The following is a 42,643-nucleotide window of genomic DNA, read 5'->3' on the forward strand; positions in this document are numbered from 1 at the left end:
TCGAACTCGTCACGGCGCACCTCGGCGTGGCACGTCCACGTCTCCGGGTCGTGCTGGTCGAGCCCGTGCCCGCAGCCGCAGATCGCGGTCAACTGCGGTGCGCTCGGCCGGGACCGCTTGGTCAGAAAGCCGATGACGTAGCCTGCCGCGAAGATCACGCCTCCGACGGCCAGGCTGATCGGGTCCATCTCGCGGGCTCCCCTTCCCCTTGTGAGCGCTCAGGCGTGTCCAAGGGCCTGGGCGGCGTCCACGAGGGTAATGGCCCGGACGGGGCAGCCCGCGACGGCCTTGGCGGTCAGAGCGGATGGTGTGTCGGCGCGCAGGACGACGCGGCCGTCGACCTCGTCCTGGTCGAACACGCGGGGCTCGGCGAACACGCAGTTCCCCGAGCCCACGCACGTTTCACGGTCGACGACCACCCTGGTCGCGGTCACCACGTGACGGGCACCTCGTAGGGGCCGTGCACGTGACCGCCCTCGGTGAACGGCAGGTCGTCCACCGGCACGGCGAGCTTGAGCGTCGGGATGCGGGTGAACAGCGTGCTGTAGATGATCTCTAGCTGGACCCGGGCGAGGTTCGCCCCGAGGCACTGGTGCGCGCCGGAGCCGAACGCCAGGTGCTCGCTCGCGTCCCGGTGGATGTCGAACTTCTCCGGCTCGGGGAACACCTCGGGGTCCCAGTTCGCCGCACCGTTCAGCGCGACGACGCCCTGGCCCGCCGGGATCCGCACGCCCGACAGCTCGACGTCCTCGGTGGGCACCCGGACCGAACCGTCCAGCACGCTCAAGTAGCGCAGCAACTCGTCGACGGCCTTGCCGGTCGACGACGGGTCGCGGAGGATCTCGTCGACGGCCTCGGGGTGCTCCAGCAGGGTCAGCGCACCGAGCGAGATCATCTTCGTGGTGGCGTCGAACGCGGCGATGATCAGCGTGCGCGCGATGGCGACCAGGTCGTCGTGGTCCAGCTTCTCCTCGGACTCCTCGTTGCGCGCCACCAGCCTGCTGAGCAGGTCGTCGCCGGGATCGGCCGCCTTCTGCCGGATCAGCCCGCCGAAGAAGGTCTCCATCTCCGCGAAGACCGCGTTGGTCTCCTCGGGTCCCGCGTCGCGGTTCGTGGTGACCTCGGCGAACCGGCGGAAGGTGTCGATATCGGCCGGGTCGGCGCCGAGCAGCTCGCAGAAGAACAGCGACGGCACCGGCGCGGCCAGTTCCCGCACCAGGTCCACCGGCCCGTCCATGGCCAGGATGGCGTCGATCCGCTCGTCCACGATCTCCTGCATGCGCGGTCGCAACGCCTGCACCCGCTTGGCCGTGAACTCCGGGATGACCAGGCGACGCCGCGCGGTGTGCTCCGGCGCGTCCATCGCCACGAACGGGAACTTGATGAACTGGATGATCTCTTCCGGGATGGGGATCTGGTGCAGGTAGCCCGGCCGCTTGGCGTCGGAGCTCATCGCCTTGTCGTTGAGCACCTTCTTCACGTCGGCGTGCCGGGTCAGCAGCAGGGCCCGCGCTCCGGTCATCCGCATCGTCGCCTCGGCCACGGGCTGCTCGTCGCGCAATTCGGCGTACTGCGGCGGCATGTGCATCGGGCAGGTCCGCGTCATCGGGAACTGCACCGCCGCCGTGGGTTCCCGGCTGTCGATGAGGTCGGTCATTGCTGCCCTCCGGAAAATTGGAGTCGGGCACGGGCAGACTGCCCGATGGGCGCAATTCAACCGGCGCACGCATAGCGCGCTCAACGCCCGCAGCCCCTTAGAAGAGGGCCGGAACCCCCTTAACCAGTACCCCTGCCTGCCCCGGAAACCTGTCGACGGGAGAGCTGTGACCTGCGACTTCGACTGGTCCGGGCGGGTCGTGGCCGCATGTCGGGAGGTCGAGCGCGTACGGCGCATACTATAGTGTGTGTACCGTACGTAATCCCGCGGTCCCAGTCGCCCAGGAAAGCCGAGGCAATGGACGAAAGAACCGGTGCCGGTCTGCCCTCGGTCATCGAGGCAGCGTGGGGAGTTCGGGAACGTCCGGGCAAGGGCCGGCAGCGCGGCCTCAGCCTCGACCGAATCGTGGAAGCCGCGGTGAACGTCGCGGAGTCCGAGGGGCTCGCGGCGGTGTCGATGAGCCGCGTCGCGGCGGAGCTGGGCGCCTCGACGATGGCCCTCTACCGCTACGTCGTGGCCAAGGAAGAGTTGCTGGTCCTGATGTCCGACGCGGCCTACCGGACGCCGCCGTCGGCGGTCGTGCCCGGCGAGCCGTGGCGGACGGCGCTGTCGCGCTGGGCGTGGGACCTGCACGCGATACTGCGCCAGCACACGTGGGTGCTGCGCATCCCGGTCACCGGGCCGCCGGTCACGCCCAACCAGGTGATCTGGTTGGAGCACGGGCTGAGGTGCCTGCAGGACACCGGCCTGCCGGAACGCGAGAAGCTGTCGGTGATGATGCTGCTGACCGGTTTCGTGCGCAACGAGGCGTCCGTGATCGCGGACGTGACCGAGGCGTTCGTGGCCGCCGACGCAGACCAGCAGGAGGCGATGTCCTTCTACGGCCAGTTGCTCGGCAAGCTCGCGGACCCGAACCGGTTCCCCGCCGTCACCGCCGCGCTCCAGGCAGGCGCCATCGACCACGAGGACGCCCCGGACGACGAGTTCACCTTCGGCCTGGAACGCATCCTCGACGGCATCGAGGTGCTCGTCCGGCAGCGCGCCGAAGCCAGGCGCGGATAACGCGGCAGCCGGGTCGACAACGCCGCGACGGACACGGGTTCTTGTGGCGTTCATGTGGGTGGCGGCCACCCGCGAATGCCCGTGTCACCGCGTCGGCAGATACCCCTGGTGTTGGGCGGGCGTTCGCGGTCGGGTGTGGCGCGCGTTCACGCCTGGCCTCACCGGTGGTCGGCGGCGCTTCCCAGCGGTGCGGGAGCGGTGGTGCGGCGGGGTACCAGGGTGGGTGAGAGTTTGATCTGGGCCGATGGTTTGTGCCGGTCGGCGATGCGTTCCAGCAGCAGCCGTGCGGCGTTGGCGCCGATCTGGTGGCCGGCCTGGTCGACGCTGGTGAGTGAGATCGGTCCGAGGGCGGCGAAGGTGGTGTTGTCGTAGCCGGCGACGGAGATGTCGTCGGGGACGGACAGGCCGGCTTCGGTGAGGGCTTCGAGCACGCCCATGGCGACGATGTCCGCGTCGGCGAATACGGCCGTCGGGCGGTCGGTGCGGGCGAGGAGTTGTTGTGCGCCGCGGTAGCCGCCTTCCTGGGTGTAGGCGGTGGAGACGATGTCGATTTCGAGGCCCCGGGCGCGCATGGCCAGCCGGTAACCCTGGGCGGCACGAGCCCCTCGGCCTCGGCGAGCCGCGCCCCCGGCTGTCGTGGCGGCTCGAGAGCGACCGGACGGGCGCCGCGCAGAGCGCGTACCGGATCACCGCCGCCGAGCGCCCTGCCGACCTCGACGACCCGGCCCGCCTCGTGTGGGACAGCGGGCGCCGGGAGTCCGGGGACGGCGTGCTGGTGCCGTGGGACGGCCCGGTCCTGCGCTCCGCCACGCGCTACCACTGGCGGGTCGAGGTCTGGGACGAGACGGGCGCGGCGGCCGGCGTGGGGGAGAGCTGGTTCGAGACCGGCCTGCTGCACCGCGAGGACTGGGCCGCCGTGTGGGTCGGCCGCGATCCCCACGCGCAGCCGCCGTTCGACCCGCCAACCGACCACGACCAACCACCCGGCGAGCCGCCGCTGGACCTGCGGCGCGAGTTCGAGCTGGCGCGGGAACCGGTGCGGGCTCGGCTCTACGCCACTGCCCGCGGCGTCTACGAAGCCCGGCTCAACGGCACCCGGGTCGGTGACGTGGAGCTGGCGCCGGGCTGGACGGAGTACCACCGCAGGCTCCAGTACCAGACCTACGACGTCACCTCGTTGTTGCGCACGGGGAGCAACGTGCTCGGCGCGATCGTCTCCGACGGCTGGTGGTGCGGGTTCGTCGGCTTCGACGAGCGCCGGCCCGCGCGGCACTACGGTGACCGCCCGGAGTTCCTGGCCCAACTCGTGGTCGACTTCGCCGACGGCTCGCGGCAGGTGGTGGCCACCGACGCGGCGTGGACCGAACGGCCGGGCGCCACCCGGTTCGCGGACCTGCTGATGGGGGAGCACGTCGACGCCTCCGTCCCGGACCGACCTGGCCGGCCGGTCGTGGTGCTCGACCGCGAGCCCGGACCGCTGGTCGCGGAACCGGACCACCCGATCCGGGTCACCCGTGAGGTGTCGGCGATCTCCGTGACAGCACGGGAGTCCGGCCGGTTCATCGTCGACTTCGGGCAGAACCTGGTCGGCCGGGTGCGGCTGACCATCCGCGGTGCTGAGCCAGGGCAGCGGATCGTCCTGCGGCACGCCGAGATCCTCGACGGCGACGAGCTGTACACGGAGAACCTGCGGCGAGCCAAGGCAACCGACGTCTACACCGCCGCCGGCCGGGAGGCCGAGGTGTTCGAGCCGAGGTTCACCGTGCACGGTTTCCGCTACCTGGAGGTCAGCGGCCATCCCGGCACGTTGTCCGCGGACGACGTCGTCGCCCGCGTCCTGCACAACGACACGCCGTGGACCGGGCACTTCGAGTGCTCGGACCCGATGGTCGACCAGTTGCAGGCCAACATCTCCTGGGGTCAGCGCGGCAACTTCGTGGCGGTGCCGACCGACTGCCCGCAGCGCGACGAGCGCCTCGGTTGGCTGGGCGACGCCCAGATCTTCGCCCCCACCGCGAGCCGCAACGCCGACGTCGCCGCGTTCCTCGCCCGCTGGCTGCGGGACGTGGTCGACGGACAGGACGAAAGCGGCGCGTTCCGCGACGTCGCCCCGCTCGTCTCGACACACCGCGAGGCCGCGCCGGCCTGGGGTGACGCCGGGGTGATCATCCCGTGGCACCTGTGGCGCACCTACGGCGACCGCCGCGTGCTGGAGGAGTGCTTCGACGCGATGGTCGCCTGGGGCGGGCACATCCGCCGGCACAACCCCGACCTGCGGTGGCGGCACCGCACCGGCAGCTCCTACGGCGACTGGCTGCAGATCGACGTCACCACCCCGCGTGACGTGCTGTCGACCGCGTACTTCGCCCGCAGCACGCAGATCGTGGCGCAGGCCGCCGAGGTGCTCGACCGGCACGACGTCGCGGCCGAGCACCGCGCGCTGCACGCCGCGATCCGGACCGCGTTCATCGAATCCTATGTGGACGATGACGGCAAGGTCGAGGGCGGCACCCAGACCGCCTACCTGCTGGCGCTGGCGTTCGGCCTGGTGCCGGACGAACTCGTGCCGGCCGCGGTCGGGTACCTGGCGGCCGACGTCGAGAAGCGGGACAACCGGCTCACGACCGGGTTCGTCGGCTACCTGCGTGACCTGTCCGACCAGCCGTGGGCCGTCAAGTACCCGGAGGTGGTCAGCGACGTCGCCCAGTACGAGGGCAAGACGTACAACGGGATCTTCGGGATCAACGGCATCGGCGCCATCTGCAACCAGGAGGCCATGGCGAACGCCGGCCTCACCCCGCCGGGCACGTGGACCGAACTGCTCGCGTTCTGCCGCGCCGCCAAGGAGAAGGGGACACCCGCGTTCGCGCTGGGCATCCAGGACAACTGGGTCACGCAGATCGCGCTGTTCCCGCTGGTCGCCACGACCGTGTACGGCCAGGACCGGGACTTCGACAAGAAGATGCAGGCCGGTCAGGCCAGTTTCGCGACCTCGCCGTGGACCACCGCCGTCGCCAAGTACGTGGAGATGGTGCGGACCGGCTGCTTCCAGGACGACCCGCTCGGCACCGGCTACGAGGCCAGCCAGAAGCTCGCCGCCACCGGCAAGACGCTCGGCATCATCCAGGGCAACTCGGTGATCGCCCTGCTCAAGAAGCAGAACCCCCAGGGCAAAGCTGTCCTACCCGGCCGACTGCACCATGCCCATGGGCGCCATCCACCGCAACTTCGGCGCCGGACACCTGGCCATCTGGAACTCCCCTGCCGGTGAGGAGCGGAGCCATTCGATCGCCTCCGCGTACTCCGGTGATGTGCTCGTCGCCGAGGCGGACGCGGTGTACCACGGCCATGACGGGGCGGCGAAGGCCGTCGACGCACTGCAGGCCGCCCTGCCGGGGATGCGGCTCGAACTGGGCGGCGCGATCCGGACCGTTCAGGAGTTGACGACCTATTCCTGGACCATGGGGCCGGCCGGAGGGGCCCGTGGTCACCGGCCGGGACGTGATCACCGTCCAGCACGGTGTGATCCAGAGCGTGCACGTCTTCATCGACGCGTAGAGCCGGCCTGTCTGGTCGACGGCGTGGTCCCGTCTCCGTCGCGCAGGTGTGCGAGCGGTGTTTCCGCAGTTCAGGGCTTCGGTCGGGGCGCGTGTCTGCTCCGGCCTCCGGCCCGGGGTGCCGCTGGGCCGCCCGGTGGAGGGTCCGCTCGACCGGGTTCTCTCTCCAGTGCCGCGACGATGCGGTCCGAGATCCGGGCGAGCGTGTCGAGTTCCTCCGGGGTGAGCCGGTCGATGAACAGCCGCCGGACGGCGCTGACGTGCTGGGGAGCGGCGGCCTCGATCGCCTCGCGGCCGGCGGGCGTGATGGCCACGAGGACCCCACGGCCGTCGCCGGCGCACTCCTCCCGGACGACCAGACCCCGCTTGACCATCCGGGCGACGTGGTGGGACATCCGGCTCTGCTCCCGCTCCAGTGCCCCGGCCAGGTCCTGGAGGCGTCGCCGGCCGTCGGGCGCGTCGGTGAGTTCGACGAGCACGCCGTAGTCGGGGGTGGACAACTTGGAGTCCGCCAGCAGCTCGCGGCCCAGTCGGGCGGCCAGTTTCTCCTGCATCCGGAGGAAGCTGCGCCAAGCGTGCTGCTCGGTCGGGGTGAGCCAGCCCGGTGTCTCGTCCATGTGTGACCAGCCTACCGATTGTTGACGTGTCATGTATATCGGTGTAGAACATGATGTGTCATACAAGCTTGATGGTCACGAGAACGGGGAGAGCCGTGGAGAAGAAGATCATCGCCGTGGTCGGTGCGACGGGCGGCCAGGGCGGCGGAGGCCGCCGGGGCCGACCACGTGATCTGGTCGACGCTGGAGGACACCCGCGAGCACATCCCGCTCGACGACGACCGCATGCCGACGTTGCTGGGCACGTACAAGGTGCCGCACTTCGACGCCAAGGCCGAGGCCGACCAGGTCTTCGTCGACGCCGGTGTGCCGACGACGTTCCTGCGGACCACGTTCTTCTGGAAAACCTCCTCAGCGTGCTGACGCCGCAGCGTGGTGAGGACGGCAAGCTGACCCTGGCGATGGCGATGGCCGACAGCAAGCTCGCCGGCGTCGCGTCGGAGGACATCGGCAAGACCGCCTACAGCATCTTCAAGCGCGGTGGCGAACTCATCGGACAGACCGTGAGCCTGGCCGGTGAGCACCTGACCGGCGCGGAGATGGCCGCCGCCATGAGCGACGTGCTGGGCGAAGAGGTGACCTACGTGCCCGTGCCGTTCGACGCCCTGCGCGCCCAGCCGTGGCCCGGTGCGGTGGAGATGGGGAACATGTTCCAGTTCTACGCCGAGGTGCCGGAGTTCAACGCCGCGCGTGACGTCGACCTCGCGCGTGGTCTCAACCCCGGGTTGCAGACGTTCCAGCAGTGGCTGGACGACAACAAGGGCGCGCTCGCCGGCGCCTGACCGCACGGCCGCGACCTCGAACCGCCACCCCGCACCCGCACCCGCACCCCGCGAAGGAACGCCATGCCCGCGATCACCGTCGACGATGTGCTCGTCCTGCCCAGACTGCCCCGGCTCGACCCGGTGGCGACGACCTACCGGCCGGTGCGCCGCATGATCACCGCACCGACCGGCTACGAGGGCGAGGGCTTCCCGGTCCGCCGGGCCTTCGCCGGGGTGCCGCTGTCCGAACTCGACCCGTTCATCCACCTCGACCAACTGGGCGAGATCGACTACGGGCCGGGCGAGCCGATGGGCACGCCGTGGCACCCGCACCGCGGCTTCGAAACCGTCACCTACGTCATCGACGGCACCATCGACCACCAGGACTCGAACGGCGGCGGTGGCCGCATCACCGACGGCGACACCCAGTGGATGACCGCCGGAGCCGGGATCCTGCACATCGAGGCGCCGCCGGAGAGCCTGGTCATGAGCGGTGGCCGGTTCCACGGCACGCAGCTGTGGGTCAACCTGCCGCGGGCGATGAAGATGAGCCCGCCGCGCTACCAGGACATCCGCGGCACGCAGTCGGCGCTGCTGACCACGCCGGACGGCGGCGCGTTGATCCGCGTCATCGCCGGCGAGGTCGCCGGGCACCGGGGGCCGGGGTCGACGCACACGCCGATCGCGCTCGCCCACATCACCGTCGAACCCGGCGCCCGGGTCGACCTGCCCTGGAACCCCGGCTACAACGCGCTGGTCTACGTGCTCGCCGGCAGCGGCACGATCGGCCCCGACGGCCGACCGGTGCGGTTGGGACAACTCGCCGTCCACGGAGAGGGCGACGCGCTGCGCTTCACCGCCGACCGCCGGCAGGACTCGCACACGCCGACGCTGGAGCTGTACGTCATGGGCGGACAGCCGATCCGCGAGCCGGTCGCCCACCACGGCCCGTTCGTGATGAACAGCCGCGAGGAACTGGTCCAGGCGTTCGAGGACTACCAGGCCGGGCGGCTGGGAGTCATCCCCGCCGAACGGCTACCGCACACCGACATCCCCGGGGAGACCACCACATGATCACCGTGACCGACAACCGCGCCAAGAACCGGTTCGAGGCGCACGACGGCGAAACGCTCGCCGGGTTCGCCGCCTACGTCCGCACGGCGGAACTCGTCGCGTTCGTCCACACCGAGGTCGATCGGGCCTACAACGGGCGCGGCGTCGGTTCCCTGCTGGCGCGCGAAGCCGTCGAGTCCACCCGCGCCGACGGGCTGCGGGTGCTCGCGGTCTGCCCGTTCATCGCCGGGTGGCTCGCCCGGCACCCCGAGTACGCGGACCTGGAGTACCGCGCGGCCAGCAAGGTCACGGACTGAACCCCGAGGACCGACACCAGCCTTCGGAGAGGACGACCAATGGACAACCAGGCCGAAGACGCGTTCCCGCCACCGGGAGCGAAGGCCTACCACGGTGCACGCGTGTCCGTCTCGTTCGAGGCGGCACGGTGCCGGCACGCCACCGAGTGCATCCGCGGCCTGCCCGAGGTGTTCGACCCGGCGGCCAGGCCGTGGGTGCGGCCGGACGCCGCCGAGCCTGAAACGGTGGTCGAGGTGGTCGATCGCTGCCCGTCGGGCGCTCTGCGGTACGCCCTGCCGGACTCCGCCAAACCGTCCGGATGAGCCGACGGGCCCGCGCTGGGCGCGGACGACCGATCTTCGTTCTGCCGTAACGTGAACCACGTCGTGTACGAGGGGCGCGCGGCGTGGTTACACTCCCGGCCATGAGGCTGACGGGAGACGATGATCCGGTGTGGCACCGGTTCGGTCCCGATTCGACGGAACGGCGGATGTTGGAGCGCCTCAGCGAGAGGTTCGCCGTCCGGCTTCGCCCGCGGACGCTCCTGTTGCCCGACGGGACCCGGGTGGAGGTCGAGGGAGTCGACGAGGACAACCGCTTCCTCGCGCAGTTGGTGGCCAACCAGGGCGCGTACAAGTCGCACCACCGCAACAAGGTCATGGCGGACATGTTCAAGCTCGTGTGGCTGAGCCGGTCGATCCTGCCCGGTGGGCAAGCGATCCTGTGCGTGAGCGAGACCGTGGCCCAGGCGTTCTCGGGCTGGGTGGCCACGGCCGCGCGGGACCTGGGCGTGGAAGCGCTGCTGTTCCGGGGCGACGGCGAGATCGTGCCGTTGCTCGGTCACGACCGGGGCGGCGTAACAGGGTTGAAACAGAAGCGGTGAAGCTCCGCAACACAGGCTGCTTACGGTAGTCCACACTTGGGATTCCGCGGTGCAGACACGTCCTCGCGCCGCACGCTCTCCAGACTCGGCAACGCTGTCATCGGTTGGGAGAGCTGTCATGGTTCCTGGTAGGCCTGTTCACCGTCGGCGGAGCCGACAATCAGACAGCCGTCCCGAACGCCCGGTCGTCGCATGAGGACGGCCGCGATCGAGGTGCGCGGCGCCCGCCGCGTCTACGGTTTCGGGGCTTCGGCCATGGTGGCGCTCGACGATGTCGACCTGTCCATCCAGCCCGGCCGGTTCGTCAGCGTCATCGGCCCCAGCGGGTGCGGCAAGTCCACGTTGCTCCGCCTGGTCGCCGGGCTGGAACCGGCCGACCGCGGCGAGGTCGGCATTCACGGGGTCAGCCCGGAAGAGGCTTGTGCGGCGAAGATGGTGGGGCTCGTGCCCCAGACGCCCGCGCTCCTGCCGTGGCTGTCGGTGCTGAAGAACGTCACGCTCCCGCAGAAGGTCAACCGGGCCGCGGCCCGTCGGCGCGCCGCCATCGGCGAGGCCGCGGATCGCGTCGCCCCACCAGAACCGCCGGACATGGCGGAACTGCTCCGCAAGGCGGGCCTCGCCGAAGCCGCGCACAAGCTGCCGAGCGAACTCTCCGGCGGCATGCAGCAGCGAACGGCCATCGTCCGCGCTTTCGGCCTGCAGCCCGAAGTCCTCCTGATGGACGAGCCGTTCTCGGCCCTCGACGAGTTCACCCGCGAGAGCTTGCAGGAGCAGTTGCTCGACCTCTGGGACGAGCTGAAGACGACGGTCCTCTTCGTGACCCACTCGGTCAGCGAAGCCGTCCGGCTCTCCGACGCGATCGTCGTCATGGCCGCGAAGCCGGGCCGGATCACCGACGTCGTCAACGTCGACCTGCCCCGGCCACGAGGGCGCGACCTGCTCAAGACACCCGAGTTCCACCAGCTCGAGGACCTGATCCGGGACAAGCTGCGTGGCGCCTGGCACACGCGGGTCGCGTGAGGGGATGAGTACCGACATGACGTCACTCGACGATTACGTCGCGACCTCACCGGAGATCGAACGCCCTGTCGCGGAGGCCGAGCCGTCCCGCTACAGCCTCCGCCACCCGAAGTCGCGGATCGGCTTCCTGCGCCCGAAGGTCTGGCTGCCGCTCGTGGTCATGCTGGTGGTGCTCGGCGCGCTGTGGGAGTGGGGCGCCCGGTCGATGCCGTACCTGCTGCCGAAGCTCTCCTCGATCGGCGAGGCACTCGCCGACGAACCGGACTACTACCTCCGCAACGCCTGGGTCACGCTCTGGGAGGCACTCCTCGGGCTCGGTCTCGGCTTCGCCTCCGCGTTCGTCCTGGCCGTGTTGGTGAGCGAGCACGCGTGGGCACGGCGGGCGATCATGCCGGTCGCGGTGGTGCTCAACGTGACGCCCCTCGTCGCGATCGCACCCGTGCTCGTGGTCGCGTTCGGGTTCGGGCCGGAACCCAAGCTGATCGTCACCGGCCTGATCTGCTTCTTCCCGATCCTGATCAACACCTCGGTCGGCCTGCGAGCCGTGCCGCCAGAGGTCGTGCAGGTCTACCGCACGCTCAAAGCGTCGCGGCTGGAAATGCTGTGGCGCATCCGCGTGCCCAGCTCGCTGCCGTACCTGTTCGCCGCCCTGCGCATCGTGTTCCCACTGTCCATAGTGGGCGCGGTGGTCGCCGAGCTCTCGGCGCCCGGCGCCGCGGCCGGCCTGGGCACCGCGATCAGCCTGGCCTCGACCATGAACCGACTGCCCGTCGTGTTCGCGTCGATCGCGATGCTGGCCGTGATGGGCTCGGTGCTGCTGCTCATCGTCACGATCGCCGAACGCAGGGTCCTGCACTGGCACGAGACCACGCGGGGCGCGGCCGGCTGACGCCGGGGAAGCCCAGCTCCGCACTGCCCCAGGACGGCGCACGAACCGGCCTGGAGCCACCGCGCGCCCACCGCCACTCACCGATACCGGTTTTGCGCTGCCCGCTCGCCGAAATCCAGGAGAGGTCCATGAAGACACCCTTGCTGCGCGCCATCGCACTCGCCGCGACCGCCGTCGCCGCGGCTTCCGGGCTCGCCGGCTGCTCCGGTGACGACAGCGGCGCCCAGGCGGCGGCGGTCGGCACCGCCATCTCCGCCGAGCGCTGCGCCAAGAACAAGGAAGCCGGCAAGATCACCTTCCTCACCGGCTACTACTACCAGGCATCGGCGTCCATCCTGGAATTCCTCGCCGCGAAGCGGCTCGGCTACTTCGACGCCCTCTGCCTCGACGTGGACATCAAGCCCGGCACGGGCGACACCGGCCAGAACACCCAACTCCTCGCCAGCGGCCAGGTGACCATCAGCCCGGTCAGCGAGCAGGACGTCATCCAGGCGAGGGACAACGGCGTCGACGTCCTCGGTATCTCCGCCTATTCGAACGCCGGGCTGGAGGTGCTGCTGACGATGCCCGCGACCACCGATCTCAAGCAGCTCGACGGCACGACCCTGGGACACAAGGGCAGCCTCCCCATCGGGGTCCAGGCCATGCTGACCAACGCGGGCGTGGACGTCGGCTCGCTCAAGCAGGTCGTCGTCGGCTACGACCCGTCGATCCTGCCCCGCGGCCAGGTCCAGTCGCTGACCGGCTTCGTCTCCAACGAACCCAACCTGCTCGCCGCCTCGGGCCGAGAGGTGAAGGTGTGGCGGCCCTACGACTACGACGTTCCCGGCTCGCTGGCCGGCATGGCGGCCAACCCCGCGTTCGCCGCGAAGAACCCCACCGCGGTCCAGGACTTCCTGCGGGCCGGCCTGCACGCCTACGCCCACTGCTCCACCAATGCCGAGGAATGCGTCGGGTACGCCGCCGAGGAGTCCGAAGGCGGCTACGACAAGGCGCACAACGTGAAGATCTGGCAGACCGAGGTCGCGCTCGTCAAGGAGACCGGGTCGGCGGGCAGTCCGCTCGGCGCCGTCGACGCGGACAACGTCACCGCGCTGGCCGGGCTGCTGAGCAAGTACTCGATGGTGAAGCAGGCGACCGCCGCCGATGCGAAGTCCTACTTCGACCCTTCGTTCATCGAAGCCGTCTACGACTCGGGCCGGCTCGTCTGGCCGGCGCCCTGACACCCACCCCGCACACGGAAGGCAGCACAGTGTCACCGAAGGAATACGGGATCTTCCTGCCCATCGGCAGCGGCGGTTGGATGCTCTCCACGACCGCGCCGCACCCCGAAGCGACCTACGCGTACAACAAGCGCGCGGCACTGCACGCCGAAGCCATCGGTCTGGACTTCATCATGTCCATGGCGAAGTGGCGCGGCTTCGGCGGCAGCACCGACCACTGGGGTGAGAGCCTGGAGTCGATGACGATGATGTCGGCGCTGGCGGAGGCGACCGAGCGGGTGAAGATCTGGGCGACCACGCACGCGAACGTCCACCACCCCGCGATCACCGCCAAGATGTACACCACGCTCCAGCAGATCTCCGGCGGCCGTGCCGGGATGAACATCGTCAACGGTTCGTACGCCGCGGAGTTCGCCCAGTTCGGGCTCTGGGACCCGGAACTGAGCCACGCCGAGCGGTACCGGATGACGACCGAGTGGACGCAGGCGGTGACGCGCCTGTGGTCGGAGCACTCGGTGACCATGAACGGGGACTTCTTCACCCTGGACGAGTGCGAGTCGCGGCCCCACCCCGAAACCCGCCCGACCATCATCAGCGCCGGCCGTTCGGCTGACGCGCGGGAGTTCCAGGCCGTGTACGCCGACGGCGCGTTCCTCGGGGCACCCACTCTGGAGGAGATGCGGGCCCACTCGCGGGACGTGCACGAGAGAGCCGCGAAGCTGGGCCGCACGGTGAAGACGTACTCGATGCTCACCGTGGTCCAGGCCGAGACGGACGCCGAGGCCAAGGAGAACGTCCGCCGGTGGGGCGAGGGCGTCGACCGCGAGGCGCTGGCGGCCATGCAGGCGTCGTGGGGAATCCCGGCTACGCAGGCGCGCGCCTGGGCGGAGGGTGCCACCGGGGAGGCGGCGTTCCAGACCCCGTACGTGAGCGGAAGCGCCGAGACCGTCATCGAGCACATCGCGACGATCGTGCGCGAGGCGGAGTTGGACGGGCTGATGCTGATCTTCCCGGAGTACGACCAGGACATGCTGCTCTTCGGTGAGACCGTGCTCCCCGCGCTGCGCGCGATCGACGAGGCGTCGGACTGATGGAAAGCCTCCGTGAGCGACAACTGTCATTCCTGTCCGCACCCGACCGGCGGCCCGCGCTGCTCGTGGTCGACGTGCAGCGTTCGTTCGGCGATCCCGAGTTCCTGACCCCCTACGGCCTCGACGCGCAGGCGTCGGCGCTTGTCGGGGGTGCCATCACGGGCACAGGGATGCTCGTCGACGCCGCGCGCGCCGAGGGGGTGCCCGTGGTGTGGATCGAACTGGCCAGTGACCCGTCAAGGCCGTGGCGGTCCAGCGCGTGGTTCCGCGACGGTGACCTCGACGCGCCGTTCGGTCCTGACGAACCGTGTGTCATCGGAACTCCTGGTGCGCAGTGGTACCGGGTCGCACCCGCGGAAGGAGAGCCGCGCGTGGCCAAGCGGCACTACAGCGGTTTCGTCGGCACGGATCTCGAAGCGCACTTGAGGGCTTCGGGCGTCGACTGCGTCGTGGTGGCCGGCCTGACGACCGAGTGCTGCGTCGCCGCCACCGCGACGGACGCCTTCCAGCTCGGCTGGCCGGTCGTCGTCCCCACCGACGCGGTGGCGGCGTACGACACGCGCGTGCACGAGAACGCCCTCGAACAGCTGGCGCTCAACGTCGCCGTGCTGTGCGCGGTGGAGGAGATCACTCGCATGTGGACGGAGGTGTCGAAGTGAGCGGAATGCACATCGCCTTCGACTTGTCCTTCACCCACACCGAAGGTCGCTGGGCCCGTCAAGGTTCCTGGGTGGGGCGCGACTTCCCGGACGTCCGGATGTTCATGGAGCTCGCGCAGACGGCCGAGCGCGCCGGCGTCGACATGCTCTTCTTCGGCGACGGCAGCGGCATCCCCGACACCTGGCGCGGGTCGATCGCACCGGCCGTGGAGTGGGGCATCCAGTGGCCGAGGCACGACATGGCGCCGGTCATCGCGGCCATGTCCACGGTCACGTCGTCCATCGGTTTCGGGCTGACCTACTCGTCGACGTTCATGCACCCCTTCTACGTGGCGCGGCTGCTGAACTCGCTCGACCACGTGACCTCCGGCCGCATCGCGTTCAACGTGGTGACCTCCACCAGGAGCGCCGACGCCGCGAACTACGGCTACGACGAACTCCTGGAGCACGACCTGCGCTACGAGCGCATGGAGGAGTTCATCGACGTCTGCCAGGCGTTGTGGGGATCGGTGGCGCCGGACGCGATCGTCCGCGACCGGGACTCCGGTCGGTTCGCCGATCCCACGAAGGTGGCGGCGATCGACCACCGCGGCCGGTTCTTCACCGTGAAAGGGCCGCTGCCCGCCGTGCCGAGCCCGCAGATCAGCCCGGTCCTGGTGCAGGCGGGCAACTCACCGCGCGGCATCGCGGCGTCGGCCCGGTTCGCCGACGTGGTCTTCGGCTTCGGCGCGAACCTCGGCGGCCAGCAGCGGCACCGGCGGATGCTCGACGAGGCGCTGGTCGCCGAAGGTCGCGAACCGGCCGACGTCGGCATCCTCTGGGCGACGCAGGTGATCGTCGGCCGCACCGAGGACGAGGCGCGCACCCGACGTGCGGAGGTGCTGGACTTCTGGGACGAGGAGGCGGTCGGCGCTTTCCTCTCCCACAACACGGGGTACGACCTGTCCGGGCTTCCCGCGAGCTTCCTGCTCGGTGACCTCCGCGACCGGATCCACGCCGCGCAGGCCAGCCAGTCCGGGCTCGTCGCCCGGCTCGTCGCCGAGCACGGGGACGGCTACCGCATGGACCGGGCCGAGTTCTTCGAGCACGGGTGGAAGAGCGCCACCGGCATCGACCACACGCTCACCGGCGACCCGGCCGGTATCGCCGACGCGCTGGAGGAGAACTTCGCCGCCACCGGCGCTCGCGGTGGCTACATGCTGTCCAGCCCACTCGGCATGCCTTCCGGCTTCGACGACATCGCCGAACTGCTCCTACCCGAACTCGGTCGCCGTGGCGCGCTCGCTCCCCGTTACGCCGGCCGCACGCTCCGGGAGAACCTCACCCCATGAAGCGCTCCGAGTGGCTCGCGCTGGCCGCACTCTGCCTGGGGTTCTTCCTCCTCCTCGTCGACGGCACGATCATCTCGGTGGCGCTGCCGGCGTTGATGGAGGATCTCGACGCCTCCGAGGGTGCCGCGATCTGGGTCAACAGCGCCTACCTGTTCGCCTACGCCGTCCCCCTGCTCATGGCGGGCCGGCTCGGCGACCGGTTCGGCGCACGAGGCGTCTACCTCCTCGGGCTGGCGCTCTTCACGGCTGCCTCGCTGTTGTGCGCCCTCGCCCCGACCACCGCGATCCTCGTCCTGTGGCGCGTCGTCCAAGGGCTCGGGGCGGCGCTCATGACACCGCAGAGCATGACGATCATCCGGAGGCTCTTCGCCCTGCCGGCACTCGCGACGGCGCTCGGGATCTGGGCGTCGGTGGGCGGGATCGCCGCGGTGAGCGGGCCGCTGCTGGGCGGCGTCCTGGTCGGGAACTGGGGCTGGCAGGCGATCTTCCTGGTCAACGTGCCGATCGGGGTCATCGCCCTGGTGGCGGCGTGGCGCTGGGTGCCGCGCTCGACCCGGCTCGGCGCGCGGATCCCGTTCTTGTCCGTGCTGATCAGCGGCGTCGGGGCGTTCGCGGTCGTCGCCGGGATCCACGAGGGCGCGGCGTCGCCCGGCCGCGTCGTGCTGGGGCTCATGCCGGCGTGGCTGCTCGTGTGCGTCGGCGCGGTGCTCGTGGCGAGCGTGCTGTACGCCCAGCGCCGCAGGCCGGACACCGCGTTGCTGCCGGTCGCCCTGTTCCGCGGTCGCGGTTTCGCGATGGCCGCGCTGGGCAGTGCCGCGGCGTCGTTCACCGCAGGTGCGGCCATGATCCCCGTGATGATCCACCTCCAGGAGGATCGCGGGCTCGGTCCCGGTGAGGCGGCGCTGACGCTCGTCCCGATGGGCATCGCCGCGGCGATCGCGGCGCCGTTCGCCGGTCGTTCGGTGAACTCGCGGGGTAGCCGTTTCACCGCGCTCGTCGGTTCGGTGTCGTTGGCGGCCTCGATGGTGGCCTCCGGCGTGCTCGTGCTGACGAACGTGAACGAATGGGTGCTCGCTTCCGCGTTCGTGCTCTTCGGTTTCGCCAACGCCTTCATCTGGGCGCCGCTCGCCGTCGTCGCGCTGACCGGGGTACCGGACGGGCTCATGGGTGCCGCCGCGGGCGCCTACAACGCGATCAAGCACGTGGGCGGTGTCCTCGGCAGTGCCGCGACCGCCGCGCTGCTCGCCGCCACCTCCGAAGGAACGACGCTCGTGGCGCTCGCCGGATCGGCGGTCGTGTGCGTCGCCGCCGCCGGCGTGTTGGGGTCGGCGGCAGGCACGCCGGAGCGCGGCGGGAACGGCAGTCACCTCGCGGAATCGAACCCTGGAAGCGTCCTCGGGTACGCGACCGGCCCCGTGGTGCGCGGCGCCGGGCGGGGGAGGGGGCTCGGCTTCCCGACGGCGAACATCGACTTCGACCCGACCGCGCCGATCCCGGGTGACGGGGTCTACGCGGGCCGGCTGACGATCGTCGAGAGCGCCGATCCGGACGAGGCCCGGCCGTTCGCGTCGCTGCCGGCGCTGGTCTCGATCGGGTCGAACGTCACCTTCGACGCCACCGCCCGCACGATCGAGGCCTACATCCTCGACTTCGACGAGGACATCTACGGCTGCCGCGCCGAAGTCTCGGTCGAGTGGTTCATCCGCCCCCAGGTCCGGTTCGAGACCGTCGACGACCTCGTAGTCCAGATGAACCAGGACGAGGTGCGCGGGCGGGAGTACTTCCGGTCGAACGAGTCCGGCAAGTCGAACGAGTCCGGCAAGGCGAACGAGTCGAACAAGAGATACGAGGCGATCAATGAGTGAGGCCAGGATCGTGGCCCTCGTCGGCAACCCGAAGCCCGGTTCGCGGACGAGGGACGCGGCGGAGAGGCTGGCGCGCGGGCTGGGGAGCGAGGGCAGCGTCATCGAGCTCTCGGAGTTCGGCGCGGCTCTGCTGGACTGGACCGATGCGCGAGTGCGGGCGGCGATCGACACGGTGGCCGAGGCCGACGTGCTGATCGTGGCCTCGCCCACGTTCAAGGCGACGTACACGGGTCTGCTCAAGCTGTTCCTCGAACGGTTCCCCGGCCAGACCGGGCTCGCCGGCGTCGTCGGGATTCCGCTGATGCTCGGTGCGGCGCCGACCCACGCGATGGCCCCGGAGGTGCACCTCAAGCCCCTCTTGGTCGAGATCGGGACGACCTGCCCGGCCCCGTCGCTCTACCTGATCGACAGCACGTACCGCGACGACGGTGTCCTGGAGGCCTGGCTGGACCGCTGGCGAGCGGTCGTCCTGCGCGGTGTCGGCGGGAGGGAGCGCCCGTGACCACGCCGTACGTGGACGACGTCCAGGCCCTCCGCAGGGTGTTCTCGGGCTTTCCCTCCGGCGTCGCCGCTCTCGCCGCCGTCGTCGACGGCGACCCGACCGTCCTGGTGGTCTCCTCGTTCAGCGTCGGGGTGTCGCAGGACCCGCCGCTGGTGCTCTGCGCGGTCCAGCGGTCGTCCACGACCTGGCCCCTGCTCGCGAAGGCACCGGCGATCGGCGTTTCCGTGCTCGGGGAGGACCACACGGGCAATGCCCGTCGGCTCGCGTCCCGCGACAAGGACACCCGGTTCGAGGGGATCGACACCCTGGTGTCCGACTCGGGGTCGGTGTTCCTGCACGGCGCGCCGATCTGGCTGGACTGCTCGATCGAAGGCGTGCACGACGCGGGGGACCACGAGATCGTCGTCCTGCGCGTGCTCGGTTTCCGCGACTTCCCACACCGACCACTGATCTGGCACCGCTCCGCGTTCACCACCCTGCACAGTGCCGCACAGGAGGAAGTCAACGGCCTCGACCGCGTGAAAGGGGAGCGGTGAGTCGGCCACGCCCCGCGCACGGAACGCGCACTGGGGCGTGATCGTCACCAACGATCGCGGCAACCGGTGGATTCGGCGCGCCGTACCGCCCGACTCCGCCGGGGTTGGACCGGTTCGCCGGGTCGGTCGTCCACGCGGCCGAGTTCCGCGATCCGGCTCCGCACCCCGACCTGCGGGTTGTGGTGGGTGTGGGCAACTCGGCGGCGGCTACGCGGGTGCGTCGAGGAGTTCGGCGAGCAGGGTGCGGACGCGGCGGTCGATGTCGTCGCGGATGGGGCGGACGGCGTCGACGCCCTGGCCGGCCGGGTCTTCGAGTTCCCAGTCGAGGTAGCGCTTGCCGGGGAAGACGGGGCAGGTGTCGCCGCAGCCCATGGTGATGACGACGTCGGAGGCCTCGACGTCCTCGGTGGTCAGCTTGGACGGGACTTCGGCGGTGATGTCCAGGCCCAGTTCGGCCAGGGCCTCGGCGGCGGCCGGGTTGACCTTGTCGGCGGGCGCGGAGCCGGCCGAGCGGACGGTGACGCGGCCCATCGCGTAGTGCTGGAGGAGGGCGGCGGCCATCTGGGAACGGCCGGCGTTGTGCACGCAGACGAACAGGACTTCGGGCTTCTTGCTGTTCAACGCGATCGTCCTTCGGTTACGGGTACCGCGGTCGCCTCGACAACGGTCTGGTTCGGGTAGAGCACGCGCAGTAGCGGGATCGCCACCGCGACGCCGACGAGCTGCGCCAGCACGAAGACCGGCACGGACAAGGGTGCGATGCCGGCGAAGGTGTCGCTGAACACGCGGCCGATGGTGATGGCCGGGTTGGCGAAGCTGGTGGAGCTGGTGAAGAAGTACGCGGCGCCGATGTAGGCGCCGACGGCGGCCGGGGCGAGGGCGGCGCGGCCCGACCGGACCAGCGAGAAGATCACCAGCAGCAGGCCCGCGGTGGCCACGACCTCGGAGACGCCGTGGGCGACGGTGGCGCGTCCGGTGGTGCTGATGCTGATCGGAGCCGCTTCGAACATGGTGTTGGCGAGGACTGCGCCGGTGACGCAGCCGAGCACCTGGACCAGTGCGTACGCGGGCACGTCACGCCACGACAGGCCGCCGAACGCGGCGTCGGTGATCGACACGGCGGGGTTGAAGTGGGCGCCGCTGACGGGGCCGAAGATCAGGATGATGGCGAAGAGGCCGACGGCGGTGGCGGCGGCGTTCTCCAGCAGTTGCAGGCCGACGTCGCCGGGGGAGAGGCGTTGGGCGGCGATGCCGGAGCCGATCACCAGGGCGGCGAGCATCAGGCTGCCGAGGTATTCGGCCAGCAGCCGGTGGGACAGCGGGCGGGTCATTCAGGATCCCTCGGAGGCGGGGCGGACGGCGGGGACGAGACGTTCGACGCGGTCGGCGAGGTCGCGGTAGGCGGCGTCGAAGGCGTCCCGGGTCCCGACGGCGGCGGGGTCGGGCACGGACCAGTGCAGCCGGTCGGTGTGATCGGTGAGCTCTTCGTGGGCGTTGTCGCACACCGCGACGACGAGGTCGTCGGGGCGCAGCACGTCGTCCAGGTGGTGGGTGCGGGCACGGGTCAGCGACAGCCCGTGCGTCCGGGCGGTGGCGACGGCCAGCGGGTGCACGCGCTCGGCGGGCCGGGTGCCGGCGCTCGCCGTCGGCACGTTGCTCCGCTGCTCCCACAGGGCGGCGGCCAACTGCGAGCGGGCCGAGTTGTGGCTGCACACGAACACCACGCGCGGCGCCTCACGCAATCCGCTGGGCACCAGTTCGGTGAGCGCGGCGGTGCGCAACCGCAGGTAGGTGCGCCGGTGGTCGCCCTCGGAGCGGGACCGCTCCACGATGCCCGCCTGTTCGAGCAGCTTCACGTGGTGGGCGAGCAGGTTGCTGGGCAGCCCGAGCGCGCGACCGACCTCGCCGGGTGAGGCGTCGCCGAGCACGAGCAGGTCCACCACGGCGAGCCGGGCGGGCTCGCCGAGGGCCGCGTGCACGCGGGCACGGGCCACCGTGTCGGAAGGCCAGTCAGTAGTCATTGACTCAATCATGCTTGAGCGGGTCGGCTCCGTCAACTTGCCTGCGCGGGTTGACTTCCGCAGTAAAGCTCAACCACTATTGAGTCAATAAACCCTGACTGATCGACTCGGAGGCCGAGTATGGCTGAGACACGCGAGTACCGCCGCCACGACCTGAGCGTGGACCAGCAGTTGGCCCTGCGCACCGCCGCCGTCCGGCTGCGCGAGGCGTTCGACGGGGTGTTCGGCGCGGAGACGATCGAGCGGTTCCTGTACTCCAGCTACGACCAGTTCGCGGCGCACAGCACCATCCCGAACTACCTGCCGCTGCTGGCCGAGCGGTTCGCCCGGCAGCGCCTGAACGCCCTGGCTCGCGTCGAGGGCCACCACCAGGACGGCAAGCCGACCGTGCTGTTCCTGTGCGTGCACAACGCCGGCCGCAGCCAGATGGCCCTCGGTTTCTTCCAGCACCTGGCCGGCGACGCGGCCGTGGCGTGGTCCGGCGGCTCCGAGCCGGGCTACGAGATCAACCCGTCCGCGGTGGAGGCGATGGCCGAGCGTGGCATCGACATCTCCGGCGAGTTCCCCAAGCCGTGGACGGAGGAGATCGTCCGCGCCGCCGACGTCGTGATCACCATGGGCTGCGGCGACGCGTGCCCCGTCTACCCCGGCAAGCGCTACCGGGACTGGACCCTGGACGACCCGGCGGGCAAGAGCGTGGCCGACGTCAGGCCGGTGCGCGACGAGATCGAACGACGCGTCCGCGCCCTGCTCGCCGAGCTGGACGTCCCCGTTGCCTGAAAGCAGAGCTGAGTCATCGCCGACATCCAGTGCCGAGGTCCACTCGATCGGGTGAAGTCGCCGAGAGTGCTGGTCAGCCGGTCGTCTGCCGGGACCTACAACCAGCGGAAGACGGCGTGGCGTGGCTACGGTGCCGTGGTCATGGGTCTTCGGTCCGGGAGGAGTTCCGGGGTGGATGTCGAGCGGACCACGTTGCCGGGCATCGGGTTGCGGCACACGTTCACCAGCGAGCGGGGGCGCCGGATAGCGGTGATCTCGCACCGGTCCGGCCACCGTGACGTGGTGATCTACGACCGGGCCGATCCGGATACCGCCACCGAGACGGTGTCGCTGAGCCGCGACGAGGCCGACGGGATGGCCGAGCTGCTGGCGACCAGCCGGGTGGAGGAGCGGCTGGCCGAGTTGAGCCGCCAGGCGGAGGGGCTGACCTCGGAGCAGATCGCGATCACCACCGGGTCGCCGTACGACGGGCGGACGCTGGGCGACACCGGTGCGCGTAGCCGCACCGGAGCCTCGATCGTCGCGGTGGTCCGCAACGGGGAGGTGATCGCCAGCCCGCGCCCGGACTTCCGGTTCCGCGGCGGTGACGTCGTTGTGGTGGTGGGCACCGCCGACGGCACGGCGGCGGTCGCCGAGATCCTCACCGACGGCTGATCGCCGTGCACAGCAGTGCGTTGCTGCTGTTCGAGCTCGGCGCGATCGTCCTCGGGCTGGGTCTGCTCGGCGCGGTGTCCGTGCGGTTCGGGTTCTCCCCGATCCCGCTGTACCTGCTGGCCGGGTTGGCGTTCGGGCAGGGCGGGCTGGTGCCGCTGGCCACCAGCGACGCCTTCATCTCCGCGGGCGCGGAGATCGGGGTGATCCTGCTGTTGTTCACCCTCGGCCTGGAGTACACCACCACCGAACTGGTCACCACGCTGCGCCGGTCCGCCCCGGTCGGCCTGGTCGACCTCGTGCTCAACGCCGCACCGGGCGTGGCCGCCGGGTTCCTGCTGGGCTGGGGGCCGATCGCCGCCGTCGTGCTCGGCGGCGTCACCTACGTCACCTCGTCGGGCATCACCGCCAAGCTCCTCGGTGATCTGGACTGGATCGGGCACCGCGAAACCCCGGTCGTGCTGTCGCTGCTGGTCCTGGAAGACCTCGCGATGATCGCCTACCTGCCGATTCTCGCGGCACTGCTGGTCGGCACCGGCCCACTCGACGCCGCCGCGACCCTCGGTGTGGCCGCGGTGGCCGTGACCGTGGTGCTGGTCGTCTCGCTGCGGTTCGGGCGGCGGGTGGAGTCGTTCCTGCACAGCCCCAGCGAGGAGGTGTTGTTGCTCAAGGTGTTCGGCACGACCCTGCTCGTCGCCGGCGCCGCCCAGTCCCTCCAGGTCTCGGCGGCCGTCGGCGCGTTCTTGGTGGGGGTCGTCCTGTCCGGACCCGTCGCGCACACCGCCCACACGCTGATCACCCCGCTGCGGGACCTGTTCGCCGCGGTGTTCTTCGTCTTCTTCGGGTTCAGCACCAACCCGGCCGACCTCCCGCCGGTCGCCGCGATCGCCGCTCTGCTCGCTGCCGCCGGCATCCTCACCAAGCTCGCCACCGGGTGGATCGCCGCCTCGCGCGCCGGCATCGGCCCGATCGGCCGTGCCCGCGCCGGCGCCGCGCTGATCCCGCGCGGCGAGTTCAACATCGTCATCGCCGGCTTGGCGGTCGCCGCCAACGTCCACCCCGACCTCGGGGCCCTCGCCGCCGCGTACGTCCTCATCCTCGCGATCACCGGACCGCTGGCGGCCCGCGCCGCCGAACCCCTCGCCCGCCTGGTGCGCCAACGTCACGACGGCGCGTAGGCGACGCCCCCGAGGCGGAGCCGGAGCGCTTGGTCGCGCACATGCACAGACTGCGGATTTGACCCGCCGACGCGAAGCAGGGTCTGTGTCAGCTCCGGGCGGGCAGGGCGGGAGCTGCCATCGCCAGGTGGGGTTGGCGTCGCCTGTTGCCGATCGCGGAGGGCGATTCGGACCAGGACGGTGCCCCGCCTTCGTCGGTTCACCGCCCTGCGTGACGGGTACGCCTCCGGTGGAGCACGACACCGCCGTTGCGAACTCGGAGGTTTGGCGACCATGCCTGGTGACGACGAAGCCCAGACCGAGCACGTACGGATGCCCATGCCGCCCGGTGGCGACGCCGACCGCCACCCCGGCAGCCCCGACATCGGCGAGCCCGACCCCGATCCCGAGACCTCTGAAAAGGACGAGAGCAGCGGACACCCCCACTCCGGTCGCCGGCACGACGCGGCCGGAGACGCCGAACTGCCCGGCGAGTCCGGAGGACGGCACGTGGTCCGCCCACCCGGGGAACGCTGAACCTGGACCGCACGTCCGGACGATCCGCCGGCACCAAAGCGCAGCACCGGTCGGCGAACGCCAACGCGGTAGCCCGCCCGATACCGCTGGACGCCCCGGTGACGACGACTACGAGGTCCTTGGTAGGCATGCTGACGGCGCACTCGGTACCACGGCGGCCAACCGCTCCGGCGGACGTCCCATACCGGAGGGGCACGCGGGCAACCGACACTCGCGCGGCCCGGTCCACCTCAAGCGGAACGGACTCTGCCGACACAGCCGTGATGACCGCCATGCCTCACCAATGTGCGTCGAGCGCCTCGTGGTGGGGGATTCGGTCACTGAACGGCACGTAACGGCGCGTGAACGTCCGTCTCCTCCAGCAGGCTTCACAGGCCGGCCGCGCGACCGCGTGATCCTGCCGGGGAGCGCGCCAGCCGACCGGTGTGCACGAGTTCGTCGGCGAGGTCCCGGAGCTTGATGTTGGCGCGCTGGCTGGCCCGTACGAGCAGGGTGAACGCCTGGTCGCCGGTGAGCTTGTGGCGTTCCATCAGGATGCCTTTGGCCTGTCCGATGAGGTCGCGGGTCCGCATCGCCTCGGTGAGGTGCTCGCGTTGTTGGGCGGCGGCCAGGGCGACGGCGGCGTGGCTGGCGAACAGCAGCCCGACGTGTTCGGACTCCTCGTCGAACGCCTCGGTGTCCGGGGAGTAGAGGTTGAGCGCGCCGAGGTCGTCATCGCGTACGAACAGTTGGAACGACAGCATGCTGGAGACCCCCAGCCGCCGCGCTCGTTCGGTGAACCGCGGCCATCGCGTCTCGTGGTTCACGTCGGGCATGCTGGTGGTCTTGTGCTCGTAGAGCGCGTCCAGGCACGGGCCCTGGCCGGTGTCGTACTGGGCTTGGTCGACCTTGGCGGACAACTCACCGCTCATGGACACCGTCCGCACCTCGCGCTTGGCGAGGACCGTCGTGATCGCCGCGTCGTGGGCGCCGGGAATGGTCTCCACCGCCGACCGCACGATCTCGTCCAGAGTGCCCTGGGTGCTGTGCTGCTGGTGCAGTGTCTGCGCCACCTCACTCAAGTGGACCGCCAATTCGTCCGGGTCGGGGCGATAGCCGGTCGTGTCGTCGGCCACCGGCCGCCTTGCATCAGTCACTTGCTCCACGCACATGTCGGGTTCCGCTACCGGGCGGCGTCAGTTCCGATCGAGCGGGCATGGGAATTCCTCAAGCCTGCGCCGCCACCCCCACTGTCCACCTTCCCGACCTCGACCGCGAGCGCCCGCAGTGAATGACACGGGTAGCGCCGTGCGCGCCCCTGCGGGGACGTGTGACGACGTTTCCCAGTGGGCAAGATAGTGAGGTGACAGACAGCGACACACACGCCCAGGTCCCACGGCGTGCGGGTCGTGATGACGGCGTGCAGGTGCCGCAGGATGAGCTCGGCCCGTGCGGTCGGCGGTGCTTGCCGGTGATCCGGGTTCGGGGGACAGTGACGGGGTGACCTGTTTACTTGTCACTCCCTGGTGGCGTCGACGCATGCCCGGGGAGGACTCTGGGGCGGTGGACGGCGGTGTCGGTCCGACACCGATTCTCGACTGGGACCACCCACTGGTCCGTTCGCTGGCGGAGCGGGTGACACCGTTCCGGGACGGAGATCCCGTCACCACGTTGAGGACGGCCCACGAACTCGTCGCGAGCGCTGTGCGACCGGTGTACGCGGTGGACGACATGCAGCCGATTTCGCGCACCCTCAGCCGGGGACGGGGGTCGTGCAGCCAGCGGATGGCGGTTCTCGAAGGTCTCGCGCGCGCTCATGGGATCGCGACGCGCGTGCGGGGAATCGTTGTCGACGGACGGTTCTGGTATCCGCGGTTCCGCCAGGTGCCGTTCCTCGTGCCGGCGCGGGTTCTCCTGGCGTGGCCGGAGTTCCGGGTGGCACGGGAGTGGGTCCCGGTCGGTGAGATCTTCGGGACGCTGTCGGAGATGGAGGCCTCTGGCGGGTCCGGGTTCAGCAACGCGGGCGGCGAGACGCTGTTCGACGCCGTCGCGCGAACCGCGGTGGACTGGGACGGCCTGACCTGCTCGCCGGGGGTGCCGTCGCCGTGCGACCTGTCCGCGACCGTGCTCACCGACCTCGGGCGGTTCCCCTCGCGTGATGAGCTGTTCGCCCGTCACGGCCAGACACTCTGCGGCCCGCTCACCACCCTGGCGGACCCGTTCCTGAGCCGCTGGGCACCACCGGCCGTCACAAGTCGCTGAGACCCGAACACGCCACCAGTGCTGGTGATGGGCTTCGGACCGGAGTCGCCGGGTGACCGGCAACGATGTGGTCGTGAGGCTTCGGGTCGTCTTTCATCGCTGCTGTTGTGTTGCGTGGCAGCGGTTGCCGATGGTGCGGAGGGCGACGAGCAGTTCGGGTGGGCCGTCGACTTCGAAGTCGGCGTCGATGACGAGGATGTGTGCGGCGAGCATGTGTGGGGTTTCCGCGCCGACGTGGACCAGGCAGGTGTGGTCGTCGACGGGTTCGACGGCTGTGGCCGGGGTCAGCCATTGCACCAGTTCGGTGGCCGGTTTGTGCACGAGCACCTGGGCGCGGTAGCGGGTGAGTGCGGCGTCGACGCCTTTGGCGACGTAGGCGGTGAGGTCCTGCCCAGGGGGCTCGCGGGGTGTGAAGCGCGGCCCGGTGGGGGTCCGCGGCCGCATCCGGTCGACGCGGAAGGTGCGCCAGTCGGCGCGGTCGGGGTCCCAGCCGACGAGGTACCACTTGCGGCCGAGGTGCACCAGCCGGTGCGGCTCGACCTCCCGGTGCCGGTCGGTGCCGTCGTGGGTGCGGTAGTCGAAGCGGAGCCGGTGGTGGTCCCGGCAGGCCGCGGCGATCGCGGTCAGTACCTCCGGGGCGACGGTCGGGCCGCCGTGCCTCGGGGTGACGGTGGAGGTGCGGAGGAGGTCGATCCGGTGGCGCAGCCGGGAGGGCAGGACCTGGTCGAGCTTGGCCAGCGCCCGGGTGGCCGCTTCCTCGATCCCGGCGACCGCGCCACCGGTCGCGGTGTTCAGGCCGATCGCGACCGCGGTGGCCTCGTCGTCGTCGAGCAGTAGCGGGGGCAGCTTCGCTCCGGGTGCGAGCCGGTAGCCCCCGGCCACGCCGGGCAGCGCGTGCACCGGGTAGCCGAGTTCGCGCAGCTTGTCGATGTCGCTGCGCACGGTGCGCGAGCTCACCCCGAGCCGCTCGGCGAGCTCCTGCCCGGTCCACGAGGGGCGGGCCTGGAGCAGGGACAGCACCTGCAGCAGCCGGGCCGAGACGGTCATCACATCGAGGACGTTACCCCTGGATTGCGGAAGGAATCCTTCCGCAATAGGGGATGTCATCGGGGCATGACGAACAACAACCACGGCACCGACACCGGGATCCGTCCGTTCCGGATCGACATCCCACCGGCGCCCCCGGCGAACTGGACGACCTGAGCGACCAGGACAAGGCCCGCCTCGGGCTCTACGAACGGTTCCAGCACGACTTCGGCGGCTGCCTGGCCATCCAGTCCACCCGGCCGCAGACCCTGGCGTTCGGCCTCGCCGACTCGCCGGCCGGTCAGCTCGCCTGGATCACCGAGAAGTTCAAGGAATGGACCGACTCCCGCGAGCGACCCGAAGACGCGGTCGATCGCGACGCCCTGCTGACCAACGTGACCTTGTACTGGCTGACCAACACCGCCGCCTCCTCCGCCCGCTTCTACTACGAATTCGCCCGATCCAGGAGCCTCCCCGCATGGTCGGAGACCCCGCTGGGTGTCGCGGTGTTCCCCCACGACGTGGTGCTGCCCATCCGTCCGCTGGCCGAACGAGCCGCCAACATCACGCGGTGGACCGAGTTCGACCGTGGCGGCCATTTCGCCGCCCTCGAACAACCCGAACTCCTCACCACCGACGTCCGGGCGTTCTTCTCCGGGCTGGCCGGGTAACCCGGATCGTGACCGGCTCCCGCCGCCGCGCCTCAGAGATCTCCGTCGGTGTCGGCCCGACGTCCGGTTTCGCTTTCCTTGACCATTGCCTCTACCAGGACTCGTGCGGCCCAGGTGATGGTCTCCTGCTCGGCCTGCGGGTCGTCGAGGCCGCGGACGTCCCGCAGGGCGATCTGCGCCTCCCAGCCGACCACGATGGTCAGGGCCGAGATTTGGTCCAGCGTCGCGAAGTGCATGTAGATCGTGCGGCGTGACACGTCGGCGGCGGCCGCGATCTCGTCGATGGACGGCGTGGATTCGTTGGCGCTCAGGCGGATCGCCGCGTCGACGATCGCCTTACGGGTGCGGCGGCGCTGTGCTTCGCGGCCGCGGCCTGGCTCAAGACCTGGGCCGACTGGCAGGACCTCTCGGTGGAGTCGCACGGCAAGCTCGATCAAGAGACCCGTGCCCCTCGGCACCGGGTTCTGCGGAGCGCTGACCACCTACAGCACGTTCAGCTACGAAACCCTGCGCCTGGCCGAGCAGAAGGCCTACTCCTACGCCGCGATGAACGCCGTCATCAGCGTCGTCGCCGGGCTCGGCGCCGCCCTGCTCGCCCACACCACCGCGGCGATGATCGGCTGAGACGGGTCAGCTGCCCGTGGGATCGGCGACCAGCAGCACGGGTCGGTGGGCGACCCTCGGCAGGCTGCGGCTGACCGAGCTGCGCATCATCCGACTCAGTGACCGGTGCCGGTGCGTCCCCACCACGATCATCAGGGCGTCCTGCTCGTCGGCAACGGTGACCAGCAACTTCACCGGGTCGCCGTTCCACGCGTGGTAGGTCCACTTTCCGGGGTGCGCGGCCAGGGTTTCCCGAACCCGGGCGTGCAGGTGTTCGAGTGCCTTGCGCGCGTGGCTGTCCCAGAGCTCGACGGCGGCATCGGGGTCGACCGGGTGGTCGCGCTCATCGATGCCGTGCACCACGTGCAGATCCGCGTCGAGACGACGCGCCAGGTCGGCCGCCGTGCGCAACGCGGCCAGGCTCGCCGCCTGGTCGTCGAAGCCGACCACCAAGGCCGAAGCCCCGCGTCGCGCATCGGGCCGACCGGCGGGCAGCGTCAGCCGGCGCTTGTCGGGATCCGCCGCACTCACCGCACCACTGTCGCGCCGTCGGCCGACCGTCGCAGTCCGGAACTCACGGCCGCCCGTGACGTTCGCCCTGACCGCACCGGGCCGCGGCACCTGCCGAAGGGCGCGCAAGACGGTGTGCCGGCGGCGCACACTGGGGGCGTGGACAAGCAGGCGGTTCACGACGACATGGAGCGGGCACGAACCACGTTCCACGCGCTCCTCGACCAGGCGAGCGACGCCGACCTGCGCCGCAAGTCCGACGGCACGCTGTGGAACAACCGGCAGCTGCTGTTCCACATGCTCCTCGGGTTCCTCATCATCCGTGCGCTGCTCACCCTGGTGCGTCTGTTCGACCGACTCCCCGTCGGGATCAGCCGGGGGTTCGCCCGCTTGCTCAACGCGGGGACCAAGCCGTTCGACATCGTGAACTACGCCGGGTCGTGGCTGGGTGGCACGACTCTCGGCCGTCGCCAGATGGCCACTCTGTGCGACCGCGTGATGGCGGCACTGCACCGACGACTCGACCGCGAAACCGACACCGACCTGGCCCGAGGCATGCACTACCCGACCCGCTGGGACCCGTTCTTCCAGGACTACATGACCCTGGCCGACGTCTACCGCTTCCCCGTGCAGCACTTCGACTTCCACCACCGCCAACTCACCCTCGGAGATCGAGGCTGACGCGTGTCGAGGCTGTCCCTTCAGACCGCACCATGGCCGCTGAGTGCTCACCGTAGGGCGGTGCCATGACCGGGCCGGTCGAACAGCACGTGAAGCACGTCATCGTGGAGGCCACAGGGACCGGCAACTTCCTCGACCCCACCGCCTATCTCGACCTGCTGCCGACTTCGGCCGGCGCTCTCCCACCTGGAGCACGGGAATTCGCCACCGATCCCGATCACTATGACTTCTACAGCCAGCGGTGCGTGAAAGACCTGAAGCCCGACGCACTGCTGCGCGGGGAAACCGCCGGCGAACGCTGGCTTCAACTTGGCTTCCGCCACAACTGCTGGAAGCACGAGGAGGATCTGACGATTCGCTACGTCGGCGTCAGCAGCTTCAGCCTCGACACGACCAACCGGTCCGATTGGACCGGTAGGCGCGTTCGATGGACAGCGACCAGGTCGCCGCGACCGTGGCCCGGTGCTCGGGCAGTGCTTTGATCTTCCCCTTCGGCGACGCGACTGGCTTGTGGGCGATGAAGGTATGGACATGCCACTTGTCCGGCGGTTTTCCCGTCGGTACAACCGAATTCTCCGCCGTGTCGATCAACCGGGGCGGTCCGGAAAAACATTCGCATCGACGACCGGGGATGTTCGCTCAATAGTGTGACATTCTGGGTGCTGACCTGCGCATTTGCTGTGGCTGGAGGGAGTTGCGCGGGAGCTGTCGATCAATAGTGCTTGACATTCCGCGTCACGGGCCGTCAATCTCGACCACGGTGACGACCGGGGGAGTCGTGGCCGATCAGTTTCGACGTGATAATGGGGGAATCATGTCGGTGAGCGATCGCACCCTGGGTGAGAAGCAGGGCTGTATCGGTATCGGGAACCTGGTCGAACGGCTGGAGGCGCTCGCGCGCGACAACGGCTGGCTGGATCGGCCCGCCTACCACGTCGGCGCCGAGACCTACCGGTTCGCCGATGTCTACGAGGGCGCGGGCCGAGCCGCCGCCGCGTACACCGCGCGAGGGCTCGGCGCGGGCAGCCGGATCGCGCTGGTCCTGCCGGACGGCATCGACATGGTGTGGGCGTTCCTCGGCGCGATGAGGATCGGCGCGGTCGCGGTGCCGGTGAACTCGACCATGCACCCGGACGAACTGCGCCGCGCGGTCGAGATCGCGGTGCCGGACGCCATCGTGTGCGAGGAGGACCCGGGCGGTCGGCCCGCCGACGTGATCGCGCCGGAGGACCTGCGGGCGGACGGTGTCGCGCCCTACGCCCCGACCACGCCCGACAGCCCGGCGTACGCGGTGTTCACGTCCGGCACCACGGGCGACCCGAAGCTGTGCTTCCACACCCACGGTGACCCCGGCGTGTTCGAGCAGGCCATCGGGTCGGTCGTCGGCATCACGCCGGACGACGTCACGTTCTCGGTGTCGCGGATGTACTTCGCGTACGGGCTGGGCAACTCCGTGTTCCTCCCGCTGCACCGGGGCGGCACGACGGTGCTGTCGCGGGCACGCGCGACCGAGGACGACGCGCTGCGGATCATCAAGGTCCATGGCGTGACGGTCTTCTACGGCCAGCCGAGCTTCTACGCCCGGCTGTTGCGCCACCCCGATCACGCGCTGCTGTCCGGGCTCCGGCTGGCGCTGGTCGCCGGCGAGGTGCTGCCGGACGCGCTGGAGGCACGGCTGAGGCGGGTGCTCGGCGAGCGGCTGCTGAACATCTTCGGCACGACGGAGATCGGACATGCGTTGGTGGCCAACGCGATCGGTCGCAGCCGTGACCACACGATCGGGCGAATCCTGCCGCCGTACCGGATGCGGATCGTGGACGAGGCGGGCGCGGAGGTGCCGCCGGGTGTGCCGGGCGCGCTGGAGGTGGCGGGTCCGTCGATCGCGCTGGGCGTCGGGCGGGGCAGCGATCCGCCGTTGCGGGCCGGGGACTCCTGGTACGCCACCGGTGACGCGGCCACCGCGGACGAGGACGGGTACGTACGGCTGCACGGCCGGTTGGACGACGTGGAGATCGTCGGCGGCCAGAACGTGCACCCGGCGGAGACCGAGGACCTGCTGATGCGGCACCCCGAAGTGCGCGAGGCCGCGGTGTGCTCGGCGCGGCGCGAGACCGGTGTCACGACCCTGCGCGCCTTCGTGGCGTTGGAGGACGACGCGTCACCGGAGAAGGTGCGCGCCGAACTGCTCGCCGGCGCGCGGGCGGCCCTCACCTGGTACAAGGTTCCGGAAGACGTGGTCTTCGTTGCCGAACTGCCCCGCACGCCGACCGGGAAGCTGCGACGACGTGACATCCGCGCGATGGCGGGGGTTGAACCGGTGGAACAGAGCGGTGTCAACGGGAAGGCCGCCGCGGCGGTCGTGGTCACCATGGTGCTGTGGGCGTCGGCGTTCGTCGGTATCCGGTACGCGGGGGAGCACTTCGAGCCGGGGTCGCTGGCGCTGGGCCGGTTGCTGGTCGGCGCGATCGCGCTCGGTGCGATCGCCGCGGTGCGCGGTGTCGGGGTGCCGCCGAAAGCGGCCTGGCCGGGGATCATCGGATCCGGGGTGTTCTGGTTCGCGCTGTACATGGTGGCGCTGAACTGGGGCGAACGGCACGCGGACGCCGGGACGGCTGCGCTGATCGTCGGTGTCGGCCCGATCCTGGTGGCGTTCCTGGCCGGTTGGCTGCTCCGCGAGGGCTTCCCGGGACGGCTGCTGGCCGGGCTCGCGATCGCGTTCGCGGGCGTCGCGGCGGTCGGGCTCTCCGACGGGGGCGGCGGCTCGACGACCCAGGGTGCGCTGCTCTGCCTGGTCGCGGCGGCCGGGTACGCGGTCGGGGTCGTGGCGCAGAAGCCCGCTCTGCGCCACGCGTCCGCTCTGCAGGCCACCACGTTCGGCTGCGTGGTCGGCGCGATCGTGTGCCTGCCGTTCAGCGGACAGCTCGTCGGCGACCTGCGCGACGCACCGGCGAGCGCCACGATCTCGGTGGTGTACCTGGGGTTGCTGCCGACCGCGCTGGCGTTCTACACGTGGGCGTACGCGCTCTCCCACATGACCACCGGGAAGCTCGGCGCCACGACGTACCTGGTGCCGGCGATCGTCGTGCTGTTGTCGTGGGCGCTGCTCGACGAGGTCCCTGGTCTCGTGGCGTTGGCGGGCGGCGTGCTGTGCCTGGTCGGCGTCGCGGTGTCGCGCGGCAAACCCAAACCCGCCGTCACGGCGGCGACGTGACTCCGCGGTCGTGTCACCAGCGCCCGAAGCGCACGACCTCGCGCTGGTCGAAGACCTCGGCGGCGGCCATGACGCACTGCCCCGATGCCACGCATTCGGGTTGGTCCGGTTCCACGCGCTTGCGCTCGATCAACCCGGCGATGTAGGCGGTGTGGGGAGCCGACACCGCGTACCCGCAACCGCCGCCTCGCCAACCCCGATCCCGGACGAGCTCATGCGCCGAGTCGAGGAGGACGGGGGGCGCTGTTCGATCCGGACGAGGTACCCGGAGCTGCCCGACCTGTGGTGCGAGGACGGGTTGGTCGGCCCCGTGGGTTACCGCGCCGCGAGGGCGGGGTCGCTGCCGGTGGTGGTGTGATCAGCCTGGCCGGAACCCAGCCGCCCGTCGTCCTGCCGCACTGCGCAGACCTCGGTTCCCAGGCGCGCCGCCAGCAGGCGGAACTGGACGTGACACGGTGGCTCGCTGACCGGGGAACCCCCGTGATCCCTCCCAGTCCTCTCGTACCACGGGAACCCGTTCAGCGCGACGGGTTCTCGATGACGTTCTGGCAGTTCGTCGAGGAAGACCGGGACAAGGAGCCCGACTACGTGGCGAACTCCGAAATCGTTGCCGACCTGCACGCCGCGATGCGCGCATACCCGGGTCCACTGTCGTTCCTGTCCGCGGCCGAACCGCAGTTCATCACAGAAAGCCTTGCTCTGCTCGAAAAGAGCCCCGACCTCATCGGTCCGACCGATCTGGACCGCGCACGCCGCGAGTGGCAGGTCCTGGAACCTCTCGTGCGCTCGCGCACGGCGTTCGAAAAAGCGTTCCCGGGGATCGACCTCCAGCCCATCCACGGCGACTCCCCGCCCGCGAACGTCTTCTCCGGGGTGGACAGGGACCTCTACTCCGACTTCGAGCTGGTCACGTTGGGCCCCGTCGAGTGGGACCTGGCCGCTCTCGGGCCCGTCCTCGAATCCGCCTACAACCGCGGCGCGCAGCGCAACGGCATGAGGCCGTTGAACGAGGACGTCCTGAGCTTCGTCAACGCCGTGGGGATGCTGCGGGTCGTCGCCTGCCTCACGCTCGTGCCGCAACTGCCCTCGTTGGTGGAGTACCTGAAGCCGGCCATCGACCAATGGCAGACGATGCCGTTCGCCGGTGGCACGGCCGACTGACACCGACAAGTGCACCGCTGGTACGGCGCGTTCTGCACCGAGAGCGGACCTGTGCCGGTCGAGAAGTCATCGTCGCCGGCAGAGCGATGGGCCGCTCGCTTGAGAGCATCTGCGGGTGATCGTATTCGTGCTGTCCTGAGCGAACGGGCAGTGCGGGCCCGTGAGTGCTGACGGCGTGCCGACCGCGCGCAAGCAGCGCGAGCGTTGACGTCTCGGCTACGCGGGGGCCGGGCGGACGGAGGCCAGCGCCTCGGGCAGTGTCGGGAACAGCGTGAGGAACCCGACGGCGCCCGCGACGTGCAACGGCCGCAGGACGGGGCATCGGGCGGCGGCGATGGCGAAGGTGAGTTCTTCCTGCTCGGCCTGGCTGCTCACGGCCACCAGCATGGCGATGCCGATCGAGTCGAAGTGCGTGACCTCGGACAGGTCCGCGATCAGGCCGTCCGGTCTTTCCGTGAGCTGGTTGACCAGTTCCGTGCGGACGAGGTCGCAGGTGCCGATGTCCACGTCACCGGTCACCCGTGTCACGGCGACACCGTCCACCGATCGCGTCTCGACAGCGCACGGCTGCGGCGTGCCCACGGGCTGAACGTTTCCCACTTGACTCCCATGATCGCGAGGGGCACAACACGAAACGATTTCGGGTCCGCCGCTGCACTTCAACACATCCTCCACATGGGACCTCACGTTGCTCCGATAGCACTAGACGCTACGGGTACATGTGGGCGTAAGGCCAGGAAGGTGTCTGCGTACGTGTCGGATTTCATTGGTCGGCAACGTGGTTCACCGGTCGGCAACGCGGGGTGAACGCGACGTGATCCCACCGGCCTCGTCGGCGCCTTCCGCGTCGCCGACGACGCCGTGCACGGTGGGACACCTGGGCTTATGGGCGGTGCGTGGTCGGGGGAGAGTGGACGACCGCCGCGTTCGCCGCGAGGCCGGGAGCGGTCCCAGCCGTCGCTGTCCGCATCATCGGTGCTGTTCCGCGGCGAGGCGGCGAAGGATGCGGGGTTTCTCGTGCTGCGACACGAGAACGCGGTCCTTCGGCGGCAACCGGCAGGCACGGCCCGCTGCGAACCGGCAGACCGGTTGTGGTTCGCCGCCCTGTCCGGACCGGTGGATCGCTCGCGATGGCGGGAGATCTCCCCGGTCACTCCCGGCGCCCGGCTCGGCCGGCACCGCAGGTTCATCGCCGGAAGATGGGACTGCACCGCCCGTCGACGCAGAACACGCCGAGTCCGCCACCGCTACCGCCGTAGCCGGCCCAGCCGGTGTACCCGCCGGCCCCCGCGACACCGGCGTCGCCCCCGCGACCCGCGCGGTTACCGATGATCATGGTTTCGGTGATGACCGGATTCAGCGGTTGACCCAGTCGGGAGAACCTTTACGTGAAAAACATTAGGAGCATTACCATTGCCCTTCAAATAGGCGTGATTCCACATTGCATGCCACTTCTGGGTGTGTGGGGATCGCGCCATTTTCGCTGGTTGCCCGCCTGGGATGTGGGTGAGCACTGGAAAAACGACGATGGTAAGATGGAATGCGCGTCTACGGGTGTCTGCTGGTCGGGGTCGAGCACCCTCAACCGGTCACTCATCTTGTCCGGACTTCGGCGATCGTGTCCGCGAGGAGGTCGACGCCCGCCGTGACGGCCTGCTCGCTCAGTGCGCCGTACCCGAACACGAGACCCCCGGCGCCCGCACCGGCCGTCCAGTACGGCCTGAGCCCGTACACCCCGAGACCCCGCCGCGCGGCGGCTTCGACGACGGCCGCCTCGTCGAGGTCGGCGGGCAGGTCCGTCATCACGTGCAGACCCGCCGACACGCCGGTCGGCCGCAGGTCGGGCAGCCGCTCGCGCAACGCGCCCACGAGGACGTCACGCAGGCGCCGGTAGTGGGGCCGCATCCGGCGCAGGTGCCGGTCGAACTCACCGCGGGACACGAAGTCCGCGAACGCGAGCTGGTCGAGCACCGCGCGTGGGTCCAGGGCGGCGCGCTGCTCGGCGCACTCGACCGGGCCGCGCAGGAGCACGGTCTGGCCACGACGGCGGGCAACGTGTCGCACACCGGGGTGGGTGGCCTGACGCTCGGCGGAGGGATGGGGTGGCTCGCCCGGCAGTTCGGCCTGAGCTGCGACAACGTGTCGGCCTACGAGATGGTCACCGCCGACGGGGAACTGGTGCGGGCCACTGCGACCGAGAACCCGGAGCTGTTCTGGGGCCTGCGCGGCGGTGGCGGGAACTTCGGGATCGTGACCGGGTTCGAGTTCCGGTTGCACCCGGTCGGCAGCCGGGCCCTGATAGCGGACTTCCGCTTCGAGGACGCCGTGACGGCGCTGCGCGGCTGGCGCGATCTCAACGCCGGCGCACCTCGCCAGGCCACCTTCATGGCGTCGGTCACCGACGCGGGAGCGACCGTCGGCTTCGTCTGGGTCGGCGACCCGGACGAGGGCAGGCGGCTGGTCCCCTCCTTGCGCACGCTCGGAAATCCGTCGTGGAGCGCGTCGAGGAGCTGTCGTACCTGGAACTGCAGCGGATGGACGACGCCGTCGCGGCGCACGCACGCCGGCGGTATTGGAAGGGCCACTACCTCGGCGAGCTCACCGACGACGCGATCGATGCCTTCCTGCTGCGCGGCACGCCGGACGGCCGCGGTGCGCATCTCCCCTCGGTCAGCCTCCAGGCCTACGGCGGCGCCATCGCCGACGTGCCCGACAGCGAGGCCGCGTTCAGCCAACGGGGCACGGCGTTCGAGTTCGTCGCCGCCGCCTCGTGGACCGACCCGGCGCAGGACGATCTCCGGATCGGCGCGGCACGCCGGTGCGGCGCCTCGCTCGACCGGTTCGCCTGCGGCGCCTACGTCAACACCCTCACCGACGAGGGCCCGGCGGGTGTCCGACGTGCCTACCCGCCGGACAAGCTCGCCCGACTGACCGCGCTCAAGGACGTCCACGACCCGGACAACGTGTTCCACCTCAACCAGAACATCCGACCCACCGCCCGATGACGCGCAAGGAGAAAGGTCATGGGAGACGTCGTCCTGGACATCTCGGTATCGCTGGACGGCTTCGCCGCGGGGAGGGACGTGTCGCAGGCTCTCCCGCTCGGCGAGGCGGGCCACCGGCTGCACGGCTGGATGTTCGGCGACGGTGCCTCCGCGCCGACCGAACAGGACCGGCAGGCCGCCGCGACGTCCGAGTCGATCGGGTCGTACCTGGTCGGACGGCGGACGTACGACGTGGGAGTGGACCTGTGGGGCGAGGACGGCGCGTTCCGGCGCCCTTGCTTCGTGGTGACCGATCGCGGACGGGACACGGTCGTGAAGGGACCGACGACGTTCACCTTCGTCACCGACGGAATCGAGTCCGCTCTCGACCAGGCCAAGACGGCCGCCGGCGACCGGAAGGTCTGCGTGATCGGCGGCGCGACCCTGGCCCGGCAGTACGTCCGAGCGGGACTGGTCGCGAACGAGGGGTTTCCGGCCGCCGTGTCAATGCCGGCCAAAGCAGATCGGAGGCGGACACCGGCTGCCTGGACGCTCCTTGACACCCTGATCACCCCGCACGACCATCTGGTGTGCTCGGTTCAGGGCGGAACGACGTTGCGTCCTCCCGGGCGTTCACGAGGAGGCCCCACGTGCGGTTGTCGTCGGCGCAGCTTTTCCACGAGATCGCTACGCCCGGACCGCCTTCGGGGACGCGGGTGGTCATGCGGCGGGCGGTGGTGCTCGGCGGGAGCATGGCGGGGCTGTTGGCGGCGCGGGTGCTCAGCGACCACGCCGACGAGGTGCTCGTGATCGAGCGCGACGGGTCCGACGTGGACGACGGGCCGCGGGTCGGTGTGCCGCAAGGCAGTCAGGTGCACGCGCTGCTGCCGGCCGGTGCGGTGCAGTTGGAGCGGTGGTTCCCCGGTTTCGCCGACGAGGCGATCGCGGGCGGCGCCGTGGCGCCCGAGGACGGGTCGCGAGACCGGTTCTTCATGAACGGGAAGGTCCGGCTCGCGCCGCCGCTCGAGCAGGACTGGCCGGTGTTGGTCAGCACCCGGCCGTACCTGGAGGCGAAGGTGCGCCACCGGACCCTCGCGGTGGACAACATCCGGCTCGTCGTCGGCCGGGCCGACGGTCTGGTGTTCGACGGCGAACGGGTGGTGGGGGCGAGGTACGTGCCGGAAGGCGGGACCGAGGCCGTCACCGCGACCGCGGACTTCGTCGTGGACGCGATGGGCCGGTCCAGCAGGCTGGGCGATTGGCTGGAGGGCGCCGGGTGGCCACGCCCGCCGATGCGCCGGATGCCGATCAAGCTCAACTACGCCACCGCGATGTTCGCCTACGACGAGGCGATCAGCGACCTGTGGAGCGTGATCGCGCAGTACAGTCCCGACGACGGGAGGCCCGCGCGGATCGGCGGCGTGCTCCGGGTCGAGGGCGACCGCTGGATCATGCTCATCGCGGGCTACGGCGACGACCGTCCCGGCCGGGACGTGGCCGACTACACCGCCCGGTGCCGCAACCACTTCCCGGCCGTGTTCGGCGACGTCGCCGAACGCGGGCGGATGCTCGGCGACGTCGTCACCTACCACCAGGCCGACAGCAGGCGGCGGGACTTCCACGAGTTGGAGCGGCTGCCGGCCGGGCTGGTCGCGGCGGGTGACGCGATCGCGTCGTTCAACCCGGTGTACGGCCAGGGCATGACCTCCGCGGCGCTGCACGCGTCGTGCCTGTCGACGTACCTGCGCTCGGAGCCCCGTCTGGACGAACCGGCGAAGGCCTACTTCGACCGGGTGGCGGTCGTCGTGGACGCGGCGTGGCAGGTCTCGACGTTCGCGGACCTGGAGCTACCGCACGTGGACGGCCCTTATCCGCGTGGCTACAAGCTGATCAGGTGGTTGAGCGGCCAGGTGTTCAAGGCGTCGATGACCGATGCCGTCACGAACGAACGGCTGGCCCGGATCACCACCATGCTCGCCCACCCGCAGCAATTGGCCAAGCCGGGCACGATCCTGCGCGCACTGCGGGTCAACCTGCTGCCCGCCCCGACCCGGCGCTGATCAAGTCGCGACCGCCGACTGCGCTGTTCGGCCCGGAACAAAGTGGAGGAACTGCTGTGCCAGGGGCCGGCACCGACACGGAGGGGCGAGGCGAACCCGATCCGCACGGCGTCTGGAACCATTGCGGGCACTGGCTGTAGGCGCACGCATCGATCTGCGGTGCTGCGGTGGGCGGGTCGACTCCCGGCCACTTCAGCGGCCGGTGGGCCGGATCGGTGCGACGATCGACCCGTGAGCACGATGCGGGCGTGGCACGTGGATCGGCCCGGCCCGATGGCGGGCGGGCCGTTGGTGATGCGGCGGAGTCCGGTTCCCGAGCCGGGGCCGGGGGAGTTGCTGCTCAGGGTGCTGGTCTGCGGGGTCTGCCGCACCGATCTGCACGTCGCCGAAGGCGATCTGCCCGTGCACCGTCCGGGGGTCGTGCCCGGCCACGAGGTCGTCGGCGAGGTCGTCGGGTCCGATGACGACCGGTTCGCGATCGGCGACCGGGTGGGTGTCGCCTGGCTGCGCGGTACGTGCCGGCAGTGCCGGTACTGCCTGCGTGGCGACGAGAACCTGTGCCCCGACTCGGTCTACACCGGGTGGGACGCCGACGGCGGTTACGCCGACTTCACCGTGGTCCCCGCCGACTACGCCCACCGCCTGCCCGCCGGGTACTCCGACGCCGAGTCGGCCCCGCTGCTGTGCGCCGGGATCATCGGGTACCGGGCGTTGCGGCGGGCGGAACTGCCCGAAGGCGGACGGCTGGGCATCTACGGCTTCGGGGCGAGCGCGCACCTCGCGGCACAGGTCGCGCTGGCCCGCGGGGCCGTCGTGCACGTCATGACCCGCAGTGCGCGGGCCCGTGAGCTCGCGATGGCACTCGGCGCGGCGTCGGCGGGCGACGCCGCGGACCCGCCACCGGAGCCGCTGGACTCGGCGATCCTGTTCGCCCCGGTCGGCGCGCTCGTGCCGCCCGCGCTCGAAGCGCTGGACCGCGGGGGCACCCTGTCGATCGCGGGCATCCACCTCACCGACATCCCGCCGCTGGTCTACCGGACGCACCTGTTCCAGGAGCGGCAGCTGCGCAGCGTCACGGCCAACACCCGGCAGGACGCCGCGGAGTTCCTGCGCTTCGCGGGCGCGCACCGGCTGGAGGTCACCACCACGCCCTACCCGCTCGACGCGGCCGACCGGGCGCTGACCGACCTCGCCGCCGACCGCGTCGACGGCGCCGCCGTGCTCGTGGCGGGTGCGCAGACGTGAGCGCACCCATCGGTTCTTCCGCCGAGCGGCCTCACCAGGTGTTCAGCCGGCAACTGTTCCTCGGCGCCACGTTGGACACCGACGCCGAGACCGGCCCCGCCGTCGATGACCCCCGCACGGGACGTCAGCCGGCCGGCTGGGCGGGGTCACGTTCGAGCCAGGACTCGACGTCCACGGCGAAGGTGCTCGACCGGTCGTAGAGGTCGACCGACGCGTCGCCTCGCCGTCCTTCGCTGGCAGGTTTCATGCGCATGTCCTAATATGTTGCCGACGTTCGGTCGCGCCGTTCGCGGCCGTTCGGGGCAGCCGGGAACGGCTCCCGACCAACATCGGAGAGGTGAAACCTTTATGACGGCAGCGCACGTCGAACACGCCGAACACGACCACGTGCACGGGGAGGGCTGCGGCCACGTCGCCCTGCCTCATGTCGACCACGTGGACTACGCCCACGACGGTCACCTGCACCGCGACCACAACGGCCACTACGACGAATGCGAGCCGACGGGGCACGACGCCCACGCGGAGCACGTGCACGCCCACGGTGAAGGCTGTGGTCACGTGGCGGTTCCGCATGGCGACCACGTCGACTACATCCACGACGGCCACCGGCACGCGGTCCACGCCGAGCACTACGACGAGCACTGAACCGGCGCGGCACCGCCGGGTCCATCGACGGCCGGTGTGGCCGCTGGGCCGTGCTCGACCTCTAACGCCTGCGCCAGGCCAGTACGCCGGCCGGCGCGTCCGTCACCGGTTCGCAGCCCGCTTCGCGCAGCTCGGCGTGCAACACCTCGTCCGAGGCGACGAAGGAGGGGAAGGACACCGACTCCTCGGAGACCAGCCGGTCGCCTTCGTGCACGCGGTAGGTGACCGTCCACACCAGACGGTCACCGTCGACCGCCGCCTCGGCGACGGTGTCGTAGCGACGACGCCCGAGCGCACGCCCCGGCATCACCGTGGCCGGCACCGCGACCGGCTCCTGCGGCGCTTGGACGTCGACGACGACCAGGCCGCCGGTGCGCAGTCGGGGCACCCAGCGCCGCCACACGGCCTGTCGGTCGGCGGCGGAGAAGTGGGTGAGCACGTGCAGCATCACCACGGCGTCCACCGGTCCGTCGACCTCGGCGGTCAGCGCGTCGTCCGGCAGCACCGTGACCGGGGGATCGCCCAGCGCCGCCAGTCGGGTGGTGAGGGCGGCGCGCATGACCGGCGCGGGTTCGACGGCGAACACCTCCCCGCCTGCGGGGAGACCGGCCAGCAGGGTCTCGGTGAACAAACCGGTGCCCGAGCCGATCTCCACCACGCGCGCAGCGTCACCCAGCAACGCGCCGAGTGCCGCGCGCATCGCGTCGCGGTGTGCCGAGGGGAAGATCAGGTCGTAGTACTGGGCGTTGACGGCGTAGCCGCTCGCGCCCGAGGTGTCGGTCATCATCGGTCAGGCTGTCCTCGGGGTAGGTGGTTCCAGGGCGGTCGCCACGTCGTCGTCCGCCGACCACGCGGCGGTCCGGTGCGGATCGGGCACGTCGGCGGCTGCCGGAGCCCGAGCCCGCAGACGCCGCGGCGGCTCGGTCGACGAAGAGCGACTGGGGTCGATCAGGCGGCGCAGCCGGGGCACAAGCCGTTGACGCGGATCCTGATGACGATGTCGGTGAAGCCGAGGTCTTCAATCACCGGTGAAGTCCATTCGACGAGCGGCGACGGCTCGGGGAGTTCGACCGTCGTGTGACAGCGTGAGCAGATGAGGTGTTGGTGCGGCGACGGGGAGCAGTGCCGGTGCAGGTGCCGCCCCTTCCCGTCGATCACCGTGTCGACCAGTTTGTGCTGCTCCAGTACGTGCAGGGCGCGGTAGACGGTGATCAGGCCGATCGCGTGTCCCGTCTGCCGCATCAGCAGGTGCAGGTCGCCTGCGGTGACGAACCTGTCCTGCTGGGCGAGTGCTTGCAGCACGGAACGGGTCTTGCCGCTCAGCCGTCGGCCCGGCTTCACGTCGGCCGCCCGTTGCGGGGCGGACGACTGCGGTGATCGTGGCGTTGTGGCAGCGGGGTGGAGCCGTGGCACCGCGACGGGGGGTGAACGCGGTGCCACGGCTCGGCTGCCC

General features: G+C 70.4%; 50 protein-coding genes and 3 pseudogenes (1 of these 53 running past the window's edge). 36 read left to right on the plus strand and 17 right to left on the minus strand.

Features of this window, described 5'->3' with window-relative positions; genetic code table 11:
* The 3 genes in view from FM051_RS01220 to FM051_RS01230 are tightly spaced (at most 30 nt apart) and all read right to left on the minus strand, a layout consistent with a single transcriptional unit that may run on beyond the window.
* Positions 1 to 188: the 5' portion of a hypothetical protein gene (locus FM051_RS01220; RefSeq protein WP_158839687.1), read on the minus strand. The gene continues 109 nt to the left of window position 1, outside the view; the window shows 188 of its 297 coding nt (coding positions 1-188); it begins with the start codon at positions 186 to 188; its stop codon lies beyond the left edge, outside the window.
* Between the two features lie 30 nt (positions 189 to 218).
* Positions 219 to 434: a ferredoxin gene (locus FM051_RS01225; protein ID WP_338019437.1), complete on the minus strand. Its 216-nt coding sequence runs from the start codon at positions 432 to 434 to the stop codon at positions 219 to 221.
* Positions 431 to 1,657, minus strand: a complete 1,227-nt coding sequence (locus FM051_RS01230) for a cytochrome P450 (RefSeq protein WP_158839690.1) — start codon at positions 1,655 to 1,657, stop codon at positions 431 to 433. Before FM051_RS01230 ends, FM051_RS01225 begins: the two co-directional genes overlap by 4 nt.
* Before the next feature lie 297 nt (positions 1,658 to 1,954).
* On the opposite strand from FM051_RS01230, the gene FM051_RS01235 reads away from it, so the two are divergent.
* Complete coding sequence (locus FM051_RS01235; RefSeq protein WP_158839692.1) at positions 1,955 to 2,719, plus strand: TetR/AcrR family transcriptional regulator; 765 nt, start codon at positions 1,955 to 1,957, stop codon at positions 2,717 to 2,719.
* A gap of 158 nt (positions 2,720 to 2,877) precedes the next feature.
* Here FM051_RS01235 and FM051_RS01240 read toward each other — a convergent pair whose 3' ends face one another.
* Positions 2,878 to 3,291, minus strand: a complete 414-nt coding sequence (locus FM051_RS01240) for a LacI family DNA-binding transcriptional regulator (protein ID WP_202918617.1) — start codon at positions 3,289 to 3,291, stop codon at positions 2,878 to 2,880.
* Here FM051_RS01240 and FM051_RS01245 point away from each other — a divergent pair.
* Complete coding sequence (locus tag FM051_RS01245) at positions 3,219 to 5,990, plus strand: family 78 glycoside hydrolase catalytic domain (RefSeq protein WP_158839694.1); 2,772 nt, start codon at positions 3,219 to 3,221, stop codon at positions 5,988 to 5,990. The genes FM051_RS01240 and FM051_RS01245 overlap by 73 nt on opposite strands.
* 357 nt (positions 5,991 to 6,347) lie before the next feature.
* On the opposite strand, the gene FM051_RS01250 is transcribed toward FM051_RS01245, so the two are convergent.
* Entirely contained in the window at positions 6,348 to 6,893 is a 546-nt protein-coding gene (locus tag FM051_RS01250; protein ID WP_158839696.1) for a MarR family winged helix-turn-helix transcriptional regulator, read from the minus strand.
* Between the two features lie 123 nt (positions 6,894 to 7,016).
* Here FM051_RS01250 and FM051_RS54435 point away from each other — a divergent pair, with 123 nt between their 5' ends.
* The 15 genes from FM051_RS54435 to FM051_RS01320 all read left to right on the plus strand — a co-directional run bounded on the left by FM051_RS54435 (position 7,017) and on the right by FM051_RS01320 (position 19,006).
* Positions 7,017 to 7,256, plus strand: a complete 240-nt coding sequence (locus tag FM051_RS54435; protein WP_202918618.1) for a Rossmann-fold NAD(P)-binding domain-containing protein — start codon at positions 7,017 to 7,019, stop codon at positions 7,254 to 7,256.
* Complete coding sequence (locus FM051_RS50335; RefSeq protein WP_202918619.1) at positions 7,250 to 7,675, plus strand: NmrA family NAD(P)-binding protein; 426 nt, start codon at positions 7,250 to 7,252, stop codon at positions 7,673 to 7,675. The genes FM051_RS54435 and FM051_RS50335 overlap by 7 nt, the downstream gene beginning before the upstream one ends.
* A gap of 63 nt (positions 7,676 to 7,738) precedes the next feature.
* Positions 7,739 to 8,731 carry a pirin family protein gene (locus FM051_RS01260; protein ID WP_158839698.1) on the plus strand — a complete coding sequence of 331 codons (993 nt, stop codon included), beginning with the start codon at positions 7,739 to 7,741 and terminating at the stop codon, positions 8,729 to 8,731.
* Complete coding sequence (locus FM051_RS01265; protein ID WP_158839700.1) at positions 8,728 to 9,027, plus strand: GNAT family N-acetyltransferase; 300 nt, start codon at positions 8,728 to 8,730, stop codon at positions 9,025 to 9,027. The genes FM051_RS01260 and FM051_RS01265 overlap by 4 nt, the downstream gene beginning before the upstream one ends.
* A 39-nt stretch (positions 9,028 to 9,066) precedes the next feature.
* The gene (locus tag FM051_RS01270) at positions 9,067 to 9,330 is read left to right on the plus strand and encodes a (4Fe-4S)-binding protein (protein WP_158839702.1); all 264 of its coding nucleotides are present in this window, start codon (positions 9,067 to 9,069) and stop codon (positions 9,328 to 9,330) included.
* Between the two features lie 101 nt (positions 9,331 to 9,431).
* Positions 9,432 to 9,890, plus strand: coding sequence for a hypothetical protein (locus tag FM051_RS01275; RefSeq protein WP_158839704.1), 459 nt, complete (start codon positions 9,432 to 9,434; stop codon positions 9,888 to 9,890).
* A gap of 192 nt (positions 9,891 to 10,082) precedes the next feature.
* Positions 10,083 to 10,910, plus strand: a complete 828-nt coding sequence (locus FM051_RS01280) for an ABC transporter ATP-binding protein (protein WP_158839706.1) — start codon at positions 10,083 to 10,085, stop codon at positions 10,908 to 10,910.
* A gap of 16 nt (positions 10,911 to 10,926) precedes the next feature.
* Positions 10,927 to 11,799, plus strand: a complete 873-nt coding sequence (locus FM051_RS01285) for an ABC transporter permease (RefSeq protein ID WP_158839708.1) — start codon at positions 10,927 to 10,929, stop codon at positions 11,797 to 11,799.
* 128 nt (positions 11,800 to 11,927) lie between these two features.
* Positions 11,928 to 13,022, plus strand: a complete 1,095-nt coding sequence (locus FM051_RS01290) for an ABC transporter substrate-binding protein (protein ID WP_158839710.1) — start codon at positions 11,928 to 11,930, stop codon at positions 13,020 to 13,022.
* A gap of 29 nt (positions 13,023 to 13,051) precedes the next feature.
* Entirely contained in the window at positions 13,052 to 14,113 is a 1,062-nt protein-coding gene (locus FM051_RS01295) for an LLM class flavin-dependent oxidoreductase (protein ID WP_158839712.1), read from the plus strand.
* Positions 14,113 to 14,772, plus strand: a complete 660-nt coding sequence (locus tag FM051_RS01300) for a cysteine hydrolase family protein (protein ID WP_158839714.1) — start codon at positions 14,113 to 14,115, stop codon at positions 14,770 to 14,772. The genes FM051_RS01295 and FM051_RS01300 overlap by 1 nt, the downstream gene beginning before the upstream one ends.
* Before the next feature lie 5 nt (positions 14,773 to 14,777).
* Complete coding sequence (locus tag FM051_RS01305; protein ID WP_238412071.1) at positions 14,778 to 16,103, plus strand: NtaA/DmoA family FMN-dependent monooxygenase; 1,326 nt, start codon at positions 14,778 to 14,780, stop codon at positions 16,101 to 16,103.
* On the plus strand, positions 16,100 to 17,968 hold the full coding sequence (locus FM051_RS01310; RefSeq protein ID WP_158839718.1) for an MDR family MFS transporter: 1,869 nt from the start codon (positions 16,100 to 16,102) through the stop codon (positions 17,966 to 17,968). The genes FM051_RS01305 and FM051_RS01310 overlap by 4 nt, the downstream gene beginning before the upstream one ends.
* On the plus strand, positions 17,961 to 18,470 hold the full coding sequence (locus FM051_RS01315) for an NADPH-dependent FMN reductase (protein ID WP_158839720.1): 510 nt from the start codon (positions 17,961 to 17,963) through the stop codon (positions 18,468 to 18,470). The genes FM051_RS01310 and FM051_RS01315 overlap by 8 nt, the downstream gene beginning before the upstream one ends.
* Positions 18,467 to 19,006: a flavin reductase family protein gene (locus FM051_RS01320; protein ID WP_158839722.1), complete on the plus strand. Its 540-nt coding sequence runs from the start codon at positions 18,467 to 18,469 to the stop codon at positions 19,004 to 19,006. The genes FM051_RS01315 and FM051_RS01320 overlap by 4 nt, the downstream gene beginning before the upstream one ends.
* A 207-nt stretch (positions 19,007 to 19,213) precedes the next feature.
* Here the strand turns inward: FM051_RS01320 and FM051_RS01325 are convergent, their stop codons facing one another.
* Genes FM051_RS01325 through FM051_RS01335 form a run of 3 tightly spaced genes read right to left on the minus strand, consistent with a single transcriptional unit; the run spans position 19,214 to position 21,027 of the window.
* Positions 19,214 to 19,627 (minus strand): arsenate-mycothiol transferase ArsC, encoded by a 414-nt coding sequence (locus tag FM051_RS01325; RefSeq protein WP_274383422.1) that lies wholly within the window; start codon positions 19,625 to 19,627, stop codon positions 19,214 to 19,216.
* Positions 19,624 to 20,337 carry an aquaporin gene (locus tag FM051_RS01330; RefSeq protein ID WP_158839724.1) on the minus strand — a complete coding sequence of 238 codons (714 nt, stop codon included), beginning with the start codon at positions 20,335 to 20,337 and terminating at the stop codon, positions 19,624 to 19,626. Before FM051_RS01330 ends, FM051_RS01325 begins: the two co-directional genes overlap by 4 nt.
* On the minus strand, positions 20,338 to 21,027 hold the full coding sequence (locus tag FM051_RS01335; protein WP_158839726.1) for an arsenate reductase/protein-tyrosine-phosphatase family protein: 690 nt from the start codon (positions 21,025 to 21,027) through the stop codon (positions 20,338 to 20,340).
* A 120-nt stretch (positions 21,028 to 21,147) separates the two neighbouring features.
* On the opposite strand from FM051_RS01335, the gene FM051_RS01340 reads away from it, so the two are divergent.
* From FM051_RS01340 to FM051_RS01355, 4 genes are all read left to right on the plus strand, one after another.
* Entirely contained in the window at positions 21,148 to 21,807 is a 660-nt protein-coding gene (locus FM051_RS01340) for an arsenate reductase ArsC (protein ID WP_158839728.1), read from the plus strand.
* A 171-nt stretch (positions 21,808 to 21,978) separates the two neighbouring features.
* Positions 21,979 to 22,461: a cation:proton antiporter regulatory subunit gene (locus FM051_RS01345; RefSeq protein WP_158839729.1), complete on the plus strand. Its 483-nt coding sequence runs from the start codon at positions 21,979 to 21,981 to the stop codon at positions 22,459 to 22,461.
* A 20-nt stretch (positions 22,462 to 22,481) separates the two neighbouring features.
* Positions 22,482 to 23,636: a cation:proton antiporter gene (locus FM051_RS01350; protein WP_338019438.1), complete on the plus strand. Its 1,155-nt coding sequence runs from the start codon at positions 22,482 to 22,484 to the stop codon at positions 23,634 to 23,636.
* A 273-nt stretch (positions 23,637 to 23,909) separates the two neighbouring features.
* Entirely contained in the window at positions 23,910 to 24,152 is a 243-nt protein-coding gene (locus FM051_RS01355; RefSeq protein ID WP_158839731.1) for a hypothetical protein, read from the plus strand.
* Positions 24,153 to 24,520: 368 nt separating this feature from the next.
* Here the strand turns inward: FM051_RS01355 and FM051_RS01360 are convergent, their stop codons facing one another.
* A complete protein-coding gene (locus FM051_RS01360) occupies positions 24,521 to 25,288 on the minus strand; it encodes a GAF and ANTAR domain-containing protein (protein WP_202918620.1) in 768 nt (255 codons plus the stop codon).
* Between the two features lie 382 nt (positions 25,289 to 25,670).
* On the opposite strand from FM051_RS01360, the gene FM051_RS01365 reads away from it, so the two are divergent.
* The gene (locus FM051_RS01365; RefSeq protein WP_158839733.1) at positions 25,671 to 26,393 is read left to right on the plus strand and encodes a transglutaminase domain-containing protein; all 723 of its coding nucleotides are present in this window, start codon (positions 25,671 to 25,673) and stop codon (positions 26,391 to 26,393) included.
* Between the two features lie 93 nt (positions 26,394 to 26,486).
* Here the strand turns inward: FM051_RS01365 and FM051_RS01370 are convergent, their stop codons facing one another.
* Positions 26,487 to 27,443 (minus strand): helix-turn-helix transcriptional regulator, encoded by a 957-nt coding sequence (locus FM051_RS01370; protein ID WP_158839734.1) that lies wholly within the window; start codon positions 27,441 to 27,443, stop codon positions 26,487 to 26,489.
* Between the two features lie 50 nt (positions 27,444 to 27,493).
* On the opposite strand from FM051_RS01370, the gene FM051_RS01375 reads away from it, so the two are divergent.
* Positions 27,494 to 28,090 (plus strand): alpha/beta fold hydrolase, encoded by a 597-nt coding sequence (locus FM051_RS01375; RefSeq protein WP_158839736.1) that lies wholly within the window; start codon positions 27,494 to 27,496, stop codon positions 28,088 to 28,090.
* 32 nt (positions 28,091 to 28,122) lie between these two features.
* Here FM051_RS01375 and FM051_RS51400 read toward each other — a convergent pair whose 3' ends face one another.
* A complete protein-coding gene (locus FM051_RS51400; protein ID WP_238412040.1) occupies positions 28,123 to 28,527 on the minus strand; it encodes a TetR family transcriptional regulator in 405 nt (134 codons plus the stop codon).
* A 13-nt stretch (positions 28,528 to 28,540) separates the two neighbouring features.
* Here FM051_RS51400 and FM051_RS51405 point away from each other — a divergent pair.
* Positions 28,541 to 28,714: pseudogene (locus tag FM051_RS51405) on the plus strand (fluoride efflux transporter FluC); the annotation flags it as partial.
* A 6-nt stretch (positions 28,715 to 28,720) separates the two neighbouring features.
* Here FM051_RS51405 and FM051_RS01390 read toward each other — a convergent pair.
* On the minus strand, positions 28,721 to 29,224 hold the full coding sequence (locus tag FM051_RS01390) for a universal stress protein (RefSeq protein WP_158839742.1): 504 nt from the start codon (positions 29,222 to 29,224) through the stop codon (positions 28,721 to 28,723).
* A 138-nt stretch (positions 29,225 to 29,362) separates the two neighbouring features.
* Between FM051_RS01390 and FM051_RS01395 the strand changes: the two genes are divergently transcribed.
* From FM051_RS01395 to FM051_RS51410, 3 genes are all read left to right on the plus strand, one after another.
* On the plus strand, positions 29,363 to 29,884 hold the full coding sequence (locus FM051_RS01395) for a DinB family protein (protein ID WP_158839744.1): 522 nt from the start codon (positions 29,363 to 29,365) through the stop codon (positions 29,882 to 29,884).
* A gap of 65 nt (positions 29,885 to 29,949) precedes the next feature.
* The gene (locus FM051_RS01400; protein ID WP_158839746.1) at positions 29,950 to 30,366 is read left to right on the plus strand and encodes a hypothetical protein; all 417 of its coding nucleotides are present in this window, start codon (positions 29,950 to 29,952) and stop codon (positions 30,364 to 30,366) included.
* 338 nt (positions 30,367 to 30,704) lie between these two features.
* Positions 30,705 to 33,095: an AMP-binding protein gene (locus tag FM051_RS51410; RefSeq protein ID WP_238412041.1), complete on the plus strand. Its 2,391-nt coding sequence runs from the start codon at positions 30,705 to 30,707 to the stop codon at positions 33,093 to 33,095.
* A 13-nt stretch (positions 33,096 to 33,108) separates the two neighbouring features.
* Here the strand turns inward: FM051_RS51410 and FM051_RS51415 are convergent, their stop codons facing one another.
* Positions 33,109 to 33,261 carry a ferredoxin gene (locus FM051_RS51415; protein WP_162470674.1) on the minus strand — a complete coding sequence of 51 codons (153 nt, stop codon included), beginning with the start codon at positions 33,259 to 33,261 and terminating at the stop codon, positions 33,109 to 33,111.
* A 48-nt stretch (positions 33,262 to 33,309) separates the two neighbouring features.
* Between FM051_RS51415 and FM051_RS51420 the strand changes: the two genes are divergently transcribed.
* On the plus strand, positions 33,310 to 33,453 hold the full coding sequence (locus FM051_RS51420) for a hypothetical protein (protein WP_238412042.1): 144 nt from the start codon (positions 33,310 to 33,312) through the stop codon (positions 33,451 to 33,453).
* Positions 33,450 to 34,256: a phosphotransferase gene (locus tag FM051_RS01410; protein WP_274383423.1), complete on the plus strand. Its 807-nt coding sequence runs from the start codon at positions 33,450 to 33,452 to the stop codon at positions 34,254 to 34,256. Before FM051_RS51420 ends, FM051_RS01410 begins: the two co-directional genes overlap by 4 nt.
* A gap of 216 nt (positions 34,257 to 34,472) precedes the next feature.
* Here FM051_RS01410 and FM051_RS01415 read toward each other — a convergent pair whose 3' ends face one another.
* Positions 34,473 to 34,943, minus strand: a complete 471-nt coding sequence (locus FM051_RS01415; RefSeq protein WP_338019439.1) for an STAS domain-containing protein — start codon at positions 34,941 to 34,943, stop codon at positions 34,473 to 34,475.
* Between the two features lie 840 nt (positions 34,944 to 35,783).
* Here FM051_RS01415 and FM051_RS53615 point away from each other — a divergent pair.
* Positions 35,784 to 36,383, plus strand: a pseudogene (locus FM051_RS53615) (FAD-binding protein); the annotation flags it as partial.
* 20 nt (positions 36,384 to 36,403) lie between these two features.
* Here FM051_RS53615 and FM051_RS53620 read toward each other — a convergent pair.
* Positions 36,404 to 36,733 carry a hypothetical protein gene (locus FM051_RS53620; RefSeq protein WP_338019440.1) on the minus strand — a complete coding sequence of 110 codons (330 nt, stop codon included), beginning with the start codon at positions 36,731 to 36,733 and terminating at the stop codon, positions 36,404 to 36,406.
* Positions 36,734 to 36,748: 15 nt separating this feature from the next.
* On the opposite strand from FM051_RS53620, the gene FM051_RS51435 reads away from it, so the two are divergent.
* From FM051_RS51435 to FM051_RS01445, 6 genes and pseudogenes are all read left to right on the plus strand, one after another.
* On the plus strand, positions 36,749 to 37,261 hold the full coding sequence (locus tag FM051_RS51435; RefSeq protein WP_238412044.1) for a BBE domain-containing protein: 513 nt from the start codon (positions 36,749 to 36,751) through the stop codon (positions 37,259 to 37,261).
* 18 nt (positions 37,262 to 37,279) lie between these two features.
* Positions 37,280 to 37,705 (plus strand): annotated as a pseudogene (locus tag FM051_RS53895) (dihydrofolate reductase family protein); the annotation flags it as partial.
* Between the two features lie 185 nt (positions 37,706 to 37,890).
* On the plus strand, positions 37,891 to 39,300 hold the full coding sequence (locus FM051_RS01430) for an FAD-dependent oxidoreductase (protein ID WP_238412045.1): 1,410 nt from the start codon (positions 37,891 to 37,893) through the stop codon (positions 39,298 to 39,300).
* Positions 39,301 to 39,540: 240 nt separating this feature from the next.
* Positions 39,541 to 40,545 (plus strand): zinc-binding alcohol dehydrogenase family protein, encoded by a 1,005-nt coding sequence (locus FM051_RS01435; protein WP_158840064.1) that lies wholly within the window; start codon positions 39,541 to 39,543, stop codon positions 40,543 to 40,545.
* A complete protein-coding gene (locus FM051_RS01440; protein WP_158839754.1) occupies positions 40,542 to 40,745 on the plus strand; it encodes a hypothetical protein in 204 nt (67 codons plus the stop codon). The genes FM051_RS01435 and FM051_RS01440 overlap by 4 nt, the downstream gene beginning before the upstream one ends.
* 148 nt (positions 40,746 to 40,893) lie before the next feature.
* Complete coding sequence (locus FM051_RS01445) at positions 40,894 to 41,190, plus strand: hypothetical protein (RefSeq protein WP_158839756.1); 297 nt, start codon at positions 40,894 to 40,896, stop codon at positions 41,188 to 41,190.
* 61 nt (positions 41,191 to 41,251) lie between these two features.
* Here the strand turns inward: FM051_RS01445 and FM051_RS01450 are convergent, their stop codons facing one another.
* Together FM051_RS01450 and FM051_RS01455 are read right to left on the minus strand one after the other, a co-directional pair.
* Complete coding sequence (locus FM051_RS01450) at positions 41,252 to 41,977, minus strand: class I SAM-dependent methyltransferase (protein ID WP_158839758.1); 726 nt, start codon at positions 41,975 to 41,977, stop codon at positions 41,252 to 41,254.
* A 161-nt stretch (positions 41,978 to 42,138) separates the two neighbouring features.
* On the minus strand, positions 42,139 to 42,643 hold a 505-nt coding region (locus tag FM051_RS01455), incomplete at its 5' end, for a Fur family transcriptional regulator (RefSeq protein ID WP_238412046.1).

The sequence above is a fragment of the Saccharothrix deserti genome (assembly GCF_009769385.1).
In the GTDB taxonomy this organism is placed as follows: Bacteria; Actinomycetota; Actinomycetes; order Mycobacteriales; family Pseudonocardiaceae; genus Actinosynnema; species Actinosynnema deserti.

Bases quoted from the DNA above. Each gene is read 5' to 3' on its own strand.
- FM051_RS01270 (WP_158839702.1), top strand. From the start codon at position 9,067: ATGGACAACCAGGCCGAAGACGCGTTCCCGCCACCGGGAGCGAAGGCC.
- FM051_RS01265 (WP_158839700.1), top strand. From the start codon at position 8,728: ATGATCACCGTGACCGACAACCGCGCCAAGAACCGGTTCGAGGCGCAC.
- FM051_RS01235 (WP_158839692.1), top strand. From the start codon at position 1,955: ATGGACGAAAGAACCGGTGCCGGTCTGCCCTCGGTCATCGAGGCAGCG.
- FM051_RS01230 (WP_158839690.1), bottom strand. From the start codon at position 1,657: ATGACCGACCTCATCGACAGCCGGGAACCCACGGCGGCGGTGCAGTTC.
- FM051_RS01250 (WP_158839696.1), bottom strand. From the start codon at position 6,893: ATGGACGAGACACCGGGCTGGCTCACCCCGACCGAGCAGCACGCTTGG.
- FM051_RS01260 (WP_158839698.1), top strand. From the start codon at position 7,739: ATGCCCGCGATCACCGTCGACGATGTGCTCGTCCTGCCCAGACTGCCC.
- FM051_RS01310 (WP_158839718.1), top strand. From the start codon at position 16,100: ATGAAGCGCTCCGAGTGGCTCGCGCTGGCCGCACTCTGCCTGGGGTTC.
- FM051_RS01285 (WP_158839708.1), top strand. From the start codon at position 10,927: ATGACGTCACTCGACGATTACGTCGCGACCTCACCGGAGATCGAACGC.
- FM051_RS01300 (WP_158839714.1), top strand. From the start codon at position 14,113: ATGGAAAGCCTCCGTGAGCGACAACTGTCATTCCTGTCCGCACCCGAC.
- FM051_RS01240 (WP_202918617.1), bottom strand. From the start codon at position 3,291: ATGCGCGCCCGGGGCCTCGAAATCGACATCGTCTCCACCGCCTACACC.
- FM051_RS01365 (WP_158839733.1), top strand. From the start codon at position 25,671: ATGCCCGGGGAGGACTCTGGGGCGGTGGACGGCGGTGTCGGTCCGACA.
- FM051_RS01445 (WP_158839756.1), top strand. From the start codon at position 40,894: ATGACGGCAGCGCACGTCGAACACGCCGAACACGACCACGTGCACGGG.
- FM051_RS51420 (WP_238412042.1), top strand. From the start codon at position 33,310: ATGCGCCGAGTCGAGGAGGACGGGGGGCGCTGTTCGATCCGGACGAGG.
- FM051_RS01330 (WP_158839724.1), bottom strand. From the start codon at position 20,337: ATGACCCGCCCGCTGTCCCACCGGCTGCTGGCCGAATACCTCGGCAGC.
- FM051_RS01400 (WP_158839746.1), top strand. From the start codon at position 29,950: ATGACCGGGCCGGTCGAACAGCACGTGAAGCACGTCATCGTGGAGGCC.
- FM051_RS01315 (WP_158839720.1), top strand. From the start codon at position 17,961: ATGAGTGAGGCCAGGATCGTGGCCCTCGTCGGCAACCCGAAGCCCGGT.
- FM051_RS01435 (WP_158840064.1), top strand. From the start codon at position 39,541: ATGCGGGCGTGGCACGTGGATCGGCCCGGCCCGATGGCGGGCGGGCCG.
- FM051_RS01280 (WP_158839706.1), top strand. From the start codon at position 10,083: ATGAGGACGGCCGCGATCGAGGTGCGCGGCGCCCGCCGCGTCTACGGT.
- FM051_RS01305 (WP_238412071.1), top strand. From the start codon at position 14,778: ATGCACATCGCCTTCGACTTGTCCTTCACCCACACCGAAGGTCGCTGG.
- FM051_RS01290 (WP_158839710.1), top strand. From the start codon at position 11,928: ATGAAGACACCCTTGCTGCGCGCCATCGCACTCGCCGCGACCGCCGTC.
- FM051_RS01355 (WP_158839731.1), top strand. From the start codon at position 23,910: ATGCCTGGTGACGACGAAGCCCAGACCGAGCACGTACGGATGCCCATG.
- FM051_RS01450 (WP_158839758.1), bottom strand. From the start codon at position 41,977: ATGATGACCGACACCTCGGGCGCGAGCGGCTACGCCGTCAACGCCCAG.
- FM051_RS01275 (WP_158839704.1), top strand. From the start codon at position 9,432: ATGAGGCTGACGGGAGACGATGATCCGGTGTGGCACCGGTTCGGTCCC.
- FM051_RS01375 (WP_158839736.1), top strand. From the start codon at position 27,494: ATGTCATCGGGGCATGACGAACAACAACCACGGCACCGACACCGGGAT.
- FM051_RS01340 (WP_158839728.1), top strand. From the start codon at position 21,148: ATGGCTGAGACACGCGAGTACCGCCGCCACGACCTGAGCGTGGACCAG.
- FM051_RS01335 (WP_158839726.1), bottom strand. From the start codon at position 21,027: ATGACTACTGACTGGCCTTCCGACACGGTGGCCCGTGCCCGCGTGCAC.